This is a genomic window from Pseudomonas sp. GW821-FHT07B01, assembly GCF_059419065.1.
Genome location: NZ_JBWKRA010000023.1, coordinates 1 through 55881, shown reverse-complemented (window position 1 = coordinate 55881; position 55881 = coordinate 1). Strand labels below are relative to the sequence as shown.

At 61.2% G+C, this 55881-nt stretch carries 53 protein-coding genes and 1 pseudogene (1 of these 54 only partly in view); 28 read left to right on the top strand and 26 right to left on the bottom strand.

Going from position 1 to position 55881, the window contains the following annotated elements:
• Together rhlB and AC07S6_RS22020 are read right to left on the bottom strand one after the other, a co-directional pair.
• Positions 1-923, bottom strand: partial view of an ATP-dependent RNA helicase RhlB gene (gene rhlB, locus AC07S6_RS22025; protein WP_014717018.1) — the 5' portion only. The gene continues 544 nt to the left of window position 1, outside the view; 923 of the gene's 1467 nt are visible here — the first part of the coding sequence; its start codon is at positions 921-923; its stop codon lies off the left edge, out of view.
• A 95-nt stretch (positions 924-1018) separates the two neighbouring features.
• Positions 1019-1675, bottom strand: coding sequence for an alpha/beta hydrolase (locus AC07S6_RS22020; protein WP_197881440.1), 657 nt, complete (start codon positions 1673-1675; stop codon positions 1019-1021).
• Positions 1676-2021: 346 nt separating this feature from the next.
• Between AC07S6_RS22020 and AC07S6_RS22015 the strand changes: the two genes are divergently transcribed.
• The 4 genes from AC07S6_RS22015 to AC07S6_RS22000 all read left to right on the top strand — a co-directional run bounded on the left by AC07S6_RS22015 (position 2022) and on the right by AC07S6_RS22000 (position 6190).
• A complete protein-coding gene (locus tag AC07S6_RS22015; RefSeq protein WP_014717020.1) occupies positions 2022-3053 on the top strand; it encodes an amino acid ABC transporter substrate-binding protein in 1032 nt (343 codons plus the stop codon).
• 72 nt (positions 3054-3125) lie between these two features.
• Positions 3126-4307 carry an amino acid ABC transporter permease gene (locus AC07S6_RS22010; protein WP_019817630.1) on the top strand — a complete coding sequence of 394 codons (1182 nt, stop codon included), beginning with the start codon at positions 3126-3128 and terminating at the stop codon, positions 4305-4307.
• Positions 4308-4317: 10 nt separating this feature from the next.
• A complete protein-coding gene (locus AC07S6_RS22005; RefSeq protein WP_014717022.1) occupies positions 4318-5415 on the top strand; it encodes an amino acid ABC transporter permease in 1098 nt (365 codons plus the stop codon).
• A 10-nt stretch (positions 5416-5425) separates the two neighbouring features.
• Positions 5426-6190 carry an amino acid ABC transporter ATP-binding protein gene (locus AC07S6_RS22000; protein ID WP_003188759.1) on the top strand — a complete coding sequence of 255 codons (765 nt, stop codon included), beginning with the start codon at positions 5426-5428 and terminating at the stop codon, positions 6188-6190.
• A 53-nt stretch (positions 6191-6243) separates the two neighbouring features.
• On the opposite strand, the gene AC07S6_RS21995 is transcribed toward AC07S6_RS22000, so the two are convergent.
• Positions 6244-6726 (bottom strand): type II toxin-antitoxin system MqsA family antitoxin, encoded by a 483-nt coding sequence (locus AC07S6_RS21995; RefSeq protein WP_014717023.1) that lies wholly within the window; start codon positions 6724-6726, stop codon positions 6244-6246.
• Positions 6723-7033: pseudogene (locus AC07S6_RS21990) on the bottom strand (type II toxin-antitoxin system MqsR family toxin). The gene AC07S6_RS21995 and the pseudogene AC07S6_RS21990 overlap by 4 nt, the downstream one beginning before the upstream one ends.
• Before the next feature lie 159 nt (positions 7034-7192).
• Between AC07S6_RS21990 and AC07S6_RS21985 the strand changes: the two are divergent.
• Together AC07S6_RS21985 and AC07S6_RS21980 are read left to right on the top strand one after the other, a co-directional pair.
• On the top strand, positions 7193-7852 hold the full coding sequence (locus tag AC07S6_RS21985) for a FadR/GntR family transcriptional regulator (RefSeq protein WP_495113049.1): 660 nt from the start codon (positions 7193-7195) through the stop codon (positions 7850-7852).
• On the top strand, positions 7842-9107 hold the full coding sequence (locus AC07S6_RS21980) for a CynX/NimT family MFS transporter (protein WP_014717026.1): 1266 nt from the start codon (positions 7842-7844) through the stop codon (positions 9105-9107). Before AC07S6_RS21985 ends, AC07S6_RS21980 begins: the two co-directional genes overlap by 11 nt.
• Here the strand turns inward: AC07S6_RS21980 and AC07S6_RS21975 are convergent.
• The 8 genes from AC07S6_RS21975 to AC07S6_RS21940 all read right to left on the bottom strand — a co-directional run bounded on the left by AC07S6_RS21975 (position 9104) and on the right by AC07S6_RS21940 (position 16813).
• Positions 9104-9745, bottom strand: a complete 642-nt coding sequence (locus tag AC07S6_RS21975; protein ID WP_495113048.1) for a DUF1120 domain-containing protein — start codon at positions 9743-9745, stop codon at positions 9104-9106. The two genes, AC07S6_RS21980 and AC07S6_RS21975, sit on opposite strands and share 4 nt — an antisense overlap.
• An 11-nt stretch (positions 9746-9756) precedes the next feature.
• Positions 9757-10896 carry a DUF1120 domain-containing protein gene (locus AC07S6_RS21970; RefSeq protein WP_495113047.1) on the bottom strand — a complete coding sequence of 380 codons (1140 nt, stop codon included), beginning with the start codon at positions 10894-10896 and terminating at the stop codon, positions 9757-9759.
• A gap of 11 nt (positions 10897-10907) precedes the next feature.
• Positions 10908-13346, bottom strand: a complete 2439-nt coding sequence (locus AC07S6_RS21965; protein ID WP_495113046.1) for a fimbria/pilus outer membrane usher protein — start codon at positions 13344-13346, stop codon at positions 10908-10910.
• 119 nt (positions 13347-13465) lie between these two features.
• Positions 13466-14170 (bottom strand): fimbria/pilus chaperone family protein, encoded by a 705-nt coding sequence (locus tag AC07S6_RS21960; protein WP_495113045.1) that lies wholly within the window; start codon positions 14168-14170, stop codon positions 13466-13468.
• 27 nt (positions 14171-14197) lie between these two features.
• Positions 14198-14881 (bottom strand): DUF1120 domain-containing protein, encoded by a 684-nt coding sequence (locus AC07S6_RS21955; protein WP_495113044.1) that lies wholly within the window; start codon positions 14879-14881, stop codon positions 14198-14200.
• A 3-nt stretch (positions 14882-14884) separates the two neighbouring features.
• Positions 14885-15505 (bottom strand): DUF1120 domain-containing protein, encoded by a 621-nt coding sequence (locus AC07S6_RS21950; RefSeq protein ID WP_019817636.1) that lies wholly within the window; start codon positions 15503-15505, stop codon positions 14885-14887.
• A gap of 12 nt (positions 15506-15517) precedes the next feature.
• A complete protein-coding gene (locus AC07S6_RS21945; RefSeq protein ID WP_495113043.1) occupies positions 15518-16132 on the bottom strand; it encodes a DUF1120 domain-containing protein in 615 nt (204 codons plus the stop codon).
• 45 nt (positions 16133-16177) lie between these two features.
• Entirely contained in the window at positions 16178-16813 is a 636-nt protein-coding gene (locus tag AC07S6_RS21940) for a DUF1120 domain-containing protein (RefSeq protein WP_495113042.1), read from the bottom strand.
• 341 nt (positions 16814-17154) lie between these two features.
• Between AC07S6_RS21940 and AC07S6_RS21935 the strand changes: the two genes are divergently transcribed.
• From AC07S6_RS21935 to dacB, 7 genes are all read left to right on the top strand, one after another.
• Positions 17155-17973: a response regulator gene (locus AC07S6_RS21935; RefSeq protein WP_495113041.1), complete on the top strand. Its 819-nt coding sequence runs from the start codon at positions 17155-17157 to the stop codon at positions 17971-17973.
• Between the two features lie 198 nt (positions 17974-18171).
• Positions 18172-18807: a response regulator gene (locus AC07S6_RS21930; RefSeq protein ID WP_495113040.1), complete on the top strand. Its 636-nt coding sequence runs from the start codon at positions 18172-18174 to the stop codon at positions 18805-18807.
• A 230-nt stretch (positions 18808-19037) separates the two neighbouring features.
• Positions 19038-19688, top strand: a complete 651-nt coding sequence (locus tag AC07S6_RS21925) for a DUF1120 domain-containing protein (RefSeq protein WP_495113039.1) — start codon at positions 19038-19040, stop codon at positions 19686-19688.
• 100 nt (positions 19689-19788) lie between these two features.
• Positions 19789-20259 (top strand): nuclear transport factor 2 family protein, encoded by a 471-nt coding sequence (locus tag AC07S6_RS21920; protein ID WP_020301224.1) that lies wholly within the window; start codon positions 19789-19791, stop codon positions 20257-20259.
• Between the two features lie 37 nt (positions 20260-20296).
• Positions 20297-20578, top strand: coding sequence for a GIY-YIG nuclease family protein (locus AC07S6_RS21915; RefSeq protein ID WP_495113038.1), 282 nt, complete (start codon positions 20297-20299; stop codon positions 20576-20578).
• A 127-nt stretch (positions 20579-20705) separates the two neighbouring features.
• Positions 20706-23120, top strand: coding sequence for a TonB-dependent siderophore receptor (locus AC07S6_RS21910; protein ID WP_495113037.1), 2415 nt, complete (start codon positions 20706-20708; stop codon positions 23118-23120).
• A 169-nt stretch (positions 23121-23289) separates the two neighbouring features.
• Complete coding sequence (gene dacB, locus AC07S6_RS21905) at positions 23290-24747, top strand: D-alanyl-D-alanine carboxypeptidase/D-alanyl-D-alanine endopeptidase (protein ID WP_495113036.1); 1458 nt, start codon at positions 23290-23292, stop codon at positions 24745-24747.
• Position 24748: 1 nt separating this feature from the next.
• Here the strand turns inward: dacB and AC07S6_RS21900 are convergent, their stop codons facing one another.
• Complete coding sequence (locus AC07S6_RS21900) at positions 24749-25528, bottom strand: IclR family transcriptional regulator (protein WP_495113035.1); 780 nt, start codon at positions 25526-25528, stop codon at positions 24749-24751.
• A 120-nt stretch (positions 25529-25648) separates the two neighbouring features.
• On the opposite strand from AC07S6_RS21900, the gene hmgA reads away from it, so the two are divergent.
• The 4 genes from hmgA (at position 25649) to AC07S6_RS21880 (ending at position 30441) form a co-directional block, all read left to right on the top strand.
• Positions 25649-26932 (top strand): homogentisate 1,2-dioxygenase, encoded by a 1284-nt coding sequence (gene hmgA / locus AC07S6_RS21895; protein WP_020301221.1) that lies wholly within the window; start codon positions 25649-25651, stop codon positions 26930-26932.
• A gap of 3 nt (positions 26933-26935) precedes the next feature.
• Positions 26936-28222 (top strand): fumarylacetoacetase, encoded by a 1287-nt coding sequence (fahA, locus tag AC07S6_RS21890; protein WP_495113034.1) that lies wholly within the window; start codon positions 26936-26938, stop codon positions 28220-28222.
• Positions 28223-28234: 12 nt separating this feature from the next.
• Positions 28235-28870, top strand: coding sequence for a maleylacetoacetate isomerase (gene maiA / locus AC07S6_RS21885; RefSeq protein ID WP_495113033.1), 636 nt, complete (start codon positions 28235-28237; stop codon positions 28868-28870).
• A gap of 254 nt (positions 28871-29124) precedes the next feature.
• On the top strand, positions 29125-30441 hold the full coding sequence (locus tag AC07S6_RS21880) for an MFS transporter (protein ID WP_490614162.1): 1317 nt from the start codon (positions 29125-29127) through the stop codon (positions 30439-30441).
• A gap of 101 nt (positions 30442-30542) precedes the next feature.
• Here AC07S6_RS21880 and AC07S6_RS21875 read toward each other — a convergent pair whose 3' ends face one another.
• Positions 30543-31346, bottom strand: coding sequence for a SirB1 family protein (locus tag AC07S6_RS21875; protein ID WP_020301219.1), 804 nt, complete (start codon positions 31344-31346; stop codon positions 30543-30545).
• Positions 31347-31533: 187 nt separating this feature from the next.
• On the opposite strand from AC07S6_RS21875, the gene AC07S6_RS21870 reads away from it, so the two are divergent.
• Complete coding sequence (locus AC07S6_RS21870; RefSeq protein WP_014717048.1) at positions 31534-32553, top strand: Glu/Leu/Phe/Val dehydrogenase family protein; 1020 nt, start codon at positions 31534-31536, stop codon at positions 32551-32553.
• 55 nt (positions 32554-32608) lie between these two features.
• Here the strand turns inward: AC07S6_RS21870 and AC07S6_RS21865 are convergent, their stop codons facing one another.
• Complete coding sequence (locus AC07S6_RS21865; RefSeq protein ID WP_003188807.1) at positions 32609-32869, bottom strand: YebG family protein; 261 nt, start codon at positions 32867-32869, stop codon at positions 32609-32611.
• A gap of 382 nt (positions 32870-33251) precedes the next feature.
• On the opposite strand from AC07S6_RS21865, the gene AC07S6_RS21860 reads away from it, so the two are divergent.
• Complete coding sequence (locus tag AC07S6_RS21860; RefSeq protein WP_014717052.1) at positions 33252-33740, top strand: phosphate-starvation-inducible protein PsiE; 489 nt, start codon at positions 33252-33254, stop codon at positions 33738-33740.
• Here the strand turns inward: AC07S6_RS21860 and AC07S6_RS21855 are convergent.
• The 3 genes from AC07S6_RS21855 to AC07S6_RS21845 all read right to left on the bottom strand — a co-directional run bounded on the left by AC07S6_RS21855 (position 33737) and on the right by AC07S6_RS21845 (position 37047).
• Entirely contained in the window at positions 33737-34054 is a 318-nt protein-coding gene (locus tag AC07S6_RS21855) for a DUF3509 domain-containing protein (protein ID WP_034128674.1), read from the bottom strand. The two genes, AC07S6_RS21860 and AC07S6_RS21855, sit on opposite strands and share 4 nt — an antisense overlap.
• 265 nt (positions 34055-34319) lie before the next feature.
• Entirely contained in the window at positions 34320-35609 is a 1290-nt protein-coding gene (locus AC07S6_RS21850) for a serine/threonine transporter (protein WP_495113032.1), read from the bottom strand.
• 61 nt (positions 35610-35670) lie between these two features.
• Complete coding sequence (locus AC07S6_RS21845; RefSeq protein ID WP_191949111.1) at positions 35671-37047, bottom strand: L-serine ammonia-lyase; 1377 nt, start codon at positions 37045-37047, stop codon at positions 35671-35673.
• Positions 37048-37184: 137 nt separating this feature from the next.
• Here AC07S6_RS21845 and AC07S6_RS21840 point away from each other — a divergent pair, with 137 nt between their 5' ends.
• Together AC07S6_RS21840 and AC07S6_RS21835 are read left to right on the top strand one after the other, a co-directional pair.
• Positions 37185-38132, top strand: coding sequence for a LysR substrate-binding domain-containing protein (locus AC07S6_RS21840; RefSeq protein WP_495113031.1), 948 nt, complete (start codon positions 37185-37187; stop codon positions 38130-38132).
• A gap of 213 nt (positions 38133-38345) precedes the next feature.
• On the top strand, positions 38346-38756 hold the full coding sequence (locus AC07S6_RS21835; protein ID WP_003188815.1) for an HPF/RaiA family ribosome-associated protein: 411 nt from the start codon (positions 38346-38348) through the stop codon (positions 38754-38756).
• 56 nt (positions 38757-38812) lie between these two features.
• Here AC07S6_RS21835 and AC07S6_RS21830 read toward each other — a convergent pair whose 3' ends face one another.
• On the bottom strand, positions 38813-40324 hold the full coding sequence (locus tag AC07S6_RS21830; protein ID WP_495113030.1) for an MFS transporter: 1512 nt from the start codon (positions 40322-40324) through the stop codon (positions 38813-38815).
• Positions 40325-40428: 104 nt separating this feature from the next.
• Here AC07S6_RS21830 and AC07S6_RS21825 point away from each other — a divergent pair, with 104 nt between their 5' ends.
• A complete protein-coding gene (locus AC07S6_RS21825) occupies positions 40429-41301 on the top strand; it encodes a LysR family transcriptional regulator (RefSeq protein ID WP_038449017.1) in 873 nt (290 codons plus the stop codon).
• Between the two features lie 90 nt (positions 41302-41391).
• Here AC07S6_RS21825 and fecA read toward each other — a convergent pair whose 3' ends face one another.
• From fecA to AC07S6_RS21810, 3 genes are all read right to left on the bottom strand, one after another.
• Positions 41392-43728, bottom strand: coding sequence for a TonB-dependent Fe(3+) dicitrate receptor FecA (fecA, locus tag AC07S6_RS21820; RefSeq protein WP_495113029.1), 2337 nt, complete (start codon positions 43726-43728; stop codon positions 41392-41394).
• A 91-nt stretch (positions 43729-43819) separates the two neighbouring features.
• Positions 43820-44761 (bottom strand): FecR domain-containing protein, encoded by a 942-nt coding sequence (locus tag AC07S6_RS21815; protein ID WP_495113028.1) that lies wholly within the window; start codon positions 44759-44761, stop codon positions 43820-43822.
• A complete protein-coding gene (locus AC07S6_RS21810) occupies positions 44758-45246 on the bottom strand; it encodes a sigma-70 family RNA polymerase sigma factor (protein ID WP_014717061.1) in 489 nt (162 codons plus the stop codon). The genes AC07S6_RS21815 and AC07S6_RS21810 overlap by 4 nt, the downstream gene beginning before the upstream one ends.
• A gap of 171 nt (positions 45247-45417) precedes the next feature.
• Here AC07S6_RS21810 and AC07S6_RS21805 point away from each other — a divergent pair, with 171 nt between their 5' ends.
• The 5 genes from AC07S6_RS21805 to AC07S6_RS21785 are packed head-to-tail and all read left to right on the top strand — an operon-like array spanning position 45418 to position 49183.
• The gene (locus tag AC07S6_RS21805; protein WP_490614179.1) at positions 45418-45720 is read left to right on the top strand and encodes a DUF3649 domain-containing protein; all 303 of its coding nucleotides are present in this window, start codon (positions 45418-45420) and stop codon (positions 45718-45720) included.
• Positions 45717-47291: a PepSY-associated TM helix domain-containing protein gene (locus AC07S6_RS21800; RefSeq protein WP_495113027.1), complete on the top strand. Its 1575-nt coding sequence runs from the start codon at positions 45717-45719 to the stop codon at positions 47289-47291. Before AC07S6_RS21805 ends, AC07S6_RS21800 begins: the two co-directional genes overlap by 4 nt.
• Positions 47291-47617: a DUF3325 domain-containing protein gene (locus AC07S6_RS21795; protein ID WP_495113026.1), complete on the top strand. Its 327-nt coding sequence runs from the start codon at positions 47291-47293 to the stop codon at positions 47615-47617. Before AC07S6_RS21800 ends, AC07S6_RS21795 begins: the two co-directional genes overlap by 1 nt.
• A gap of 13 nt (positions 47618-47630) precedes the next feature.
• Entirely contained in the window at positions 47631-48209 is a 579-nt protein-coding gene (locus AC07S6_RS21790) for an RNA polymerase sigma factor (protein ID WP_197881492.1), read from the top strand.
• Entirely contained in the window at positions 48206-49183 is a 978-nt protein-coding gene (locus tag AC07S6_RS21785; protein WP_495113025.1) for a FecR family protein, read from the top strand. Before AC07S6_RS21790 ends, AC07S6_RS21785 begins: the two co-directional genes overlap by 4 nt.
• Positions 49184-49413: 230 nt before the next feature.
• Here the strand turns inward: AC07S6_RS21785 and AC07S6_RS21780 are convergent, their stop codons facing one another.
• Entirely contained in the window at positions 49414-49764 is a 351-nt protein-coding gene (locus tag AC07S6_RS21780) for a glutaredoxin family protein (protein ID WP_020301210.1), read from the bottom strand.
• A complete protein-coding gene (gene yejK, locus AC07S6_RS21775) occupies positions 49764-50768 on the bottom strand; it encodes a nucleoid-associated protein YejK (RefSeq protein ID WP_197881485.1) in 1005 nt (334 codons plus the stop codon). The genes AC07S6_RS21780 and yejK overlap by 1 nt, the downstream gene beginning before the upstream one ends.
• Positions 50769-51164: 396 nt before the next feature.
• Here yejK and AC07S6_RS21770 point away from each other — a divergent pair, with 396 nt between their 5' ends.
• A complete protein-coding gene (locus AC07S6_RS21770) occupies positions 51165-51446 on the top strand; it encodes an HU family DNA-binding protein (protein WP_003188840.1) in 282 nt (93 codons plus the stop codon).
• Between the two features lie 182 nt (positions 51447-51628).
• Here the strand turns inward: AC07S6_RS21770 and rlmF are convergent, their stop codons facing one another.
• Both rlmF and AC07S6_RS21760 read right to left on the bottom strand, forming a co-directional pair.
• Positions 51629-52645, bottom strand: a complete 1017-nt coding sequence (gene rlmF, locus AC07S6_RS21765) for a 23S rRNA (adenine(1618)-N(6))-methyltransferase RlmF (RefSeq protein WP_495113024.1) — start codon at positions 52643-52645, stop codon at positions 51629-51631.
• A 239-nt stretch (positions 52646-52884) separates the two neighbouring features.
• Positions 52885-55731 (bottom strand): valine--tRNA ligase, encoded by a 2847-nt coding sequence (locus tag AC07S6_RS21760; protein ID WP_005785134.1) that lies wholly within the window; start codon positions 55729-55731, stop codon positions 52885-52887.
• Positions 55732-55881: the final 150 nt, after the last annotated feature.

The window sequence follows — 55881 nt, the reverse complement described above, 5'->3', positions numbered from 1 at the left end:
GACGGGTCGGTGGTCCACTGCTTGGCGAGGTTCATCACGTCTTCGGTGAAGGTCGCGGAGAACAGCAAAGTCTGACGCTCGGCTTTCGGCGGCGTCTGACGGATGATCTGGCGTACTTGCGGGATAAAGCCCATGTCGAGCATGCGGTCGGCTTCGTCCAGCACCATCACTTCGACCATGTCCAGGTGTACGTCGCCACGCTGGTTGAAGTCGAGCAGGCGGCCCGGGGTGGCGACGAGGATGTCGCAGTGACGGGCTTCAAGGTGCTTGAGCTGCTTGTCGAAGTCCATGCCGCCCACGAACGTCATGACGTTGAGGCCGGTGTACTTGGTCAGGTCGGCGGCGTCCTTGGCGATCTGCACCACCAGCTCCCGGGTCGGGGCGATGATCAGCGCACGCGGTTCACCCATGTAGCGCTCTTTGGGCGGCGGCGTTTGCAGCAGTTGGGTGATGATCGAGATCAGGAACGCGGCGGTCTTGCCGGTGCCGGTCTGGGCGCGGCCGATGGCGTCTTTGCCCGCGAGGGTGAAGCCCAGCACTTGCGCCTGGATGGGCGTGCAGTACGGGAAACCCAGGTCCTGGATGGCGTGCATCAGTTCCGGGGCCAGTTTGAAATCGTGGAAGCGGGTCTTGCCTTCCTGGGGTTCGACGACGAAGTCCTCGAGTTTCCAGGGGGTCACGGGCGGCTTGGGCGCACGTTCGCGACGGGGCTTGGCCACAGGCGTCGGGGCGGGCTCGGCAGGCTTTACCTGTTCAGGCGGCGTCACCGTGGTTTTGCTCGGTGAGGCGGCGGGTGCGTTCCGGCCGGGCTGTTGACCGTCATTGCGGTTGCCGGGCTTGGGGGCAGGAGCACTGGGAACAGGCGCGAGCGGCTCAGCCTCGCTTTTGCCGAACATCTTCTTGAGTGCTTTGAGCACGGTCATCTCATTAATTGATTAAGGAATGTACGCCGGCCAGTGTAATGCAAGAATCGGGCGCGGCGTAGTGCGTCTGTCATACGGCTACATAAACACGGGATTCAGCGCAGGCGTTCAGTCAGCCAGGTGCCTATATCGTGTATCTCTTGGGGTAACACTTCGTGGCCCATTGGGTATTCCTGCCATGTCACGGTGACACCACGGCCCTTTAAATGCTCGTAGGCACTGCGGCCCATGGCGTTCTGCACCACTTCGTCGTACTGGCCGTGCAGGCACAGCGTGGGGATGCGTTGCTGGCTGGCGGATAATTCCAGTTCATTATCGAAGGTGGGCGCATAGGTGGAGAGGGCGATCACACCGCCCAAGGGGCCCTCCCATTTCTTAAACGCGGTGTGGAAGACCACCGCGCCACCTTGAGAAAAACCGGCGAGGAAAATTCGCGAGGTGTCTATTCCGGTTCTCTGTTGCGCCTCGATCAAGTCGGTGACCATTTTGGCCGACGTTTCCAGTTCTTCCAGGCTGATCGAACGAGCCGGGCTCATGGCCTTGATGTCGTACCAACTCGGCATCTCGTAGCCGCCATTAATGGTCACCGGGCGCGTGGGCGCCTGGGGCAAAACGAAGCGGGTGCTCAGCAAGGTTTCCTGCAGGGCTTCGGCCACCGGCAGGAAGTCGTAGCGATCGGCGCCCAGGCCATGCAACCAGATAACGCAGGCGTCTGCGGGCTTGGCGGGCTGAAGAATCAAGGGTTCGGTCATGTCTGCTCCATAGATGTGCGGGCGCTCCGATGAGGTGCGTCGGAACGGTGCGCAACAGGTTGATCTGTTAAGAGAATGTCGCAAGGCTGAATCTTTTGCCATGTAACCGCAGTTGCAGCCACTCGACCAAGACTCTGGTACGCGCCTTGCTATGTGTAGCTCGATGTCAGAACTCTCCTAGGACGGTAACACTATCAGTGACTGCCGCCTGTGGGAAAGCAACTGGAATTACCGCAAAAACCTCATGCTGCTTGGCCCCAAAAAAAACCAACACGGGTCGATATCGCCTCATAAGGGTGCGCTGAGGTTGGAGCTCCGACACAACAAGAGCAATTGGAGGTTTGTAATGAAGGTATTGAAATCCACCCTGGCCATCGTCTCTGCGGCGGCTGTACTGGGTGTCAGTGGTTTTGCCCACGCGGGCGCCACCCTGGACGCCGTGCAGAAGAAAGGCTTTGTGCAGTGCGGTGTGAGTGACGGCCTGCCGGGTTTCTCGGTGCCGGATGCCAGCGGCAAGATCCTCGGGATCGACGCTGACTATTGCCGCGCAGTGGCGGCTGCCGTGTTTGGCGATGCCACCAAGGTCAAGTTCAGCCAGTTGAACGCCAAGGAGCGTTTCACCGCGCTTCAGTCAGGCGAAGTCGACATCTTGTCGCGCAACACCACCATGACCAGCTCCCGCGACGCGGGCATGGGCCTGAAATTCCCGGGCTTCATTACCTACTACGACGGCATCGGCTTTCTGGTGAACAACAAGCTGGGCGTCAAGAGCGCCAAGGAGCTGGACGGTGCAACCATCTGCATCCAGGCCGGTACCACCACCGAGCTGAACGTTTCCGACTACTTCCGCGCCAACAACCTCAAATACACCCCGATCACCTTCGACACCTCCGATGAAAGCGCCAAGTCGCTGGAATCCGGGCGTTGCGACGTACTGACTTCCGACAAGTCCCAGCTGTTCGCCCAGCGCAGCAAGCTGGCCTCGCCGAAAGACTACGTGGTGCTGCCGGAAACCATTTCCAAGGAGCCCCTGGGCCCGGTCGTGCGTAACGGCGATGACGAGTGGCTGGCCATCGTGCGCTGGGTGGGCTACGCCATGCTCAACGCGGAAGAGGCCGGTGTGACCTCCAAGAACGTCGAGGCTGAAGCCAAGGCCACCAAGAACCCGGACGTTGCGCGTCTGCTCGGTGCCGACGGCGAATACGGCAAAGATCTGAAAGTGAAGAAGGACTGGGTGGTACAGATCGTCAAGCAAGTGGGTAACTACGGCGAGATGTTCGAGCGCAACCTGGGCAAGAGCACGCCGCTGGAAATCGACCGTGGCCTGAACGCCCTGTGGAACAACGGCGGCATTCAATACGCACCCCCTGTGCGCTGATCGCTGATGGTTCTGTCACCCGGTAGGCCAACTGCCGGGTGATGTTCTGTTCCATTATTTTCGGGGCACTTCATGCAAAATAAAATCGGCGCACCCAAGCAGAAGCTCAGCTTCAGCGACCCCAAAGTGCGTGCGTGGCTGTTCCAGATCATCACGATCGTGGCGGTGGTCTCGCTGGGCTGGTACCTGTTCCATAACACCCAGACCAACCTGCAACACCGGGGCATCACCTCGGGTTTCGACTTTCTTGAGCGCAGTGCCGGCTTCGGCATCGCGCAGCACTTGATCGACTACACCGAATCGGACAGCTATGCCCGGGTGTTTGTCATCGGCCTGCTCAACACTTTGCTGGTGACCGTCATCGGTGTGGTGCTGGCAACCCTGCTCGGCTTCATCATCGGCGTGGCGCGCTTGTCGCCCAACTGGATGATCAACAAGCTGGCGACGGTGTACGTGGAGGTGTTCCGCAATATTCCGCCGCTGTTGCAGATCCTGTTCTGGTACTTCGCGGTGTTCCTGACCATGCCAGGGCCGCGCAACAGCCATAACTTCGGTGACACCTTCTTTGTCAGCAGCCGTGGCCTGAACATGCCGGCAGCACTGGCCTCCGACGGGTTCTGGCCGTTTGTCACCAGCCTGGTGGTCGCCATCGTTGCCATCGTGCTGATGACCCGCTGGGCCAACAAGCGCTTTGAAGCGACGGGGGTTCCCTTCCATAAATTCTGGGCGGGCCTGGCGCTGCTGGTGGTGATCCCGGCGTTGTGCGTGTTGATCTTCGGTACGCCATTGCATTGGGAAATGCCCAAGCTTGCTGGCTTCAACTTCGTCGGTGGCTGGGTGCTGATCCCTGAGTTGTTGGCGTTGACCCTGGCGTTGACCGTGTACACGGCGGCGTTCATTGCGGAGATCGTGCGCTCGGGCATCAAGTCCGTCAGCCATGGCCAGACCGAAGCGGCACGTTCACTGGGCCTGCGCCCAGGGCCGACGCTGCGCAAGGTCATCATCCCGCAAGCGCTGCGCGTGATCATTCCGCCGCTGACCAGCCAATACCTGAACCTGGCGAAAAACTCGTCGTTGGCCGCCGGTATCGGTTATCCGGAAATGGTTTCGCTGTTTGCCGGCACGGTGCTCAACCAGACCGGCCAGGCCATTGAAGTCATTGCCATCACCATGAGCGTGTACCTGGCGATCAGCATCAGCATTTCCCTGCTGATGAACTGGTACAACAAGCGCATTGCGCTGATCGAGCGGTGAGGACACACCCATGACTACGCATACGTTCAAACCTGACATGCCACCGCCGAGCAAAGTCTTCGGGCCGGTGGCCTGGATGCGCGCCAACTTGTTCTCGAGCTGGCTCAATACACTGCTGACCTTGCTGGCGATCTACCTGGTGTACCTGGTGGTGCCACCGATCCTGCACTGGGCCATCCTCGATGCCAACTGGGTGGGCACCACCCGCGCCGACTGCACCAAGGAGGGCGCCTGCTGGGTGTTTATCCAACAGCGCTTCGGGCAGTTCATGTATGGCTACTACCCCGTCGACCTGCGCTGGCGCGTGGACATGACGGTGTGGCTGGCCATCGTGGGCGTGGCGCCGTTGTTTATCTCGCGTTTCCCACGCAAGGCGATCTACGGCCTGGGCTTTCTGGTGTTGTACCCGATCATCGCCTACTGCTTGCTGCACGGCGGCGTGTTCGGCCTGAGTAATGTGGCGACCAGCCAATGGGGTGGCCTGATGCTGACCCTGGTGATCGCCACTGTCGGCATCGCCGGCGCCTTGCCGCTGGGCATTGTGCTGGCGCTGGGACGGCGTTCGAATATGCCCGCCATTCGGGTGGTCTGCGTGACCTTCATCGAGTTCTGGCGCGGCGTGCCGTTGATCACCGTGCTGTTCATGTCGTCGGTGATGCTGCCGCTGTTCCTGCCTGAAGGCATGAACTTCGACAAGCTGCTGCGGGCGCTGATCGGTGTGATCCTGTTCCAGTCGGCCTATGTGGCCGAAGTGGTGCGCGGTGGTTTGCAGGCGATTCCCAAGGGCCAATACGAAGCCGCTGCGGCGATGGGCCTGGGCTACTGGCGCAGCATGGGCCTGGTGATCTTGCCGCAGGCCTTGAAGATGGTGATCCCAGGGATCGTCAACACCTTCATCGCCCTGTTCAAGGACACCAGCCTTGTGATCATCATCGGCCTGTTCGACCTGCTCAACAGCGTCAAGCAAGCCGCCGCCGACCCCAAATGGCTGGGCATGGCCACTGAAGGCTACGTGTTCGCCGCCCTGGTGTTCTGGATTTTCTGTTTTGGTATGTCGCGCTATTCCATGCATCTGGAACGCAAGCTCGACACTGGCCACAAGCGTTAGGAGTTTTTTGATGAGCGAAGCAATCAAACAGCCTGTGAGCCCTGAAGGCATTATCCAGATGCAGGGCGTCAACAAGTGGTACGGCCAATTCCACGTGTTGAAAGACATCAACCTCAACGTCAAGCAGGGCGAGCGTATCGTGCTGTGCGGCCCGTCGGGCTCGGGCAAGTCCACCACCATCCGCTGCCTCAACCGCCTGGAAGAGCACCAGCAGGGCCGCATTGTGGTCGATGGCGTGGAGCTGACCAACGACCTCAAGCAGATCGAAGCGATTCGCCGCGAAGTCGGTATGGTGTTCCAGCACTTCAACCTGTTCCCGCATTTGACCATCCTGCAAAACTGCACGCTGGCGCCGATGTGGGTGCGCAAGATGCCCAAGCGCAAGGCCGAGGAAATCGCCATGCATTACCTGGAGCGCGTGCGCATTCCGGAGCAGGCCCACAAGTTTCCCGGGCAGCTTTCAGGTGGCCAGCAACAGCGTGTGGCGATTGCCCGCGCGCTGTGCATGAAGCCCAAAATCATGTTGTTCGATGAGCCGACGTCGGCGCTGGATCCTGAGATGGTGAAAGAGGTGCTGGACACCATGATCGGCCTGGCTGAAGACGGCATGACCATGTTGTGCGTGACCCACGAAATGGGCTTCGCCCGCACCGTGGCCAACCGCGTGATCTTCATGGACAAGGGCGAGATCGTGGAACAGGCGGCACCGAATGACTTCTTTGATAACCCGCAGAATGAGCGGACCCGGTTGTTCTTGAGCCAGATACTGCATTGATGGAGTGTTAAAAATAAACCCGGCCTGGTGCCGGGTTTGTTTTTTGCCCTCAGTCAGGGCGTCGTCGCGATCTCGTGTTCTTTGTGGGTTGTATGCGTGGTGTTACGCATATCAGCACCCTCACTCAAGGTTTTTGCATCAACGAGCAGATGCGGGTGGCGATCAAGCAAGCGCATAAGCACGACGAGGGATTTTGGCGCCAGCAGCTCACCGCGTTCGTAACGTGAAAGTGCGTTATGTCCGCCGCCGGAAAGCAGTTGCACAGTGTCCTTTTGTGAAAGATGCAATTTGCGACGAATGCGCTTTATCTCGTTACCGATCATTCGTCTGAAGCTGTAGACCATCTCATCACAGTGATCTGAATAGCGGTCCGCGTCTTCAGGGTCAAAGATCACCTCACCACAACTTTGGCACTCCCAGCCTGAAAGGTTGTCGATTCGGCGGTGCAAGCCTTTGACTTCCGATGTTTCGCTGCGACCCGAAAAATGCCGCATTCCGTCATGCTGGCCGCAGCTGAAGCACTGTTCTGTTTTCATAGGTTACTCTCCTTGAAGGAGATCACCGGAGGTTTACCGTCCGTGCGGTACGTCACCTTGATGTAGATCTCCAGGCCATGTGAGTGAATGTGATAAACGTCTTGCCAGACGCAATGGTCGCCATAACTTGTCATGGATTTAAACAGCATCTTGCCCGTTAGCTTGTAAACAACCTCCTGCATTTGCGTGATGCTCAGATCGAGCTTTTCCCCGCAGTTGCGTGCTGTTTTGGTAAAAGCTTGTTTTCCAAGCCGCTGACATCCGCCTTGATCAGGGCCAAATCGTAATGAGGTGTGTACTTTTCCATAAGACACCTGAGTCCAATAATTACCCTCTAAGGGTAATTTTACCAATCGAAAATACTGCTCCTTTTCCTGCCTGAGAACCCTAGTGCGTTGCCTTTGTAGGCAACTCCGAATAGCCTGTAGGAAAATTCATCCTATGATTGGACGAAAGCGCTAAACCCATGACAGACATCGCCCCGCTGATCAAACGCTCCCTGGTCGACCAAGCGCTGGAGCAACTGCGCCTGCGCATCTCCCAAGGCGTATGGGCCATCGGCGAGCGCCTGCCCACTGAGCCCGAACTGTCCGCCGAGCTCGGTATCAGCCGTAACACCGTGCGTGAAGCCATGCGGGTATTGGTCTTCTCTGGCTTGATCGACATTCGCCAGGGCGATGGTAGTTACCTGCGCTCGATGACCGACCCGCTGGGCACAATGCGGGCGCTGTCTCATTGCACGCTGGAGCAGGCGCAGGAGACGCGCCAGATTCTGGAAGTGGAGGCCATCGGCCTGGCTGCGTTGCGTCGTACCGAAGCGGACCTTGAGGCATTGCGCAAGGCGCTCGACCTCAGCGCCGACCGTTATCACGGTGACCTGGAGGCCTATATCAGCGCCGACCTGATCTTCCACCAGCACTTGGTGGATGCGGCGCACAACCCGGCCTTGAGCGAGCTGTACCACTACTTCTCCGCCATTGTCGGCGCGCAGCTGCGCCAGACCCTGAACCGCTCACCGCGACGCCAGGCGGTGTTCGACCTGCATGGAGCGCTACTCGATGCGGTGGAACAACAAGACCCGGACCGCGCCAAATCCCTCTGCCGGCAGTTGATCAATGAACCCTGAAGCCCCACGCAAGACCGAACTCGAAGAACTGTTGATCGACGCCGAAGCTGACGACGACAGCGTGCAGCAGGCGCAGCCGAGCGTGGTTCGGCCATGGCTGCTGTTGCTGGGCCTGGTGTTGGTGGCCTTGAACCTGCGCCCGGCCTTGTCGAGCCTGTCGCCGTTGCTGGCAGAGGTTTCGAGCAGTTTAGGCCTGTCCGCCGCCAAGGCCGGTTTACTGACCACCTTGCCGGTGCTGTGCCTGGGCCTGTTTGCACCTACCGCGCCGATGCTGGCCCGGCGTTTCGGCGCCGAGCGCGTGGTGCTCGGCATCCTGCTGACCCTGGCCGCGGGGATCATCCTGCGCAGTTCGTTCGGTGAGGTGGGGTTGTTCCTCGGTAGCCTGGTTGCAGGTGCCAGCATTGGCATCATCGGCGTGTTGCTGCCGGGTATCGTCAAGCGCGATTTCGCCAGCCAGGCCGGCGCCATGACCGGTGTCTACACCATGGCGTTGTGCTTGGGCGCCGCCATGGCGGCCGGTGCCTCCGTGCCACTGAGCCACGCCTTTGGCGACAGTTGGAAGATCGGCCTGGGCTTCTGGATCCTGCCGGCCCTGGTCGCGGCCCTGGTCTGGTTGCCCCAGGTTGGGCAGAAGCACGGAGCCCACCGTGTGGCCTATCGTGTGAAGGGTTTATTGCGCGATCCGCTGGCCTGGCAGGTCACCCTGTACATGGGCCTGCAGTCGTCACTGGCCTACATCGTGTTCGGCTGGTTGCCGTCGATCCTGATCGGCCGCGGCCTGAGCGCGACCGAAGCCGGGTTGGCGCTGTCGGGCTCGATTATCGTGCAACTGCTCAGCTCCCTGGCCGCGCCGTGGCTGGCGACGCGGGGCAAGGACCAGCGCCTGGCGATCGTGGTGGTGATGCTGCTGACGCTCGGCGGCTTGTTCGGGTGCCTGTACGCGCCGCTGGATGGCCTGTGGGGTTGGGCGATTGTGCTGGGCCTGGGACAGGGCGGGACGTTCAGCCTGGCGCTGACCCTGATCGTGTTGCGTTCACGCGATTCCCATGTGGCGGCCAACCTGTCGAGCATGGCCCAAGGCATTGGCTACACCCTGGCCTCCCTCGGCCCTTTCGCGGTCGGCCTGGTACATGACTGGACCGGCGGCTGGACGGCTATCGGCTGGATCTTCGCCGTGATCGGCCTGGGCGCCATCGTCGCGGGCCTCGGCGCCGGCCGTGCGCGCTATGTGCAAGTCACCAGCGAGAAAGTCTAGAGGTACACCACTTCCAGCGTGGCCGAGCCATCGAGCGGTGTTTCCACGCTCAAGTCCAGATTCTTGCGCGCATTGATCACGGTCTGCACCGTCACCATGCCTCCCAGGATACCGATCGCCGTGGGCCCGCTGACGCTGCCCTCGACGTCCGTGAAGCCAAGGTAGCTCCTGGAGCCGATGTCGATGGGGTTGAGGTTGGAGGTTCGCCACGCCAGGCCACCGGTGGTGGATTCGGTGCCGTAGATCTGGGCGGTGTTGCTGGCCTGCGTCTGCCGAGGGTCGAAGGTCATGGAGTAGACCCCCAGGCGGTTACCGCTGTTATCGAACCCCAACCCGTAGTAAATCTCGCTGTTGACCATGGCCGAGCCGTCGCGGTTGTCAGCCATGCGCAAGGCATAGCGCACGGGGCCGTTGCAGGTAATGCCGATGTGAAGGTTCTTGACAGGCAGGCGCGTGGCGGTCTCCAGGTTCAGATCTTGTTGGGCAATCTTGCCGTAGTCGATCAGGCCGCCGCTGGAGAGTTGTGGCAAGCAGGCGGCGGGAATGATCAGTCCCTGGACGCTCAGGTCAACCGTGGAGGCCGCCAGTGCCTGGGCGCTGCCGCATAAAAGCAGGCTGCAAAGAAGGTGTCTTTTCATGATGCGAACTCCTACAAGTAGACGATTTCGAGAGTGCCGGACCCATTGATGCGCACGACATCACGCAGATCCAGGCTTTGCATGGGCGCCAGATACGTCTTGATGCGCATCGTGCCGGTCAGCGTCTGGATGGACACCGGCCCGGTGGTGACACCGGTCTTGTCGGTAAAACCCAGCAGGCTGTTGGCCGCCATGGGGATCTGCCGGGCGGTGGAACTGCTCCACGCCACGCCATTGCTGGTGGAGTCGGTGCGGTACAAGGTGGGAAAGCTATCGGCGCTGAATTCCCCCGGGTCGATGGTCAAATAAAAACGCCCGATTTTGTTACGGCTGGCGTCCAAGTCCAGTCCATAGGCTGTTTCATCAGTGCCGCCGGTGGCCGAACCGTCGCGGTTGTCTTTCATGCGCAGGCCAAAGCGGATCGGCGCGTCGCAGCTCACGTTCAGGCGCAGCGTACGGGTGGGCAGGGGGGTTTCGTTGGTGGCGCTGAGGTCCTTGGCGTACAACGTGCCATAGTCGACCACGCCGTGGTCCGACAGTGTCGGCAGGCAAGCAACGGGCGCAAAGTGCGCGCGCAGCGTCAGTTCCCGGTAGCGGCCGTGGCTTGCGCCGTAGAGCATTCCAGAGACTTCCCAGGTAGTTGCGTCTCTGGCTTGTATTGCCGCCACACCGGCCCAGGCGCGTAGCGTCAGTTGCAACGAAAGGCTTTTGCCCATGAGCACTGCACCTTGTTCAATCGGTGCGATGCCATGCCCGGGACGCCACTCCAGTACCGTTGCACTCATCACGGGGGGCTGGCCGGCAGCGGTCAGCAAGCCCAATTCAACGGCGCGACCGTCGAGCACGGCATTGCCGACCTCGATGGCATAGCTGCCGTGTTCGGTAAATTGCAGGCGCTGCGGGGTGGCAGCCAGCGCACGATAGAAGAGGCTGAGGTCTTCGGCCTGGGGGCAGTTGACGTTCACGCTCAGGCGGCGCTCACCGAGCAAGCGTTCCGGCGCGCCGTCGTGTTGCGCAAGACGGTTCATCAGACCGAAATCAACCTGAGCTTCGCTGACGTTCAGTTGGCATTCTTCCAAGGCTTGGGCCGTGCCGGCGATGCCGAGCAGTAGCCACATACAGAGTGAGCGCATACAGGTTACAAGGGGCATGACAGAAATCCTCAAGGTACGTGGCAACGTGCGGGAGCCGATTCGAAGTACACCGACGGGTCGGCTTTGGCTGCCAGTTGGTAGCGCAACTGGCAACGGCCTCCCTGGGGTGTGGTTATCCACAGCGTTGTTTGATCCAGTACGTTGGGCAGAAAGACCTGGCTGCCGTCCTGCACCAAGGTCACAAACTCACCACTGGCACTGCTGACGGAGGCGCCCGCAGGCAGCGGCGAGCCGTCGTCGTGACTGACGGTGAGCAACACACGGCGGGTCAGACCGACGCCGAACTCGACCCTGTCCACCGCGCCGCGTCCGGCCGAGATCATTGCCAGGCCATTGTTGATATCGGCATTGCGCGGCAGCGAGCGGGTCTGGACTTCCACCGGGCTGCGCCCGTACGCGGCCACTTGCGGCACCACGGCCTGGCCTTGCCAATCGGTCCAGACCGGCCCGCTGGGGGTACTGAGTTTGATGCCGCTCATATCGCCGACGGACACCAGGGCAAAGGTGTCGCGCACCGGGTAGGGAGAAAAGGTCACGCCGCCACCGTGCATCACCACTGCGCCGCGGGCGCCCCCTTGATAGCTGGAGCGCTCGGCATCGGAGCGGCTGTAGCTGAAGTCAAGCTGGCTGTAGCGTGGCAGCGCCGAGACGCCGACGGTGGTTTCCACCTGATGATCGCTGCTGTCATGTTCGGCGCTGACCCGGTAGCTGAGCTGGTCGTCGATCTGTTCGGTCACGCCCAGGCCCGTACGGTTTTCGCCGCCGGAATTGCGTACCCAACTGCGCAGTCGGCGACTCTCGCCCAGCGGCACACTGATGTTGAGGTAAACCGCGTTATCTTGTTGCTGGATACCGCCCATTTGCCATTCGGCGCTGGCTGACAAAGACACCGCGCCAATACTGGTGCCCCAGGATGCCAATGCGCGGCTGCTGCTGTCGCCGGCGAAGTTGGATGAGCGCGAAACCCCGGCGCTGAACGCACCCAGTATTGGGTGCGACCACCCCAGGTTGAGGCTTTGCTGGTCGCGGTAGCGTGAAGCGCGATTGCTGTCGTCGTCGCGCTCGTAGGTGCTCTCTTCGAGTTCGCGGTAGCCGGGGCTGCGCCAGGAATTGGCGGCGCTGAATGACCACTGTTCGTTCAGGCGCTGTGACCAGGAAAGATCGGTTTGCACACCGGAGACTTTTTCACGCGCCTGGGTGTTGGACACTTGCGTGGACAGTTGGATCTGACTGTCCAGCCAGGGAATCCAGCCCAGGCTAGCGCCCACCGAGCGGTATTCGCTGGCCGCCAGCACGCCGCTGCCCAGGGTCACCTGAGGATGCAGAGCGCCTGTCCAGCCGGCACTGACCACCCACGGATCATCCCCTTTGGCGTCGCCGACATTACGCACCCGGCCCGCCGCCACGGAGTATCCCGGCGCCGGCAACCCGAGGCCCAGCATGGCCGCCGGCACGGTAAAACGCCGTTCGCCGCCGACACTTTCCTTGACCGTGACTTCGACATCCGAGCGCGTATTCAACCTGCGCACATCGGCCAGGGCAAAGGGGCCGGCAGGCACCACGGTGGAGTGAATCAACGCACCGTTCTGCCGCACTTCGACCTGGGCGGGACTGTTGGCGATACCTTGAATCAGCGCGCCCTGGCCCTGCTCCTGGAGGGCGTGTTCGGTGAGCACTTGCACCCCGGTGATCTGTGCGCCGGACAGCACCGGGTTGTACAGATTGATCTGCCCGGCCTGCAGCACTGCCCGATGGCTGGCGAAGGTGCGTTGAGCATAGGCTTCCAAGTGGGTGCTGCGTGACAGGCCATCCTGCCAGGTCTGCACCTGGCGACTGCGCACGATCCAGTCGCCGGCATTGAAACCCACCTCGGTATTGGCCGAGCCGAACCGGCTGGCGTCATCGCCGAAGCGGTTGTAGAAGCCGCTGAGGTCGTAATTGAGCAACCCGGCAAATCCGCCGGTTTCGTAGCCGGAAATATCCTGCCGCACCGGGCGCAGCGCTTCGGTGGGCACCACCAGGGATACCGTCAGTGTCGCCGGATCCGGCTCCACCAGGCTTTGCGGATATTGCCCAAGGAAGTCCTGGCAACCTTCGGTTTCACTGGGCAGCTGCAGGTTGGCGGCGTCCAGCAAGGCCCGGTCAAAGCACAGGTTGCCCTGCTGATCAAAACTGACATCATGTCGGCCGCGTCGCTCGCCGTTGACCCGCAGGTGGACGGTATGTCGCCCGGCGGCGAAGCGCGGTGCGGCCAGCAACAGGCTGGCCAGCTGTGGGTCGATGCCACGTTGATGCAAGGTCTGGGTGTCGAAGCCGGCCGGGCTCGAATCATCGGCCCAGGCCTTGGTCGACAGCACTGCGCACAGCAGCAGCGCCAACGGCAACGGCGGTCGGGCAAGGATGGCGGGCACGGCTTCGCCGTCACGGTAACTCAATACTGTTATCACGCAAGGTACTCTTGTAGTGAACACTCAGGCCGTGTGCGCCCGGCGTTCTGGTGACGGTCGATATGCCGTCACTTCGTTATCCAGGCGTCGGTCGATGGTGCGACGCCTGTGGTTTTCCGTCAGAGGGTGATCGGTGCGTCGTAGGCCTTGACCGCAAAGCCATACACCGTGGCCGGCTGCAGCCTGACTGTGCTGGCCTGGCCACCGCTGGCCGGTACGCTGATGGCTTCGCCCGGCAGCACGTAGGTGCGCGGCAGCATGGCTTTGCCGTTACCTGGCAACAGCAGCAGCTCCTGCGCCAGGCGCACCACATAGGGCGTGTCATTGCGCACCTGCAACTGGCCGTCGCGCAGGGTCCAGGTCAGGTCGGTCCACGGTGTGCGGTTCGGCGCCAGGCCCTTGGGGTGCACGATTACCGGCAGGTTCTGGCGCACAGTCACGCCCACGCGGGCATGCCCGGCGGCAGTGGCGGCGCGACCTTGCGGCATGCCTTCGAACACGGCGCGTTTGAGCCGCTGGGTAAGCAGCGGCTGCTGGTTCTGCAGGATGAACCGCACCAGCTGGGATTTGGACGCCTCAACCCGTGACAGCGGCGGTGTCACCACCAGCAACGGTTCGGTGTCTTCTGGAATATCCAGTAGAGTCACATGCAGCAGCGCGAGCTGGCTGTCGGTGTTGGTCACCGACACGGCGGCTTCGCCCTCGGCTTCGTGCACGATCACCACTGAGGTGTCCGGCACCATGCCATCGGCTTTTACTTGAGCACCCAGCACCAGTAGCAGGGCGAGGAGGCCGACGGCGGTGTTTGAGCGTGTCAGGGTCATGACGGTTTCCATTAGACGATAGTTGGGTCAGAGGTAGCGCAAATCCAGCACGATGGAGCCGTCCAGAGGAACTTCCTGGTCCAGTGTCAGGTACTGCGAAAAGTTGATGGCCGTGTCCACCTGCAGCCTGACCAGCAACTGGCTGATGAACTCCGGCTGACGGTCACCGGGCGGCGCGAAGGCCATGTAGGAACGTGGGTAGGCATTGGGGTCTTGTGACCAGGTCTCGCCGCTGTTGATGGAGGCCAGTACCTGCAGCGGCTGTGAGTCGCCCAGGGCGTCGCGATAGGACAACGCTACGGAACCGAGACGCTCCTCAGGGGCGTGTATGTTTCTTCCCAGCCCATAGAAGTAGTCGGGCGCCAGTGACGACTCGGCACGATTGTCGATGCCCACCAGTGCAAACAGCATGGGCCGGGCGCACAGCACGTGCAGATCAAGCATCTGGCTGGGCAGCACGGTGAACTCGTCGACGTTGAGGCTGTGGGACGGGATCTTGCCGTGATCGACAATGCCCTCGTTCGTCAGCTCGATATGACAGGCGTCCGGTGTGACCCGGCCGGTTACCGTGAGGTCGACGAACGAGCCCGCGTGTGCCTGGAACGCGATGAGCAGGCACAATACGGCGGCACAGAGACGGGCGGGTGCAGCCAACACAGGCATCGGCAGGCGCAGCCCATGCCTGTCAAGGTTCAAGGGATGGGCCGCCATGGGTTAAAGGTACTTCACTTCAAGGGTGGCGGAACCGTCGATGGTGACCTCATTGCTCAGGTCCAGGCCATCGGCGCGATTAATGATGGTTTGCACTTCCAGGTCGAGGCTCAGGTCCTTGACCGCCAGTGGCTGGGTGTCGTCATCCATCGCGGCGACTGACATGTACAGGCCTGGGTCCCAGAACTTTTCCCTGTACCAGGTATTACCTTGGTCGCCCGACGCAATCGGCTGCACCACGACGCCACCTTCGGCAACCGGATTGGCGAACGTCAGGATGTACCCGCCAAGCACCTGGGTCTCATTGATAAATCCAAGACCGTAACGTATCGAGCTGCCGGACGCTGCGCGGTTATCGATCGAGTGCAGAGCAAACTGGATCGGCGCGTCGCAATTGACCGCCATGCTCAGTGTGTTGTTGCCGATGACCGTATTTTTGTCCGGGTTCAGGTCCTTGGCGGAAATCTTGCCGTGGTCGATCACGCCACCACCGGACAGGCTCGGTGTACAGGCACTGGGCACGATCAGGCCTTTGACGGTCAGGTCAACGGTGGACGCGGCGAAGGTGGCGGCCGAGTTGAGCAGCAACAGGCTGGCGGCCAGGGTGGTCAAGCGGGTTTTCATGGTGCGGGCTCCTTAGAGGTAATTGACTTGCACAGTGGCGTGACCGTCGATGGGGACTTCGTCGGTAAGCGTCAGCTCGTTGGCGGGTGCAATGTGGGTGATCAGGCGTATCTCGGCGTCCAGTTCCTGGATCGCAATGGGGGTCACGTCGTCGTGGTTGGCGACCGCCGTTAGCAAGGTGTGACTGAGCATCACGGAGGGCATCCAGGTCGTGCCGCCATCCCTTGAAGTGATGGTGCGCACCGATACGTTGTCAGCCACCGGGTTATAGAGGCCAAGCCCGGCGTCGCCGACTTTTTCATCGTTGGCCGTGGTGCCCAGGCCGTGCCAGCTGAAGTGGCTGGCAGCCGTACCCGGGCGGTTATCGATGGTGTTGAGGGTAAAAAAAGTCGGCCCGTCGCAACGCACGCTCAAGCGCATGGTTTCCCTGGGCAAATCGGTATAGGTGTGGGTATTGAGGTCTTTGACCGACACCTTGCCGAAGTCGACAATGCCACCGCCGGAGACCACCGGGGCGCAGGCGCTGGGAGTGATGACGCCCTGGACCAGCAACTCGGTGTTGCTGTTGGCGAATGCTGGCGGGCAGAGCAGCAACATGCCTGTCAGGCTGAACGTGAGTACCTTCATGGTCGAGTGGATATCCTTGGGTGGGGTTAGAACTTCAAAAGAGAATTACAGGTACAACAGTTCCACGGTGGCGGAGCCGTCGATCGGTTGTTCCTGGGTCAGTGTCAACTCACCGGAAGGGGCGATGTAGGGTTGGATGATCAGGTCACTGCTCAATCTCGTCATTACGCTGGGTGCCCAGTTGCCGGTGGAGTCGTCGCCGAAAGCGGCGAGCCGTCCGCGCATCCAGATGGCGTCTTCGCTGTTGGCGTCCCAGGTGGCGCCGTTGTCTCTCGAGGCCAGCTTGGTAACCGGCAGGTTGTCCGCAACGTAGTGGGTGAGCAGCATCACAAAGTTGCCGAGCTTCTCTGTTTCATTAATCAAGCCCAGGCCAAACGAATAGCTGGCCTCGGTGCCCGAGCCTGGACGGTTATCGACGGCATTGAGGGCAAACCGTGTGGCAGCCTCACAGGCCACACCAAATTCAAGAGTGGTGATCGGCAGGGGCGTGGGCTCATTGCTGCGCAGATCCTTGGCGGCGATCTTGCCGTAGTCCGCCACGCCGCCCTGGCTCAGGCTCGGGGTGCAGGCGCTGGGGGTGATCAGGCCTTTGACGGTCAGGTCCACGCTGCTGGCGGCGAACGCGAGTGAAGTCATCGTGAGCAACAAAGCGCTGCTCAGCACGGATACAGAGATCTTCATTTCAATTTTCCATTGCAGGCTGGCAGGTGCAGGCGTATGCAGAGCAACCCTCGATCCGCGGTGGGGCAGATTGCTCAGTGACGCTCTGTCGATTTTGCGGTTGCGAGGAGTGGCAAACCGTCCCTCTTTTGGGGTGGGCACAATTTAGCCAGGGAGAGGGGCGGTTGAAATACAACTAATACGACATTGATCAGGTGCGGCGGTCGCCATGAATATGTGAGGTTTTTCGTAGTTGTTGTATCGGCTTTTAATTGCTCAAAAGGTTATTTGTTTGCGGTCGATAACATTCAAATGGATGTGGCGATTGCTGCTGTCGGATCAATAGTCACGAAGAGGTACTGATGGGTTCGCTTTCAGGTTCAACCGCAGGAGCGAGCCAGCCACTCAAACCGCAGATAACCGTGCCGCGTCATTGGCAACAGTTGAATATTCTGGTCGTAGAGGACCATTCAGCCTACCGCTTGTTACTGGGGTGGCTGTTGCACAAGCTGGGGCTGGGACACGAACTGGTCGCCGACGGGTTCATGGGGCTGGTGGCCCTTACCAGTCGGCCCTTTGACTTGGTGATCAGCGACTGTCAGATGCCATTCATGGACGGTTACAGCATGGCCCGCGCCATCCGCCAGCGTGAGCGCAACCATGGGTTCAAGCGTGTGCCGATCATTGCCTTGACCGCCAATTTGCAGAACGACAGCCCTCAGCGATGTCTCGACGCCGGAATGGATGCCTGGCTGCTCAAACCGCTGACTCTTGAGCAATTGCATGCCCTATTGGTGCGCTGGTTGCCAGGCTGCGATGTCTCCCAACCCGACCAGGAGGGCATTGTGCCGGTTGCCAGTTGGCCAACCCGTGCCGCGTTGGTTGCCACGTTCGGCAGCGACGTGGTCGTTGATTCGTTGCTCGAAAGCTTGCTGGTCGAAGCGTGGGAGGACCATCGTGTCTTGCGTCATGCCTGTTCGACCCTGAACGCATCGCTGGCCGCCGAGCGCCTTCATCGCTTGGTGGGTAGTCTGGTGTTCCTGGGTGGCTCCGACCTTGAATCCACGGCTACGCAGTTGATCAGGCAAGTACAGACCGATGGTGTTGCAATGCACGCCAGGCATTTGGAAATGTTCCAGGCACGCTTGTGTGCGTGTCTGGAGTACTTATCCAGCATTTGAAGGGCTAACCCGCTGGGCTGTAAGCACGGCTGGCGGTCTAGTTTTGGTTGTAGGTATTTTCCTATTATGTTGTAGTCCAAAAATTACCCACTACTGAATATTGGGCGCGGCTGCAAGCAGCTCTTTGTTAGCAGTTGTTGATGGGCGCTGGCGGGGGTATTTTGCGCGGGTCCAAGTTGCCATCATGCGTGGGTATCTATGCTTCGAGTAATTATTGCTGACGATCATCCTATTGTCCGAGTCGGGCAGAAAGTCGTGATTGAGGCGAATGGCAAGTGCAAAGTGGTGGGTGAGGCCGACGGTCCTGATCAGTTGCTTGGGGTATTGAGCACCACCCCGTGCGATGTGCTCGTCACGGACTTCGCCATGCCGGGCGGCCAGCACGCTGACGGTTATGGTTTGTTGGGGCTGCTGCATCGCCAGTATCCGAAGTTGCCGGTGATTCTGGTGACCATGTTCGCGAACGTCGCCACCTTGCGTGCTTCCTTCGCCCATGGGGCCAAGGCCGTCGTCGCCAAAAGCGCTTCAGCCAAGGAGTTGCCCTTGGCCATAAAGGCCGTGTGTGCCGGGCAGACCTTTGCCAGCGAATGCCTGCGAGTGCAAATGATCGAGGCGGGCACAGGCGATCAATCCCAGGAGCCGCAGTTGTCCGGCAAGGAGCGCGAGGTGGTGCGGATGCTGGCCAGTGGCATGACCGTCAGCCAGATCGCCGCCCAGGTCAACCGCAGTATTTCAACGATCAGCAAGCAAAAAAGCACTGCCATGCAACGGCTGAGTATTTCCACCGACGTTGATTTGTTTGCTTATGCCCGACATACCGGCATGGTGCCTTAGAATATTTCAGTTTTATGACGGTCGCTCATAACTAAGCGGTTCTGCTTCAAGTCGTATTAGTTGTATGGGGTTTGAGCAGGACGATATTTAAAGTGTCGGTAATGTCTTGGCTTTATATGCGAAGACATTACGAAAACCCTAGTCTATTAGATGAGTCGAACGTGCAGGTCGACGGTATAGGTACGTACCTGATTGCCCTGTTGGTTGAACGACCGTAAGTGAGCATTGATATGCAATTATCCACCTTAACTATCGCCGCGGCTTTATGCTTCGTTGCAGCCTCCAATGTATATGCCGCGTCCAGCGTGGACCTGCGGGTGACGGGAACCATAACCCCGGCAGCTTGTACACCGGCCTTGTCCAGCGGCGGGATCGTGGATCATGGAAAAATCTCGTTCCAGGATCTCAACCCACAGGGGTTGACTCCTTTGCCTGACGCGACACTGATATTGGAAGTCAGTTGCGACGCAGCGGCGTTGATGGCCGTCAAGGCCACGGATAATCGCCTCGGGAGCGCCGTTCCCGTTTATCCCTCGCAGCCGGTGGAACTCAGCCATTTCGGCTTGGGGCTGACTTCGGATGGCAATAAAATTGGCCGATATGCCCTGAAAACCGACAATGTTTCAGCGGACGGTGTGGCACGTGGAGTGATCGAGTCCGTCACGGGCGAGACCTGGGTCGAGGCCTGGACCACGGTCTGGCAGCCGGGTTGGATGCGTACGGTTAACGACGGGCAAGGTGGAGCACCGTTGCCGGTGCCGCTGCAGAACCTCAAGGCTGACTTGATTGTGTCCACCTGGATCGCAAACAGGGCCACACTGCCTTCTGCTGAGGAAATTCAGATCGACGGCAGCGCTACACTGGATATCGTCTATCTCTAAGTCATGCAGGCAAGCTTGTTTTTGTCATGAATGACCATGGTCTTCACGGCCTGCACGGACTATCGTGCAGGCCTGACAAGCATTCTTCCGGAGCCTGCCCATGAGTGACGCCCACAACGCCCTGATCACCCAGTTCTACAGCGCCTTCCAGCGGCTGGATGCCGAAGCCATGGCGGCCTGCTACACCGACGATGTGCTGTTCAGCGACCCGGCATTTGGCGAATTGCGCGGTCGGGATGCCGGCGACATGTGGCGCATGCTCACCACGCGAGCCAAGGACTTTTCCCTGGTATTCGATCAAGTGCGCAGCGATGACACGGGTGGCAGCGCCCACTGGGTGGCGACGTATCTGTTCAGTGCGACGGGCAATACGGTGGTCAACGATATCCAGGCGCGGTTCGTGTTTCGCGACGGCAAGATCTGCGAGCATCACGACCATTTTGACCTGTGGCGTTGGTCGCGCCAGGCCTTGGGTGCCAAGGGCCTGTTGCTGGGGTGGACGCCGCTGGTGAAAAACGCCGTGCGCGCGCAGGCCAATAAAGGCCTGAAGGTATTTCAGAGCGGGCGTTGATAGACTGGGCGCTCCCTTGCGTTAACCGAATCAACTTGTGAATACTCCTGAGCCAAAACCCTGGTTTGTCTATTTGGTGCGCGCCGCCAATGGTTCGTTGTATTGCGGCATCAGCAACGACCCTTTGCGCCGGTTTGCCAAGCACCAGAGCGGCAAGGGTGCGCGTTTTTTCCTCTCCAGCCCTGCGGTGGCGCTGGTGTACACCGAGCAATGCGAGAGCAAAGGCGAAGCGCTGCGTCAGGAACGCTTGATCAAGAAGTTGAAAAAGAGCGCCAAGGAGTGCCTGGCGACAAGTGGCTCCCCCACCAACGCCTCCTGAGGACGCGAGGGCGGCTAAACAAAATTATTTGCATAAAAAGGTGAGGTAAACCCTCGGCCCATCCGTGTAATGCTTGAAACTGCGATCTATTCGCATTAACAGCGTTTTTCACACGGGTTCTCACAGCATGAAGTCGACGGCGGGCGGTTGGATCAAACAGTGGCTGGGAGCCTCGGCATTAGCGGTATCGGGGCTGGCGTTGTTGCCGCTTGGCATTGCCCAGGCGCAGGAGCAGCAAAGCGCTCAATTCAAGTTTGCCCTGGCGGCCAAGCCATTGCCCCAGGCGCTGAGCGAGTTCAGCCGGATCACCGGTATCAGCGTGATCTACACCGATGAAGCGCCCTACGGCCTCAATGCCCCGGCGGTCAGCGGGCCGATGACTGCAAGCCAGGCGCTGCAACGCCTGTTGAGCCAGTCCGGCTTCACCTTCCGCCAGATCGACGCCCGCACCCTGGCGCTGGAGCCGGTGCCTACAGACGGCGCGGTCAACCTCGGCGCTACCACCATCAGCGGCGCCAACCTCACCCAGGACAGCACCAGCTACCAACCGCCGCCGACCAGTTCGGTGATGCGCTCCCATGGGCTGCTGCTGGAAACCCCGCAGACCGTCAACGTGGTGCCTGCTCAAGTGCTGCGCGACCAGCAACCGCGCAACCTGGATGACGCGCTGGGCAATATCAGCGGTATCACCCAGACAAACACCCTCGGCAGCACCCAGGATGCGGTGATGTTGCGCGGATTTGGCGACAACCGTAACGGCTCGATCATGAAGGATGGTATGCCGGTGGTGCAGGGCCGTGCCTTGAATGCGACGGCCGAGCGCGTCGAAGTGCTCAAGGGCCCGTCGTCGCTGTTGTATGGCATCCAGGACCCAGGCGGTGTGGTCAATATCGTCAGCAAAAAGCCTGAGCTGGTGCAGTCCACCTCCCTGACCGCACGCGGTTCGACCTTCGGCAGCGGCAAGAACGGCAGCGGCGGTAACCTCGACACCACAGGCCCCCTGGGTGACAGCGGCCTGGCTTATCGCCTGATCGTCGACCATGAAGACGAAGACTACTGGCGCAACTACGGCATCCACCGCGAGACCCTGGTGGCGCCGTCCCTGGCCTGGTATGGCGACACCACCCAAGTGCTGCTGGCCTATGAGCACCGCGAATTTCTCGCACCGTTCGACCGTGGCACCGCCATCGACCCCAAGACCAACCATCCGTTGAACATCTCCGCCACCCGCCGTCTGGATGAACCGTTCAACAATATGGAAGGGCGCTCCGATCTGTACCGCCTGACTGTCGATCATGATCTGAACGACGACTGGAAAGCCCACTTCGGCTACAGCTGGAACCGCGAGACCTACGACGCCAGCCAGGTGCGCGTGGTCAAGGTCAACACCAACGGCACCCTGACCCGCAGCATGGACGGCACTCAGGGCGCACTGACCACCGACCGCTTCGCCACCGCCAGCCTCGAAGGCAAGGTAGATGTCGCAGGTATGCGGCACGACCTGGTGTTCGGCCTGGACGATGAGTACCGCAAGATCTACCGCGCCGACCTGATCCGCCAGGCACCGCGAGGCACCTTTGATTACACCAACCCGGTATACGGCAACGAAGTCGCCGGTTCCAAAGTCAGCGCGCCGGACAGCAACCAGACCGACCTTTTGCGCAGCGATTCGCTGTTCTTCCAGGATGCTATCCACCTCAACGAGCAATGGATTCTGGTCGGCGGTGCGCGCTACCAGATGTACGACCAATACGCCGGCAAAGGCGTGCCGTTCACCGCCAACACCGACGGCAATGGCCAGAAGTGGGTGCCGCGGGCTGGGCTGGTGTATCGCTATAGCGATGAACTGTCGTTTTATGGCAGCTATACCGAGTCGTTCAAGCCCAACTCCACCATCGCGCCACTGGCCAATAAAACCGTGTTGAACGGCAGTTTGCAGCCGGAAGAATCCAAGGCCTGGGAATTGGGTACCAAGTTCGACCTGCCGGGGCGCATCACTGCCAGTGCGGCGCTGTTCACCATCGATAAACGCAACGTGTTGGTGCAGGTGGGCGAGGGCCTGACCTCGGAGTACAGCGTGGCCGGCAAGGTGCGCTCTCGCGGCCTGGAGCTGGATGCCAGCGGCCAGCTGACGGATAAGTGGAGCCTGATCGGCAGCTATGCCTACACCGATGCCGAGGTCACCGAAGACCCTAAGCTCAAAGGCAATCGCCTGCAGAATGTGGCAAAAAGCACCGGCTCGTTGTCGGCGGTGTATGACTTCGGCAGCATCCTGGGCGGTGATCAACTGCGCGTCGGCGCCGGGGCGCGTTATGTCGGCGAGCGGGCAGGGGACGCGGCCAACAGTTTCGAGCTGCCCAGCTACACCGTGGCCGATGTGTTCGCCAGCTACGACACCAAGCTTGAGGGGCAGAAGGTCAAGTTCCAGCTCAACGTGAAAAACCTGTTCGACCGTACCTACTACACGTCCTCGGTGAATACGCAGTTTGTGTCCATGGGCGATGCGCGGCAGGTGTCGGTGTCCAGCACCTTGACCTTCTGATTCATTTATCTGTGGGAGCTGGCTTGCCTGCGATGGCATCGACCGGGTTTGCCTGATACACCGAGTTGTCTGCATCGCAGGCAAGCCAGCTCCCACAGGAAAGCGGTCGCCACATTGATAGCGAGCTGTTAGCGTTGCCGCCATTGCATGCTTATGGAAAACGCTACTGATGTACTTTGGAAAATGGCTACGCACCGGCACCCTGCTGGTCGGTTTGAGTTTTTTACTGGGCGGCTGCGCCAGCGTCTCTCAAACTTCCACGCCGGCAACCCTGGATAAACTGCTGAGCGATCCGGCGCTGCAAGGTGCTACGGTCTCGCTGATGGTACGTGACGCCCGCACGGGCTCCACGCTGTATCAGCACAACCCACGCACCCGGTTGGTGCCCGCGTCCAACCTCAAGTTGTTGACCACGGCGGCGGCCATGGATGTGCTGGGGCCGCAATACCGCTTCGCCACCCAACTGCTGAGCAACGGCATACGCCAGGGCGACCGCCTGACCGGCAACCTGTACCTGCGTGGCCTGGGCGACCCGAGCATTCAGTTTGCCGACTACCAGGCGCTGGCCGCGCAGTTGGCCAGCCAGGGTGTACGCCAGGTACAGGGCGATCTGGTGTTCGACGACACCTGGTTCGATGCCGAGCGATTGGGGGTGGATTGGTCCCATGACGATGAAACCACCTACTACGGCGCGCAGATTTCGGCGCTGACTGTGGCACCCAATGCGGACTTTGATGCAGGCAGTGTGCTGGTCACGGCCAAGGCGCCGTTACGGGCCGGCACCCCGGTGAGTGTCGATATTTTCCCGCCTACTGATTACCTGCAACTGAGCAACCGTGCCATCAGTGGGCCGGGCAACAGCTATGGAATCAATCGCCGTCACGGCACCAACCTGTTGCAACTCAGCGGCGCAGTGGCGCCGGGAAAGCAGAGCCAGCAATTGGTCAGCGTCTGGGAGCCAACGCAACTGGTCGCGAATCTGTTTGAACAAGCCTTGGCGCAACAGGGCGTCACCGTACTGGGGCGTCGGGTGATGGGCGGGGCAAGCCCGACGGCGGTAACGGTGCTGGCCGAGCACCAATCGGCGCCGTTACAGGATTTGATCACGCCGTTGCTCAAGCTTTCGAACAACAACATGTCCGAAGCCTTGCTCAAGGCCATGGGGCGCCAGACCGCCAATAGCGGCACGGCAGCGGCGGGCGCTGTGGCGGTGGCCGGGTTCCTCAAGCGCCAGGGGCTGGCCACCGCCACGTTCAACCAGGTCGACGGCTCCGGCCTGTCACGGCGCAACCTGGTGTCGTCGCAAACCCTCACCGACCTGTTGCTGGCCGCCAGCAAACAGCCGTGGTTCGACGCCTGGTACAACGCGCTGCCGATTGCCGGCAACACCGACCGCATGACCGGCGGCAGCCTGCGCTATCGTCTGCGCGACACGCAGGCGCAAAACAACCTTCACGCCAAGACCGGCTCCATGGGCGGCGTGTCGTCATTGAGTGGTTACATCACCGACGCCGGCGGGCGCAAGCTGGTGTTTTCGATGCTGACCAACAACTACGTGGTGGCCGGCGCCCAGGTCAAGGCGCTCGAGGATCGCGTGGCGGTGGCGCTGGCGCGCAGCGACGAGTGATTCAGGGCTGATAGCCCATCCGCCAACTCACGGCCCGGGTCGCCGCCAGCAAGTGCTGCGCCGCCGGGCCATCTTCATCGGCATGGAACAGCGAGGTTGGGCCGACCACGGTCATCACCGCCGCCACGTGCCCGACCGCATTGAACACCGGCGCCGACAACGCATCCACGCCGGGCATCAGCAGGCCATGTACAAAGTGCAGGCCACGGCGGCGGATTTGCTCGCACACGCTGGCATAGGCCTGATCGTCCGCCAAGGTGTGAGCGGTGCCGGCTTGAACCTCGCGTTCGCGCAGCTCCACGGTTTCCCGCGACGGCAAGTAGGCGCTGAACACCAACCCGGTGGACGAACTGAGCAGCGGCAACACCGAGCCCAACTGCGTCACCACGGTGACGGCGCGCACCGCCGGCTCAATCTGCACCACGGTCGCGCCCTGGTTGCCCCACACCGCCAGAAAGCAGGTTTCGTTCAATTCATCGCGCAGTTCGGCCAGGGGCATGGCGCCGACTTTCAACACATCCATGCTGCCCAGCGCCGCCAGCCCCACTCGCAATGCCTCCCGGCCCAGGCCGTAATGGTTGGTGGCTGCGTTCTGTTCGGCAAAACCCGACGCGATCAGGGCCTGCAAATAGCGGTGCACCTTGCTCGCCGGCATCTGCACATGTTCGGCCAGGCGTGACAACGAGGTGGCCGGGGACAGTTCGGCCAGGGCCTTGAGGATATCGGTGCCGACTTCCGCCGAGCGGACTTTCTGTTTACCGGTGTCGCGGGGCTTTTCCATGGAAGGGCGAGAATCCGAGAGATGAATGGGCGTCTTTATAGCTTGACGGTCGATAGTGATCAAATTACGTTATGCGTAACTGGATTACGATAAATATAACTGACCCTCAGAGGACGATCCATGAACCTCGAATACCTGTCGGGCTTCGGCAATGAATTCGCCAGCGAAGCCTTGCCCGGCGCGCTGCCGGTTGGCCAGAACTCGCCGCAGAAAGCCCCTTACGGCCTCTACACCGAACTGTTTTCCGGCACCGCCTTCACCATGGCCCGCAGCGAAGCCCGTCGCACCTGGCTGTACCGCATCCAGCCGTCGGCCAATCACCCGGCATTCGTCAAGCTTGCGCGGCAATTGGCCGGTGGCCCGTTGGGCGCGGTCACGCCGAATCGCTTGCGTTGGAACCCGTTGGATATCCCGAGTGAGCCGACGGACTTTATCGACGGCCTGGTGGGCATGGTCGCCAATTCGGGGGCGGAAAAACCAGCGGGCATCAGCATCTATAATTACCGCGCCAACCGCTCCATGGAGCGCGTGTTCTTCAATGCCGACGGCGAACTGCTGATCGTCCCCGAGCAGGGCCGCCTGCGCATCGCCACCGAACTGGGCGTGCTGGATGTCGAGCCGCTGGAAATTGTCGTGCTGCCTCGTGGTCTCAAGTTCCGTATCGAGCTGCTGGATGCGCAAGCACGCGGTTACGTCGCCGAGAACCACGGCGCCCCGCTGCGTCTGCCTGACCTGGGGCCGATTGGCAGCAACGGCCTGGCCAACCCCCGCGACTTTCTTACGCCGGTGGCCCGCTACGAAGACCTCAAGCAACCGACTACGCTGGTACAGAAGTTCCTCGGCGAACTGTGGGCCTGCGAGCTGGACCATTCACCGCTCAACGTGGTCGCCTGGCACGGCAACAATGTGCCGTACAAATACGACCTGCGTCGCTTCAACACCATTGGCACGGTGAGTTTCGATCATCCGGACCCGTCGATCTTCACCGTGCTGACCTCGCCCACCAGCGTGCATGGCCTGGCCAACCTCGACTTCGTGATCTTCCCGCCGCGCTGGATGGTGGCCGAGAACACCTTCCGGCCGCCGTGGTTCCATCGCAACCTGATGAACGAATACATGGGCCTGATCCAGGGTGCCTACGATGCCAAGGCCGAAGGCTTTCTGCCGGGCGGCGCATCGCTGCACAGTTGCATGAGCGCCCACGGCCCGGATGGCGAGACCTGCACCAAGGCCATCAACGCTGACCTTGCGCCGCACAAGATCGATAACACCATGGCGTTCATGTTCGAGACCAGCCAAGTGCTGCGCCCGACCCAGTTCGCCCTGGAGTGCCCACAACTGCAACCTGCGTATGACGCGTGCTGGGCCGCGCTGCCCGCCACCTTCAACCCGAACCGGAGATAACCCATGACTCAACCAACGCAGACCCGCAGCTGGGTATCCTCGGCCAACGGCCACGCCGATTTCCCCCTGCAGAACTTGCCCCTGGGCGTGTTCAGTATCAATGGCTCGGCACCGCGCAGTGGCGTGGCGATTGGCGATGCGATTCTCGACCTGCATGCCGCACTGGACGCGTTTGAGGGCGAAGCCCGACGCGCCGTCGAAGCCACTGCGGGCGGGCAGTTGAACGCGTTTTTCGAACTGGGCCGTGGCCCTCGCGTTGCCCTGCGCGAGCGCCTGCTGGAACTACTGGCCGAAGGCAGCGAGCTGCAAAACCGCGAAGCGCACGTGCTGCACCGTGCCGCCGATTGCCAGATGCACCTGCCGGCCAAGATCAATGACTACACCGACTTCTACGTCGGCATCGAGCACGCGCAAAACGTCGGCAAGTTGTTCCGCCCCGATAACCCGCTGTTGCCGAACTACAAATACGTGCCGATTGGTTACCATGGCCGTGCCTCGACCATTCGTCCCTCAGGTACAGAGGTGCGACGCCCTAAAGGCCAGACCCTGCCGGCCGGCCAGACCGAACCGACCTTTGGCCCCTGCGCGCGCCTGGACTATGAGTTGGAGCTGGGCATCTGGATCGGCCAGGGCAATGCCATGGGCGATGCGATTGCCATTGGCGATGCCGCCGAGCATATCGCCGGTTTCTGCCTGCTCAACGACTGGTCGGCGCGGGATATCCAGGCCTGGGAGTACCAGCCGCTGGGGCCGTTCTTGTCGAAAAGCTTTATCACCAGCATCTCGCCGTGGGTGGTGACTGCCGAAGCCCTGGAGCCCTTCCGCAAAGCTCAGCCGCCGCGCCCTGATGGTGATCCGCAACCGCTGCCCTACCTGCTGGATAAACGTGATCAGAACGCGGGCGCCTTTGATATCGAACTGGAAGTGCTGCTCACCACGGCCTCGATGCGTGAGCAAAACCTGCCCGCCCATCGCCTGACCTTGAGCAACACCGAACATATGTACTGGACCGTGGCACAAATGGTGGCGCACCACAGCGTCAATGGCTGCCAGTTGCAGGCCGGCGACCTGTTTGGTTCGGGCACGTTGTCTGGCCCGCAGCCGGGGCAGTTTGGCAGCCTGTTGGAGATTACCGAAGGCGGTAAAAAGCCGATTGAACTGGCTTCCGGCGAGGTGCGCAAATTCCTCGAGGATGGCGACGAAATCATCCTGCGTGCCCGTTGCAGCCGCGAGGGCTTTGCCTCCATCGGCTTCGGCGAATGCCGCGGTACCGTGGTCGCGGCGCGCTGAGAGGGCAGGGCCATGGAACTCTATACTTACTACCGTTCTACCGCGTCGTATCGAGTACGTATTGCCCTGGCCCTCAAAGGCCTGGATTTCACCGCGCTGCCGGTCAACCTGCTGGTGCCGGCAGGCGGCGCCAACCGCCAGCCTGAATACCTGGCGATCAACCCCCAAGGGCGGGTGCCGGCATTGCGTACTGATGAAGGGGCGTTGCTGATCCAGTCACAGGCGATCATTGAGTACCTGGAGGAGCGTTATCCCCAGGTGCCGTTGCTCTCCAAAGACCTGGTAGCGCGCGCTCATGAGCGGGCGGTGGCGTCGATCATCGCCTGTGATATCCACCCGTTGCATAACTCCAGTACCCAGAACTTGCTGCGCAAGTGGGGGCACGATGAGGCGCAATTGCTGGAGTGGATCGGACACTGGATCAGCCAGGGCCTGGGCGCGGTGGAGCAGTTGATTGGCGACACCGGGTTTTGCTTTGGCGAGCAGCCGGGCTTGGCCGATGCGTTTCTAATTCCACAGCTGTACGCGGCCGAGCGTTTCAAGGTGCCCTTGGCGGCGTACCCACGCATTGGGCGGGTGGCGGGGTTGGCGGCCCAACATCCGGCCTTCGTGCAGGCCCATCCCGCCAGTCAGCCTGATACACCCTAGGACCCCTGTGGGACGGGGGGGAAGCCCCAATGCCGTTCAGTTAAGCGAGCGCAATGCTCACAGCCATGAAGATCAAATGTGGGAGCTGGCTTGCCTGCGAAAGCGTTAGTGCAGTGGCAGATGCGGTGACTGACACACCGCCTTCGCGGGCAAGCCCGCTCCCACAGGGGATTCGCGCTTAACTGACTGGCATTGGGGTAAACCCCTGCCACATTTGATCGCGCCAACCTAATAAAAAATAAAGGTACCTTGCGATGCACAATCAGATTGCCAGCTTTCGTGCGGCACTCGACGCCCGTCCGGTGTCGCGCTACCAATGGTTGATTCTCCTGCTGCTGGCACTGCTACTGGTCACCGATGGCTATGACGCTCAGGTGCTGGGCTATGTAGTGCCGGCGCTGGCCCAGGATTGGGGCCTGGAAAAGTCCGCGTTTGGCCCCGTGTTCAGCGCCAACCTGCTGGGCCTCACCCTGGGCTCGCTGCTGGTGACACCGCTGGCGGATCGGTTCGGCGTGCGACGTATCCTGCTGGCATGCGTGCTGATCTACGCCAGCCTCACGGTACTGATGGTGTTCGCCAATTCTCTGACCACGTTGATGGCGGCGCGGTTTATCTGCGGCATTGGCATGGGCGGCGCGATGCCCAGTGCCATGGCATTGATGTCTGAATACTCGCCGCCGCGGATGCGCACCTTGATGGTGACCCTGGCGGCCTGCGGCTTCTCGTTCGGCGGCGCGGCAGGCGGCTTTGTGGCGGCCGGGTTTATCGATGGTTTTGGTTGGCAGGCGGTGTTCCTGGCGGGTGGTGTGACGCCGCTGCTGCTGTTCCCGTTCCTGGTGTGGCTGTTGCCCGAATCCTTGCCGCGCCTGTTGCGCGATGCGCCGCCGTATCTGCGTTTGCGCAAAGTCACGGCGCGGATGCTGCCCGACTGGCAACCGCCACCGGCGACCGAAGCGGAAAACTTGCAGGAGCAGGGCAGCAAACTGACGGTGGTGGAGCTGTTTCGCAACGGCTACGCGCGCCCGACGCTGCTGATCTGGGCGACCTTTTTTGTCAGCCTGATCCTGCTGTATTTCATGATCAGTTGGTTGCCGTCGCTATTGCTCGAAAGCGGCCTGGCGTTGAACGAAGCCAACCTGGTCACCTCCATGTTCCTGTTCGCCGGCACCTTGGGCGCCATTCTCATGGCCTGGTTTGCCGACCGCCTGAAAAGCAAAGTACGGTTGCTGTCCGGCGTGCTGGCGGCGGCAGCGTTGTGCACCGTCCTGCTGGGCTTGAACCACGACAACCCACGCTACCTGGTGGCCTGCGTGTTCGCTGCCGGGTTCTGCATCATCGGCGGGCAACTGACCCTCAATGCCTTCGCGAGCAACTTCTACCCGGCGCACGTGCGCGCCACCGGTACGGGCTGGGCGTTGGGTGTGGGGCGGTTCGGGTCGATTCTGGGGCCGCTGTTTGGCAGCCTGTTGTTGGCGATGCATATACCGGTCGAGCAGATTTTCTTTTTTTGCGCGATTCCGGCGGTGATTGCAGCGTTGCTGATTATTCAAGTGCGGGCGCCTTCACTGTAGGAGCGAGCTTGCTCACGAAGGCCGCAAGGACAGCGCGTTAAACCAGGATGCCTGCGTTATCGTTGACGTTCTTCGCGAGCAAGCTCGCTCCTACAGTGGGGTCAGTGCACCACTGAGTTGGGTGGCAGATGCCCCAGCCGCTCGGTCAGGCGCAGGCGCTGGATCGGGTCGTCGCTGAGCAGCAGCGCGTGTTCCAGGTCGAAGCGTTCGGCGCTGGGGCAGTCCAGGCGTTGATACAGGCTGGCCCGCGCCAGGTAGTCGGAGGCGCTGGCGTTGCCCAGTTCCAGTACGCGCTCGGCGTCCACCAGGGCGGCCAGTGGCTCGTCGTTGGCAAGGTAGAGTTGGCGCAGGTTGCGCGACAGCCGTTGCAGGATGGCCCGTGGCTCGGCGGTCAGCAGGTGGTCGGCCTGCAATTTCAGCTTCGACCCATATTGGCGCGCCAGCAACTCGCGACAGTCGTTGGGGTACAGGCGCCGGCCGCCGCAAGGGTCCAACAGGTGATCGGCTCCCGGTACCCGCAGCAGGAAGTGCCCAGGGAAGTTCACGCCGACCATGGGGATATCCAGGCGCCGTGCCATCTCCAGGGCGATCAGGCCCATGGCCAAGGGTTGCCCGCGTTTGCGTTGCAGCACTTTGTCCAGCAGCGCGGCGGCGGGGCGCAACGGCGTGTGGTCATCCTGGGCAAACCCCAGGTCATTCATGCGCCGCAGTAGCGGCTGGCCGAGTTCATCCGCCGGTAGCAAGGGCATGCCCAGGCTCACCTGTTGTTGTAGCGCACCAAGGTCGTGCAGGATCAACGCGGGCTGCACGCTGGCGTCATGCTCGGCAGCAATCCACAACGCGGCTTCAAACAGCGCAGGGGGTGAACGGTCCAGACAGGCGAAAAAGGCTGTGCGGGGATTCATTGAGTTCTCCGGCGTATGCCCCCGTTTTAGCCTTGCTGCGAATTTTCGTCCAGCATCTTGAGAGATATCCCAAACTCTTATGTCGTAGATCCCACGAAAACGCGCGGCTTATTCCAGCGCAATCCAGCAGTTTTCTGCCGCAAGCCTATACTTGGCCCACTACCAGAAGTGATTCGGGAGCTCATTGATGTTTGCGCTCATGCACAGCACCCGCCTTGAATCGCTGCACCTGAGCGTTGATCCGGTGACCGGCTTGAAGGCGATCATCGCCATCCACAACAGTCGCCTGGGCCCAGCGTTGGGTGGCTGTCGTTACCTGGCTTACCCTAATGATGAAACCGCCGTGGCCGATGCCGCGCGCCTGGCGCAAGGCATGAGCTACAAAGCGGCACTGGCCGGGCTGCCGGTGGGCGGCGGCACGGCGGTGATCATCCGCCCCGTGCACGTGGAAAGCCGTGCGGCGCTGTTCGAGGCGTTTGGCCGTTGTGTGGAAAAACTCGATGGCCGCTTCATCACCTCGATCGACAGCGGCACCTCGGTCGCCGACATGGACTGCATCGCCCAGAACACCCGCTTTGTCACCAGCACCACCGCCGCCGGAGACCCTGCCCCTCATGCTGCCATGGGGGTGTTTGCCGGTATCCGCACTACCGCCATGGCGCGCCTGGGCAGCGACAACCTCGAGGGCCTGCGCGTCGCGGTGCAAGGCCTGGGGAATGTCGGTTATGCCCTGGCCGAACAATTGCACGCCGCCGGTGCCGAACTGCTGGTCAGCGATATCGACCACGGCAAGGTGCAACTGGCCATGGAGCAACTGGGCGCCCACCCGATTGCCAACGACGCCTTGCTCAGCACCCCCTGCGATATCCTCGCACCGTGCGGCGTCGGCGCCGTGTTCAACCGTAACAGCGTCGGCCAGTTGCGTTGCGCCGCCGTGGCGGGTGCCGCCAGCGCACAACTGACCAACCTGGACATCGCCGACCAATTGGAAGGCCGCGGCATCCTCTACGCGCCAGACTACGTGATCAACTCTGGCGGGCTGATCTACGTCGCCCTCAAACACGCCGGCACCGACCTGCCTGGCATCACCGCACACCTGTCGAACATCGGCAGCCGCCTGACCGAAATCTTTGCCCACGCCCAAGCCGAAAAACGCTCCCCCGCGCGGGTGGCCGATGAACTGGCCGAACGCTTGCTGTACAAATAGGCCAGGCATTAAAAAGGCCCTGAATCCATGATTCAGGGCCTGTTCAATTCGGGCTTTACTCGGCTGCCGGGTTCAGCAACTCGGACAGCGCGTCCGGTTGGCTCTTGAACGCCTTGGCAAATACATCACGGTTCTTCGCCATGTAAATCCCGGCTTCCTCCACCTGCTGCTCGCTCAACGACGGCACGGCTTTTTGCAACACCTCTGCCAGCAACTCAGCGAGTTCAAGCATCTTGTCATGACGGTCAGCTTCGGCTTTATCCATGAACAAACGCTCCAGATCTCGGCTGCTGCGGTATACCACTTCGACGGCCATTCACCACCTCACATGCCTTCACGATAGTTGTCTTTTGCGACTACTGTATTTATATACAGCGAAAAGGATAAGCCAAACGTCGGGGTTTGGGTAGTAGGTTTTTAATGTAGTTGGGAAATAGGGGGCTGAACCGGAAATTTCGCACGGCACGCTGAGGTCGATGGTCGATCGTTCCCACGCTCTGCGTGGGAATGCATCCCGTGACGCTCCGCGTCACCCACGAGCTGGTCTGCGGGACGCGCACTGTGGCGAGGGCTCGATTTCTGTGCCTCATGCCACCGAGCCATCATCTCATGGCAGTGCTGGCCTTTTTTCTGCATGCAGAACAACCGTCACGTCCACCCCGCATTATCCGGTCGAGCCGACCTAAGGAAGCATCATCGTGAAAATCAATTGGGCCGAAAGGCTGCGTCAGCAAGTACATGGGCTGGCCGAGTCGTTGGGTAATCTGTTTGTCGAGTCGTTCCATTACCTGGCGCTGTTCGCCATTGGTGCGGTGACCGCCTGGGCAGCGGTGATGGAGTTCTTGGGGATGCTGGAGAATGGGCACATCAAGATCGATGACATCTTGCTGCTGTTCATCTACCTGGAATTGGGCGCCATGGTCGGGATTTACTTCAAGACCAACCACATGCCGGTGCGCTTCCTGATCTACGTGGCGATTACCGCGCTCACGCGTTTGCTGATCTCCAACGTGTCTCATCACAACCCGCCAGACCTGGGCATCATCTACCTGTGCGGCGGGATTCTGCTGTTGGCGTTTGCGATCCTGGTGGTGCGCTATGCGTCGTCGGCGTTTCCTTCGGTGAAGGTCGAAAGCCCGCGTCGCAAGGGCGAGGCGAGCCTGGAGACCGAGAAGGGCGAGCTTTAAAGCCCGACGCTGAAGGGTAGGGTGCGGGCGGGCGGTCGCTGCAGGAGTTTGTGGCTGTCGCCGTCCGTCATCAGCTCCAGGATTTCCACGGCGCTGTGGCCCTGTTCGATGGCGATGCCGAACTGGATGCTTTGCACCAGGCGCCTGAGGCGCTGCGGGTCGTTGCGTTGTTCGGCGCTGATCATGCGCTTGGCCACTACGCCAGTCTCGTCAGAGAGGGTGAGCATGATGCTGCCGTCCAGCCGTTGGATGCTCAGGTTGACGCGGTATTGGGGGCTGAACGTGTCGGTGATGATCTGAAAAGGATTGTCCATGGTGCGTTACCGCCTGATAAGAACATGCAGTCATTGACGGCCGGTGTCGGGATTAGTTCGCATTGCCTGACCACTGGCCAAATTCCGTTTTCCTCAAAAGTTCTACAGCAAAGGCCGTGCCGTACAGCGATTTACCCGGCACAGAAATCCAAATGTGGGAGCGGGCTTGCCCGCGATTGCGGTGTATCAGCCAATCAATAGTTGGCTGAATGATCGCTATCGCGGGCAAGCCCGCTCCCACATTGGATGTATGTCGTGAGCTAATTCAGGGCATTACGGAAAAAACGATCGCAGACAGCGCAATCAGGCCGATGACCACTACAAACACATTCGATACCTGACCTGAATACTGGCGCAAAGATGGCACGCGGCGAATCGCGTACATCGGCATCAGGAACAGCAGGCACGCGATGATCGGCCCGCCCATGGTTTCGATCATGCCCAGGATGCTCGGGTTGAAGGTGGCCACGGCCCAGCAGGTCAGCACCATGAACAACGCGGTGCAGCGTTCCAGCCATTTCGCCGACATCGAACGGTTGCGCCCACGCAGGGATTTGACGATTAGCCCCTGGAAGCCTTCGCTGGCACCAATGTAGTGACCCAGGAAGGACTTGGTAATCGCCACCAGCGCGATCAACGGTGCGGCGTAGGCAATCACCGGCGTCTGGAAGTGGTTGGCCAGGTACGACAGGATCGAGATGTTCTGCGCCTTGGCAGCGGCCAGGTCAGCCGGTGACAGCGCCAGCACGCAGCTGAAGCAGAAGAACATCACGGTCAGCACCATCATGCCGTGGGCGGTGGCCAGGATGCCGCTGCTTTTGCGCTCGGCCTGGGCGCCGTAGACGCGCTTCTGGTCCACGGCAAAGGCGGAGATGATCGGCGAATGGTTGAACGAGAACACCATCACCGGGATCGCCAGCCACAGCGTTTTGAAGAGCAGCGGCAGCGGCATGCCCTCGCTGGCCGAGGCGAAGAACGCGCCGTTCCAGTTGGGAATCAGGCTGAACGCCAGCAGCAGCAAGGCGGCCACGAAGGGGTACACCAGCACGCTCATGGCCTTGACGATCACGCCCTGGCCGCAACGCACGATGGCCATCAGGCCAAGGATCAGCACGAGCGACAGAATCGCCCGGGGCGGCGGCGCCATGTGCAATTGGTGCTCCATGAAACTGCCGAGGGTGTTGGTCAGCGCCACGCTGTACACCAGCAGGATCGGGAAGATCGCAAAGAAATACAGCAGGGTGATCAGCTTGCCGGCGCCGACACCAAAGTGTTCCTCGACCACTTCGGTGATGTCGCCGGATTTGCCCGACAGCACAAAGCGCGTCAGCCCACGGTGGGCGAAGAAGGTCATCGGAAATGCCAGCAATGCCAGCACGATCAGCGGCCAGAAGCCGCCGACGCCGGCATTGATCGGCAGGAACAGGGTGCCCGCGCCGATGGCGGTGCCATAGAGGCCGAGCATCCAGGTGGTGTCGTGTTTGGTCCAGCCGGTGGTTACTGTGCTTTCTCTGACATCGGGATTTTCGGCAGCAGGTGTACGTACATCAGTCATCGGTATTGCCTCGTTATTATTTTTGCGCGGGCTCACGTTGGGGCGGGTAGCAGTGCTCCGATCAGCACTCCACCCAGCTGACCGCCAGGCCGCCCCGTGAAGTTTCTTTGTATTTGTCATGCATATCGGCGCCGGTATCGCGCATGGTGCGGATGACCCGGTCGAGGGAGATGAAGTGTTTGCCGTCGCCGCGCAGGGCCATCTGCGTGGCGTTGATCGCCTTGACCGCCGCAATGGCATTGCGCTCGATGCAGGGCACCTGTACCAGGCCACCGACCGGGTCGCAGGTCAGGCCGAGGTTGTGTTCCAGGCCGATTTCGGCGGCGTTTTCCAGTTGCTCCGGGGTGGCCCCGAGGATATCGGCCAGGCCGGCAGCGGCCATGGCGCAGGCCGAGCCCACCTCGCCCTGGCAGCCGACTTCGGCGCCGGAGATGGAGGCGTTTTTCTTGCAGAGGATGCCGACGGCAGCGGCGGCCAGGAAGAAATTGACCACGTCGTCGTCAGACGCGTCGGCGTTGAATTTCATGTAGTAATGCAGCACTGCCGGGATAATTCCGGCCGCGCCATTGGTCGGGGCGGTGACCATGCGCCCGCCGGCGGCGTTTTCTTCGTTGACGGCGAGGGCGAACAGGTTGACCCATTCCATCGCCGACAAGGTCGAGGTGATCACGTTAGGCTTGCCGATTTCCAACAGGTTGCGATGCAACTTCGCGGCGCGACGGGGCACATCCAGGCCACCGGGCAGGATGCCTTCATCGCGCAGGCCCTGTTCCACGCACTCGCGCATCACCGACCAGATATGCAGCAGGCCGCTGCGGATCTCTTCGTCGCTGCGCCACGCCCGTTCGTTGGCCATCATCAGTTCGGATACCCGCAGGCCGTGCTTGTTGCACAAGGCCAACAGTTCTACGGCACTGGAAAAGTCGTAGGGCAATTGCACGTCGCTGGTCGGCGCAATGCCTGATGCAGCTTCGGCGGCTTCGATGATGAAACCACCGCCCACCGAGTAATAGGTTTGTTCGCTCAGCAGGCCGCTGTCGCCATAGGCGTGCAAGGACATGGCGTTGGGGTGGTACGGCAGGCTTTCGTCCAGCAGCAGCAAGTCGGTGTGCCAGTTGAAAGCAATTGCCTGAGAGCCCGCCAGCAGCAATTGGCCGGACTCGCGCAGTTGCTGGATACGCGCATTGATCGAGGTGGGGTCGACGCGGTCTGGCCATTCACCCATCAAGCCCATGACACAGGCGCGGTCGGTGGCATGGCCGACACCGGTAGCGGACAGCGAGCCATACAGGCGCACTTCGACGCGACGGGTTTGGCTGAGCACATGCTGGTCGGTCAGGGCTTGGGCGAACGTCGCGGCAGCGCGCATCGGGCCGACGGTGTGGGAGCTGGAAGGGCCGATGCCCACCTTGAATAGATCGAAAACACTGATAGCCATGCTAAAGCCTTACAAGCAATGGAGTAGAAATCGCTGCCATGTTTTGTAGAGCAGGCGGAATTGGCGCGATACTGAGCCTCTGGCTCGGCAGTGACCAACGAATTATCCTAAGACACCCTTTAGCAGGACTAAACGCTATGACTCGCCCCCTCCACGGCCAGACCTATGTCTGGCTGCATGTGTTTTCCTGCGCTGCGCGGCATCTATCGTTCACCCGCTGCGCCGAAGAACTGCACATCACGCCGGGAGCGGTGAGCCAACAAATTCGCCAGTTAGAAGAGCGCCTGGGCTTTCGACTGTTTCATCGGCGTGCGCGAGGCGTTGAACTCAGCGCCGAGGGGCAGCGCCTGGCGGCCGTTGTGGGGGAGGCTTATGGCAGCATTGATGCCGAACTGCAGCGCCTGGACGCCGGGATGATCAGCGGCACCTTGCGCCTGCGTTCGATCCCCTCGTTTCTGGGCAAGTGGCTGACCCCGCGTCTGCCGCGTTTTCAGCAGCGTTTTCCGGACATTCAACTGCGCATGGTCGCCGAAGACAGCAGCATCGCCCTGCATGAAGGCGACTTCGACCTGGCCATCGACCTCAACGACGGCAGCTACCCTGGCTTGTTATCCACAGCCCTGTTGGACGAACAGATATTCCCGGTGTGCGCCCCCGGCCTGTTGCGTGGCCGCCCACCCTTGCATGGCCCGGCGGATCTGGTGCATTTCCCGCTGCTGCACGACATCACGGCCTGGCGTGGGAGTTATGAATATGCCGAGTGGGAGTTTTACCTCAATGCCATCGGCTACCACGGTGCCGACGTACGACGCGGGCACACCTTCAACCGCAACCACTTGACCATCGAAGCCGCCATCGCCGGCATGGGCGTGGCGATTGCGCGGCGCACCTTGCTGAACGATGAGCTGGAGCGCGGCACCTTGATCGTGCCGTTCGGCCTGGCCGTGCCCAACCATAAACGCTACGTGCTGCTGTATGCGCCGGGCGCGTTGAACCATCCGGGCGTGCGTGCGGTGCATGACTGGCTGGTGGAGGAAGCGGGGATTTTTCGCAGCTTGCACCCGTTGGGAGAGGGGCAATTGTGAGGAAAACAGAACGTAAGAAGTTGTAACTAACTCCCCACCCTACCAGCGTTTTTGCTCGTCGTCAGGGTTAATTTGTAATGTAGGATTTATCTTTGCAAAGGGGTTGAAATGTTTCAGCAGGTGCTCAATTGTGTAATCAAGAGGTCATGGTTTCACCACCCCGGTGTTGCAGTTTGTGACCTCTGGCGAGCTAGCTGAAATAAGGGAAGAACTATGCAAATCCAAGTCAATAGCGATAACCATATTGAAAGCAGCATCCGACTGGAGGAGTGGGTACGTACTACCATTGAGAGCACGCTCGAACGCTACGAAGAAGACCTGACCCGTGTAGAGGTCTACCTGCGGGACGAGAACGGCGACAAGCCCGGCCCCCACGATTTGAGTTGCCGTCTGGAAGCACGGCCAAAGGGCCATCAACCAGTTTCCGTGTGCCATAAAGCCGATACGCTGGAGCAAGCGATCGATGGCGCCGCAGTCAAGCTCGACCACGCACTGGAACATCTGTTTGGCAAACTGCAAGGCAAGCCGCGCGCTGCCGGTAAAAACCAGCCAATCAACAAAGTGAACGAAGACGCTTTGGAAGAGGAATTCCTGGAAAACGAAAACGCTGCCATTAACGGCTGATTGTTTTTTCATTCCCCCACTGAAAACGGGCCTGCACATGCAGGCCCGTTTTTCGTTCAGCGCTCACGCCGGAAGAAATGCCGGCTCAGCATCGCCAGCCCGCAGGCGCCCAACCCCGCAAACAGCATGGCCCAGCCGGCGCCGCTGCGCAGTGCTGTTTGCGCATCCTGAATGGTCAGCCCCGGCGCATCCAGCTTGCCGGCGGCAATATGCTGGCTGAGGTTTGTCCACTCCAGTGTTGTGCTGTCAGGCAACACGTGGGCCAGGTTGTGGCTGATCCCCAACAACAGCACCAGGCCCATCAGCGCGATATTGAGCGCGAGGGTGATCAGCCGTGCGCTGAAGTCGATGCCCGAGGCCATGCCTGCGCGGTCATTCGAGACGGAGCCGGTGGTGGTGTTGGTGGTCGGCGAATTGGTCAACGCCAGCCCGATACCGGCGATCACGCAACTGAGCAGCACCAGCGCGGTGCTGGGTTGTTCGGCGTAATTAACGGCGGCCATTCCCATGAACCCTGCGCCCATTACCCCCAGGCCCAGGGGAATGATGCGTTCGGCGCCAAAGCGTAGGGCCAGGCGTTCGGCCAGCGGCGGTACCAGCAAAGTCGGCAAGGTGTAGGCGAGCAAGGCGGCGCCGGTGGTCAGCGTGTCGTAACCCAGGCCCGCCTGGAAGTACAACGGCAGGTAAATCATGAACGGCCAGAAACTGAAGTTCATGCCTATCGAGCCCATCAACGCGCCATTGAAGCGTTGGATGCGGAACACCGAGAAGTCGAACATCGGATGGGCGCTGCGCCGCTCAAGCAAGATAAACAGCAGCAGCCCGGAGACCGCCAGGCCGGCCCAGCCGAGCATCGCCGGGGCGCCAAAGCCGATTTCGCTGCCCTGGGTGATGAAATAAACCAGCGCAAACACCGTGAGTGTCATGGTCAGCATGCCGGCGATGTCGAGGCGATGGTTGGCCGGGTCGCGGGATTCCTGCACGCTGATGTGCAACAAAGCCAAGGTGAGCAGGGTCAGCGGTACATGCACCAGGAACACCCAGCGCCAGTCCGCCACGGCCAGGATCATGGCTCCCACCATCGGTCCGAAACCCAGGCCCACGCCAGCGATCACGCCCCATATCGCAAAGGCCCGCGCACGCGTTGCCGGTTCGCGGAACTGATGGGACAAGATCGCGAACTGGCAAATCATCATGGCCCCGGCCCCAATGCCCTGGACGAACCGCGCCGCGATCAGTGTCGGCGCATCGTTGGCCAAGCCACAGGCCAGTGAGGCCAGGGCGAATACCCATAGACACACCACCAGCACACGCCGACGACCGAAGCGATCCGCCAGGGTCCCCGCCGCCATCAGCACGCTGGTGCAGGCCAGGGTGTAGGCATTCATGATCCATTGGGCGTCTTGAAAGCCCGTGCCCAGTTCCTGTTCCAGCGTCGGCAGGATGACCGGCACGCTGGAGATTTCCAGGCCGAACATCAGGGCCACCAGGCAGACGGCGGTGAGGGCCAGGCCGTTCCTGGCGGTGCGCGGGGGAGTGAGGGCCGATAGTGCGGCGGCGCGGGACATACGACATTCCTTTCGAAAGCGGGAGGGGCTATTCTCTCGGGAATCAGGTTCTTTATTGGCGATAACTTTTCCGTAGACAAGGGAATACAAGGCGACAATTAAGCATGGCTACCCCACGTTTTGATGGTGTCGAACTCTTTCTGCAGATTGTTGAAAGCGGCAACCTCACCGAAGCCGCCGAGCGCCTGAACCTCACGCGTTCAGCGGTGGGCAAGGGCCTGGCGCGCCTGGAAGCACGCCTGGGCACTTGCCTGTTACAGCGTTCCACCCGGCGCCAGCGGTTGACCGAGGACGGGCAGGCGTACTACGAGCATTGCCTGCGCGCATTGGCAGAGCTGGAGGCCGCCGAGTCCGTGCTGGAAAGCGGCCGCCAGCAACCTCGGGGGCGTTTGAGAGTGAGCGTGCCCCTGGCGTTTGGTCATCACTATGCCGCGCCGGCGTTATGGGCTTTGCTGGATCGTTATCCGGAACTGGAAATCGACATTTGTTTTTCCGACCGCATGATCGACTTGGTGCAGGAAGGCTTCGATATGGCCGTGCGCATCGGCCCGTTGCCCGACACCGACCGCCTGAGTGCACGGCGCCTGGGTCAGCAGGTCATGGGGCTGGCAGCGTCGCCTGCGTATTTGCAGCGCAAGGGTGCTATTGGCAGTATCGAAGACTTGGCCGCTCATCGTGGCATTGCCTACCGCAGCAACACCGCGCAGCGCTCGCGCCTGGCTTCGCCCTTGATCGTGGACGACCTCCAGGCGGTAGCCGATGCCGCTATCGCGGGCGTGGGCCTGGCCTGGTTGCCGAGTTGGTTGATTGCCCACTATGCGCTGCGCGGGCAGTTGCAGGCCGTGCTGCCCAGCTACCGTGAGCAACCTGCGCCGATCCATGTGATCTGGCCGACGGCGGCGCATATGCCGGCCAAGACGCGGTGTGCCATTGACGCGTTGGTGGCCGCCACCCCGAGTTGCCTGGCGGGTAGCTAGCCCCATTCAATCCTAAACACACCGACAATCAACTGTGGGAGGGGCTTGCCCCCTCCCACAGTTGGATGTGTTGCAGTCTGCAGATTGCAGTCAGAACGCGATAGAGGTTTGCACATACACCGTGCGCGGCTCACCCACGTACTTGCCCTTGTTGTTGTCGTCGAACGAGCGGGTGTAGTACTGCTTGTTGAAGATGTTCTTCACCCCCACCGCCACATTCAGATCCGACAACTGCGGGCCGAAGTCATAGGCTGCGCGGCTGCTGAACAGCATGTAGCCGGGGATGCGGCCATTGGCACCGTCGGCGCTTTCGGCCTGGGTGTTGGCGTTGTCGGCGAACTGGCTGCTCTGGTAGCTGCTGTCCACATTCAGCTTCCACGGGCCTTCGGTGTAACCCACGCCCAGGGTGCCTTTGTGCTTGGAGGAGAAGGGCACGCGGTTGCCTTTGTTCGGGCCGTCTTCGCGGATGGTCGCATCCACATAGGCGTAGGTGGCGTACACATCAAACCCTGCCAGCGCCGGGCTCAGGCCGTCGAGGGCGTAGTTGATGCTCGACTCGATGCCTTGGTGGCGAGTTTCACCGCGGGCGATCACGGTGTCGTTGGTCTGGTTGCTGTCGTACTGGTTGTCGAAGTTGATCAGGAACGCACCGATTTCCGCGCGCAGGTTGCCATTGTCATAGCGCGTGCCGAGTTCCCAGGTGCGGGCTTTTTCCGGTTTCACTTCACCGCTGTTCACACGGTTTGGCATCTGGCTGTACTGCACGCTGCCGAACGAGCCTTCGGTGTTGGCGTACAGGTTCCAGTCGTCGGTGAGGTGGTAAAGCACATTCAGCGCCGGCAGGGCAGTGTTGTAGTCGCCCTTGTATTTGACGTTGCTCAGGTTGTTGGTCTGCTGGGACTCGATCATCTCGTAGCGAATGCCAGGGGTGAGGGTCCACTTGCCGATGTCGATGCGGTCGTCGATGAAGAACGCATTGGCTTCGGTGCCGCCGCGCGTATCGCGGTCGTTGCGGCTGTTGGTGGTGGGGATTTGCTGGTTGGCGGCAATCGGCGTGCGGTAGCGCAGTTCGTGGCCGGCTTCATTGATGTAGCGGTAGCCCACACCCACTTCATGGCTGGTGGGGCCGAGGTCGAAGCCCTGGGCGAAGCGCGTTTCCAGGCCGCGTACCCAATATTCCCGTGGCGACAGCGACAGGAAGCTGCCTTGGTCCAGGTAGCCGCTGCGCAGGGTCTTGGTGAAGAAACTGTTGACCGTGAATTCGCGGCGGTCCTGCTCGTAGCGGTAGCCGACGTTGAACATCGTGCGGCGGCCCCAGAACTTGTCATACGGGCGGGTGGACTGGTACGGATCAGCCTTGTAGTCCTTGACGTTCAAACCGCCCGGCATATCGGCCTGGCCTTCGTAGTACTGTGCCATGGCGTTGAAGCTGTTGGCGTCGTCCAGTTGGTATTTGCCCTTGAGGATCAGGTCATCGATGCGCGTGTTGCTGTTTTCGCGCCAGCCGCCGCCGCGGGTGCCGGAGTACAGCAGCGCGCCCCCCAAGCCATTGTCGGCAGTGCCGCCGGCCAGCAAGTTGCCGGTGGTCTTGAAGCCGTCGTGGCTGGAGGAGGGGCTGGTCTCGGTCTGCAAACCGCCCTTGACCGTCGGCGCATCCGGGATGGCACGGGTGACGAAGTTGACGATGCCACCGACGTTCTGCGGGCCATAGCGCACCGCACCGCCGCCACGTACTACATCCACCGCGTCCATATTGCCCATGCTGATCGGCGCGAAGGAGAGTTGCGGCTGACCGTAAGGCGCGAAGGGCACCGGGATGCCATCCATCAGCACGGTGGAGCGCGACGCCAGGCGCGGGTTGAGCCCGCGAATGCCGAAGTTCAGCGCCATGTCGTGGCTACCGGTGCCGTTGTTGTCCGGGGCGTTGACGCCAGGGATGCGGTTGAGCACATCGCGGGCCTGGGTGGCACCCTGGCGTTCGAATTCTTCACGGCGGATCACATCTCGGGCGCCGGGGTGTTCGAACACGTTGGTTTGCGCCGCGTCACCGAGCCAGTCGCCGACCACGTTGGAGGTCTGCAACTCCAGTGTGGCGGGGGCGCCGGCCGGTTGCAGGCTGTAGGCGTTATCCCCCTCGGCGCGGGCTTGCAGGCCGGTGCCCTCCAGTAGTTTTTGCAGGCCCTCGGCAGTGCTGTAGCTGCCCGATAACCCAGGGCTTTGCATCCCTGCCGTCACGGCGGAGCCGAAGGACACCAGTACGCCGGCTTCACGACCGAATTGATTCAGGGCCGCTTCCAGGGTGGTCGGGGCGATATGGTACGCCTTGGCGTCGGCTGCCATCACCGCCGGCAGTGTGGTCAGGCTGAGACTGGCACCGAGCAGGAGTTGGCGCAGTGTACGGGCGAGAAGCGTCGGGTGCTGGGGCATGAAGGGCGGTCCTGAGAAGGAAGGATCAAGGTGGCTTTCCTTCTCTGTCACGCCAGGTGCGGAAAACGGCTCACACAAAAGTAAAATAAATTCAGACCCGGGCCTGCACGGTCACCCAATAACGCGTAAAGCGCCGCACTTTCACCGGCAGGCTGATCTCCAGCAGGTCGAGGATGCGTTCGCTGTCATCCAGTGGGTAACTGCCCGACAGCAGCAGGTTGGCGACTTGTGGATCGCACTGGAGCTGGCCGCGACGATAGCGTCCCAGTTCCCCCAAGAAGTCTTCCAGGCGCATGTGTGCGGCCACCAGCATGCCGTCGGCCCAGGCGCCGCTGTTGGCGTCGGTGGGGCGTGGGGTGTCCCAGCCTTTGCGGGTGAAATTGACCTGATGCGCGGCATCGACCCTCAGCGCCAAGCCGTTGTAGCGGTTGGGCATCACCTCGACCTGGCCGGCCAGCACTGCCAGTTGGGTGTGGTCGTTGAACTGGCGCACAGTCAAGCGCGCCGCCTGGCTGCTGAGCAGGCCCTGGCCGGTCAGCACGTGCAACGGCGCCTGGCCTGCACGGGCGGTGAGCAGGATTTCACCTTCAAGCAGGCGCACCAGGCGCTGCTGGCTGTCGAAATGCACATCCACCGCGCTGCCGGTGTTGAGCTGCAACTGGCTGCCGTCGGCCAGTTGTACTGTGCGGCGCTGGCCCACCGGGCTGCGATAGTCAGCCGTCAGCGGCGGCAGGATATGTTGCTGGCGCAGGCTCCAGGCGGCGGCCGAACCGGCACCCACAATCAACAGCAATTTAAGCGCCTGACGCCGGCTGCGGGAGGTAGGCGCGTTCAACGCCGCGTGGGCCAGGGGGGAGGGCACGCCGCGCAGGCGTTGGTTGACGCGCTGGATCTGCTCCCACGCGCGTTGGTGTTCGCTGTGGGCATTCAACCATTGCTGCCAGGCCGCCTGCTGGCGTGGGTTGAGCGTGCCTTGCTGCATTTCCAGCAACCAGTGCACGGCTTGTTCGGCGACTTGGCTGGAGACGTTCATAGGGCGAAGTAGCAGCGCATGGCCGCTTTGGTCAGGTGGCGTTTGACGGTGGCGATGGAGATGCCCAGTTGCGCGCCGATTTGCGCGTAGGTCAGGCCGTCGAGTTGGGCCAGCAGGAAAGCGCGTTTGACCTGCTTGGGCAAGCCGTCGAGCAGTTGGTCCAGTTCCAGCAGGGTTTGCAGGATGATTGCGCGGTCTTCTTCCGACGGTGCCACGTGTTCGGGCATCTGCGCCAAGGCCTCGAGGTAGGCGCGCTCCAGGTCCTGGCGGCGGTAGAAGTTGAACAGCACACGCTTGGCCACGGTGGTGAGGAAGGCGCGCGGCTCGATCAGCGTTGGCGCTTCCCGGGCACTGAGCACGCGGATAAAGGTGTCCTGAGCCAGGTCGGCGGCGTTTTCCGGGCAGCCGAGCTTGCGTCGCAACCAGCCGGTGAGCCAGTGGTGATGGTCGTTGTACAACACTTCGACGGGGTTGGACGGCTGCAACGCGATCACTCCGCAAGCATTCGATATGCTTTAGAGAACAAGAATTGTTCGCATTGTAGGGCGCATAACAAGGTTCGGCAATCGGCCAAGGCAGGTGATTCATCCGTTCTCTTTTGCTTATGAGAATATTTATCATTAATATTGCGCGCTGATGAACCAGGCGCCTGCCGCATGAAAAGCAAAACCTCATTGCCCGTTTCCTACCGCCTCGCCGTCACCTCGCGCGTGCTGGCGGCGGTGATTGGCGGTTATCTGATGGCCTCCCTGGCCGCCATCTGCCTGGCGCTCTGGCTGCCCACCTCCCGTGCCGATGCGGTGGTCACCGGCATGATGAGTTCCTTTGTGTTCTACCTGCTGGCGGTGCTCTGGTGTTTTGCCTGCCGCACGGCATGGCGCGCCTGGGCAGGGGTGATGGTGCCGAGCGCACTCTTGGCCACCCTGGCCGGCATTGGTTTCTGGATGGCTCGCATATGAAAGAGGGCTTTCGCCAGGCCATGGCCTGGCTGCACACCTGGGCAGGCTTGATCTTCGGCTGGCTGCTGTTCGCGATTTTCCTGACCGGCACCCTGGCCTATTTCAAAGATGAAATAACCCACTGGATGCAGCCCGAAGTGCAGGCCCATCCCCTGGACGATGGGCGCAGCCTCGCCGTCGCGCAAAACTACCTGCAACAGCAGGCGCCTACCGCCGCACGCTGGTTCATTACCTTGCCGACCCGCCGCGACCCCGTTTTGTCGGTGATGTGGCAAGACAAGCTCGAACCCGGCAAGCGCGGTACCTTCATCCAGAAAGTCCTCGACCCCGTCTCCGGCCAACCGGTGCAGGCCCGCGAAAGCAAGGGCGGCGAGTTCTTCTATCGTTTCCACTTTCAACTGCAAATGCCTTACCCGTGGGGCCGCTGGCTGTCGACCATCGCCGCCATGGTGATGTTAGTCGCACTGATCACCGGCATCATCACCCATAAAAAAATCTTCAAGGACTTCTTCACCTTCCGCCCGCGCAAAGGCCAGCGCTCCTGGCTCGACGGGCACAACGCGGTGGGTGTGCTGGTGCTGCCGTTTCACCTGATGATCACCTACAGCAGCCTGGTGATTTTCATGAGCATGGTCATGCCTGCGCCCATCGTGGCGTCCTACGGCGACGACAGCCGCGCGTTTTTCAGTGAGCTGTTCCCCGCTACTGACAATGCGCCGGCCCTCGGCCAGCCGGGCAAACTGCTGCCGTTGATGCCGATGTACCAGCAGGCGCGGGAACAGTGGGCGGGCGGGCATGTGGGGCGTGTGGCGGTCAACAACCCCGGCGATGTCAACGCCTCGGTCAATGTGTCTCGCGCCGGCTCCGACAGCGTAGTGCATGCCTCCGGCAGTACCCTGTCGTTCAACGGCACCACCGGCGAGCTGTTGCGAGGCAGTGCCGAGCCGTCAGTGGCGACGGCCATCGGTGGCAGTTTCTACGGTTTGCACATGGGCCATTTCGCCGGCCCGGTGCTGCGCTGGCTGTACTTTATCTGCGGCCTGGCGGGTACGGCGATGATCGGCACAGGCTTGGTGATCTGGCTGGGCAAGCGCCAGCTCAAGCATGCCAAGGCCTCGGTGATGCCCTTTGAACTGCGGTTGGTAGAAGTGCTGAATATTGCCAGCATGTCTGGCTTGATGATCGCCATCGCGGCGTTTTTCTGGGCTAACCGCCTGCTGCCGGTGAGCTTCACCGCGCGTTCCGACTGGGAAGTGCAGGCGTTCTTTATCGCCTGGGCCCTGAGCTTGTTGCACGCCTTGCTGCGGCGCGGTCGCCAGGGCTGGGTCGAGCAACTGAGCTTCGGCGCGCTGTTGTTTGCCGCCATTCCATTGCTCAACGCCATCACCACCTCGCATCACTTGGGTGTCTCTGTGCCAAGCGGCGACTGGGCGATGGCCGGCTTCGACCTCACCTGCCTGGCCAGTGGCGCGTTCCTCGCCTGGGCAGCCTGGAAGATGCACCACCGCAGCGCGCCGCTACCCAAGGCTGAGCGTGCCCGCGGGTTAACATTCAAGCAGCAGGCCAACTGATGCTTCTAGCGCTATTGATGTGCTACGCCGGGTTCATGGCACTGTGCTTGTCCACCGAGCGTCACCACGGCGAATTGCTGCACAGCAAACCTACAGCCATTCGGCGCCTGGGGTTGCGGATGGGCGGCTGGTTGTTGCTGGTCATGTCGATCTGGCCGTCGGTGCTGGGCACCGGTTGGAGTCAGGGCCTGGTGGAGTGGTGCGCGGTGTTGATGCTCAGCGCCTTGCTGCTGGTGTTGCTGTTGCCGTATCGGCCAAGGCTGGCCTTGATCCTCGCGGGGCTCGCTCTTTTGGCCAGCCCTGTTGCGGCGTTCGCCCTCTCTTGAGCCGGCCATGGCCATGAGGACCCAACCACCGCAATCTTCTAAGGACACTCCGCACCCGGATGCAGCGGGTGGACGCGCGCATTTCCTGCAGGTGTTTTTGTCCCAGCGCCCGCAAATGGAGGCGTTGGTCAGCCGCCGTGTGGGTTGCCGCGCCACGGCAGCCGACCTGGTGCAGGACCTGTTCCTGCGCTTCTGGCGTCGCCCGCTGGTGCAGGTCGAAGAGCTGAGCACCTACCTGCTGCGCTGCGCCGGCAACATCGCCATCGACCATCTGCGCAGCGAAGGTGCGCGAGCACGCAGCAGCGAAGGCTGGCTGCCGGAACAATCCGACCACCAAGGCTGCGAACCCCAGGCAGCGCTGGAGGCGGGCAATGATCTGCGCCATGTGGAAGCCGCCTTGCGCAGCTTGCCCGAGCGCACCCGCCAGATTTTCCTGCTTAACCGCATCCACGGCCGCAAGTACGCCGAAATCGCCAAGGCCATGGGCCTGTCCCAAAGCGCCGTGGAAAAACATATGATGCGCGCCCTCGAAGCCTGCAAGGCCAGCCTTCGCGAACCACCGCCTCCACGCATGCCAGGGAAAGCCCCGTGAACGTCACGCCCACGCCCGCCCAGGAACAGGCCGCACTCGATTGGTTGTGCCTGCTGCATGACCAGCCCAGCAGCGGCGACCAGGCCACGTTCAGCCGCTGGTTACGTGCAGATCCCGCACACGTCGAGGCCTACTCCCAAGCCCAGGTGCTCTGGGAATTAAGCGAAGTACCGGCGCGCCAACTGGCCGATGAGGACGCGCTCGCCTTGCAGGGCTACCTCAATACGATCAACGCCTCCAAACGCTCCCGGGTAGCGCGTTGGTCTGGCGCCTTGGCCGTCGCCGCCTGCCTGCTGCTAATGGTGTCGATGGGCGCCGGTTGGCAGCCGTCACGCTGGGTCGATGAGTGGGGCGCCGATTATGTGACGGCGCCGGGTGAGGTAAAGACCTTCACCCTGGCCGATCAATCCAAGGTCACCCTCGACGCCGACAGCGCCATCGCCGTAGATTTCAGCCAGGGCGAACGGCACATCCAATTGCGCCGTGGTGCAGGTTTTTTCAGCGTGACCCACACCGGCCAACCCTTCATGGTGGAGGCGGGCGGCGGTGAAACACGGGTACTGGGCACGCAGTTTGAAGTGCGCCTGCAACCTGACGGCGTCGAGGTCACTGTGCTGTCCGGCCGTGTGGGCGTGACGCCCTCCAAACAGGGCCAGCAACAGCTGCTGACAGCGGGCCAGCAAGTGGCCTATGCCGACGGTATTGCCGACCCTTTGCATGGGGTCGACAGCGCCTCACGCCTGGCCTGGCGCGAAGGTTGGCTCAACTACTACAGGGCACCCCTGGCCGATGTGGTCCAGGACCTGAGGCGTTATTACCCCGGTCGAATTCTTCTGCTTAACGAGAACATGGCCGCCAAACGCGTCAGCGGCAGCTTTCCGAGCCAGGACCCTGTAGCGGTCTTGAACGCCTTGCAAGCGGTGCTGGGTTTTGAACAGCACAGCCTGTTGGGCCGCATGATTGTGCTGCGCTAGGCCTGCGTTGCGGTTTTCGCTGCTGAACCTGTCAGGCAAGAAATACCTCAGCTCGACACGCTCGGCGATGGTGTCGCTGGAGGCCAATTTTCAATCACACCCCAGAGCTCGATGCGCAGAGCAGACTTGTGTGGGAGCTGGCTTGCCTGCGATAGCGGTGTGTCAGTCACAGGTATTGAACCTGTTACACCGCCATCGCAGGCAAGCCAGCTCCTACATTTGATTGGGTGTTACTTCAGGGCGGCCATGATTGCTTCGGGATTGTAGTCGCGAATCAAGGTGCCGTTCACATCCACAAACGGAATTCCGCCACCGCCCAGTGCCTCGTACGCCTTGCGCGCCTCGGCATCCTTTTCTATATCGACGGCCTGGTACGGGATACCCTTCTGGTCCAGAAAACGCCGGATCTGCTTGCAGTACCCACACCACTCGGTGGCATAGAGCACCACCCGCGCAGAGGCGCGTACGTGCTCGGGCGCCACCTGGGACGGGTTGAACAGCCGCTCCACCTTGCCCCAGTTCTGGATGGCAACCACCACCAGCAATACCAGGAGGACTTTCTTGAGCACCCCGCCCAGCATCAGTTACGGCGCTTGAGCTGGTCGGTCAGTTGGGTCGGCAGGCCCTTGATGATCAAGGTGCCGGCGGCTTCGTCGTACTCGATCTTGTCGCCCAGCAGGTGCGCTTCAAAGCTGATGGACAGGCCCTCGGCGCGCCCGGTGAAGCGGCGGAACTGGTTGAGGGTGCGTTTGTCGGCCGGAATCTCCGGCGACAGGCCGTAATCCTTGTTGCGGATATGGTCGTAGAAGGCTTTTGGCCGGTCTTCATCGATCAGGCCCGAGAGCTCTTCCAGGCCCATGGGTTCGCCGAGCTTGGCCTGGCTGCTGGCGTAGTCCACCAGGGTCTTGGTTTTCTCGCGGGCGGACTCGTCGGGCAGGTCTTCGCTCTCGACGAAGTCACTGAACGCCTTGAGCAGGGTGCGGGTTTCGCCCGGGCCGTCGACGCCTTCCTGGCAGCCGATAAAGTCGCGGAAGTACTCCGAGACCTTCTTGCCGTTCTTACCCTTGATAAAGGAGATGTACTGCTTGGACTGCTTGTTGTTCTGCCACTCGGAGACGTTGATACGCGCCGCCAGGTGCAACTGGCCCAGGTCCAGGTGGCGCGAGGGCGTCACGTCCAGCTCGTCGGTCACCGCCACGCCTTCGCTGTGGTGCAGCAGGGCGATGGCCAGGTAGTCGGTCATGCCTTGCTGGTAATGGGCAAACAGCACATGGCCGCCGGTGGAGAGGTTGGATTCCTCCATCAGCTTTTGCAGGTGCTCTACCGCTGTGCGGCTGAAGGTGGTGAAGTCCTGGCCACCGTCAAAGTATTCCTTCAACCAACCGCTGAACGGGTGCGCGCCGGACTCGGCATGGAAGAAACCCCAGGCCTTGCCTTGTTTGGCGTTGTAGCTCTCGTTGAGGTCGGCAAGCATGTTCTCGATGGCGGCGGACTCGGACAGCTCCGAGTCGCGGGCGTGAAGAATTGCGGGTGTGCCGTCGGGTTTTTTGTCGATCAGGTGGACGATGCAATGACGGATCGGCATAGGCTTCTCGGCTGGTTGAAGGGGAGCGGTCGGCCTCCCCGAAAAGTCGCCCAGTGTACCGCACCCATTGGTCAAGACGTGCCCCGAACGGCATTTTGCACGCCCTCCCACTGGCCATATGCCTTTTTTTCACGGTTTAGAGCGATAAAGCTGACCAAATGGGTATGTTGAGGCGGATATTTCCCCGTCTCTGTGCTAGTTTTGCCCCGTCTTACGCCAAGTCTCGGCGTTAAGCGTGCATTCAGCATTTGTCAGGTCGAACCAATCCCCGTTTCAAGCATCTATAACCCCGATCTCCGTGGTTATGGCCGGGGATGCCAGGCCATGACGGTCGGGCTCGACGGCTGACACTGCACTCTGCAATCCATATGAATTTGATAGGGAAGGAACACCACAATGGCTATTACTAAAGACCAACTGATCGCTGACCTGGCTGAAGCAGTAGACGCACCGAAAACTACCGTGCGTGCTCTGCTGGACCAACTGAGCCAAGTTGTTGCTGATCAGCTGGAAAATGGCGGCGAAATCACTCTGCCAGGCGTTGGCAAACTGAAAGTGACCGAGCGTCCTGCCCGTACTGGCCGTAACCCTTCGACTGGCGCTGCCATCGAAATCGCTGCCAAGAAAGTTATCAAGCTGGTTGTGGCTAAAGGCCTGACCGACGCTGTTAACAAGTAAGACGCAGCAAAAAAACCGTGCTTCGGAGTGATCCGGGCACGGTTTTTTATTGCCTGCGATTTTATTGTAGAGCGCGGTTATTGTGGCGAGGGAGCTTGCTCCCGCTGGAGTGCGCAGCGCTCCCAGGATTTTGGGGCCGCTGCGCTGCCCAGCGGGAGCAAGCTCCCTCGCCACAATGATTCTTATCGAACCCAGCGCTGGCGCCAGATCTGCTGCTCGTTCTTGGTCTGGAATGTCCAGGCCACAAAGCGGCTCTGCTTCTGCCCCTGGGACATCTCCACCACCTGGCTTTCCAGCACGCCGGCTTTTTTCAGCGCGGTTTCGATCGCCGGCAAGTTGGACGCTTTGGACACCAGGGTGCTGAACCACAGCACTTTATGGGCAAAATGCGCGCTTTCGGCGATCAACTGCGTCACAAATCGCGCTTCGCCACCTTCACACCACAGTTCGGCCGATTGACCACCGAAGTTGAGCACCGGCAACTTGCGTTTCGGGTCGGCCTTGCCCAAGGCGCGCCATTTACGCTCGCTGCCTTTGGTGGCTTCGTCCATGGCTGCATGGAAGGGCGGATTGCACATCGTAAGGTCAAAGCGCTCACCCGGCTCCAGCAGGCCCAACAGGATCTGCTTGGGGTTGGGTTGCTGGCGCAGCTGGATGACCTTGCTCAGGTCGTTGGACTGCACGATGGCCTTGGCGGCGGACACGGCGATCGGGTCGACCTCCGAGCCCAGGAAGTTCCAGCGGTACTCCATATAGCCAATCAGCGGGTACACGCAGTTGGCGCCCATACCGATGTCCAGCACCTTGACGATCGAGCCCCGCGGGATCTTGCCGTCGTTGACGCTGGCCAGCAGGTCGGCGAGGAAGTGCACATAGTCAGCACGCCCCGGCACCGGCGGGCACAGGTAGTCCGCCGGGATATCCCAATGCTGGATGCCATAGAACGACTTGAGCAGCGCCCGGTTGAACACCCGCACTGCATCCGGGCTGGCGAAGTCGATGCTCTCTTTGCCGTAGGGGTTGATGATCACGAACTGCGCCAGTTCCGGCGTGGTCTTGATCAGCGCCGGGAAGTCGTAACGGCCCGTGTGGCGGTTGCGCGGGTGCAGGGTGGCCTCTTTGCGTGGCGCGACGGGTTTGGCCGTGGCGGCGGTTTTAGGCTTCTTGCGCGGAGGTTTGGGCGTAGTGGGGGCGGTCATGATGATTCTGGGTTTGGCTCAATGTGGTGGGCATTGTCACACATTCCTGAACACAACTCGGTCAAATGTGGGAGCTGGCTTGCCTGCGATAGCATCACCTCGGTCTGCCTGATACACCGAGTCGTCAGTATCGCAGGCAAGCCAGCTCCCACAGGGATAGGGTTTTGATTGGGAAATGGTGTGGTTTTCCTGGACAAAAAAAAGAGGCCCGAAGGCCTCTTTCTCTACACGGTTTCCCCTTACAGGCTGGAAATCCGCGCGTGTTGCTCCGCCAGCTTGCCCAAGGCCTGTTCAGCCTCGGCCAACTTGGCGCGTTCTTTCTCGATCACTTCAGCTGGCGCTTTGTCGACGAACGCCGCGTTGGACAGCTTGCCGCCCACTCGCTGCACTTCGCCTTGCAGGCGCGCAATTTCCTTGTCGAGGCGGGCAAGTTCCGCGCCCTTGTCGATCAGGCCGGCCATCGGCACCAGCACTTCCATATCACCCACCAACGCGGTGGCAGACAACGGTGCTTCGGCATCGGCAGCCAATACGGTGATCGACTCCAGCTTGGCCAGTTTCTTGAGCAGCGCATCGTTCTCGCTGAGGCGACGCTGGTCTTCGGCACTGGCGTTCTTGACGAACACGGCCAGCGGCTTGCCCGGCCCGATGTTCATCTCGGCGCGGATGTTGCGTGTGCCGAGCATCAGGGTCTTGAGCCATTCGATATCGCTTTCGGCGGCCTCATCGATGCGCGCTTCGTTGGCCACCGGCCAAGGTTGCAGCATGATGGTCTTGCCTTCGATACCGGCCAGCGGCGCCAGGCGCTGCCAGATTTCTTCGGTGATGAACGGCATGAACGGATGCGCCAGGCGCAGCGCCACTTCGAGCACGCGCACCAGGGTGCGACGGGTGCCGCGCTGGCGTTCGACTGGCGCGTTCTCGTCCCACAGCACCGGCTTGGACAGTTCTAGGTACCAGTCGCAATACTGGTTCCAGATGAACTCGTACAGGGCCTGTGCGGCCAGGTCGAAACGGAATTGGTCGAGCTGGCGGGTCACTTCGGCTTCGGTGCGCTGCAGCTGCGAGATGATCCAGCGATCCGCCAGGCTCAGCTCATAGGCTTCGCCGTTCTGGCCGCAGTCTTCGCCTTTGTCCAGCACGTAGCGCGCCGCGTTCCAGATCTTGTTGCAGAAGTTGCGATAGCCTTCGACGCGGCCCATGTCGAACTTGATGTCGCGACCGGTGGAGGCCAGCGAGCAGAAGGTGAAGCGCAGGGCGTCGGTGCCGTAGCTGGCGATGCCGTCGGCGAATTCGTCGCGGGTCTGCTTCTCGATCTTTTTCGCCAGTTTCGGCTGCATCAGGCCCGAGGTGCGTTTCTGCACCAGGGTTTCCAGGTCGATGCCGTCGATGATGTCCAGCGGGTCCAGGACGTTGCCCTTGGACTTGGACATCTTCTGGCCCTGGCCGTCGCGTACCAAGCCGTGTACGTACACGGTCTTGAACGGTACCTGCGGGGTGCCGTCTTCGTTCTTCACCAGGTGCATGGTGAGCATGATCATCCGGGCAACCCAGAAGAAAATGATGTCGAAGCCGGTGACCAGCACGTCGGTGGAGTGGAATTTCTTCAGGAACTCGGTCTGCTGCGGCCAGCCCAGGGTAGAGAAGGTCCACAGGCCCGAACTGAACCAGGTGTCCAGTACGTCGTTGTCCTGTTGCAGCGCGATGTCCGCGCCGAGGTTGTGCTTGGCACGCACTTCGGCTTCGTCGCGGCCTACGTAGACTTTGCCCGACTCGTCGTACCAGGCCGGAATACGGTGGCCCCACCACAGCTGACGGCTGATGCACCAGTCCTGGATGTCGCGCATCCACGAGAAATACATGTTTTCGTACTGTTTAGGCACGAACTGGATGCGGCCATCTTCCACGGCGGCAATCGCAGGTTCTGCCAGCGGCTTGGTGGACACGTACCACTGATCGGTCAGCCACGGCTCGATCACGGTGCCGGAGCGGTCGCCCTTCGGCACTTTCAGGCCGTGGTCGTCGACGCTGACCAGCAAACCGGCGGCGTCGAAGGCAGCTACGATCTGCTTGCGCGCTTCAAAACGGTCCAGACCTGCGTATTCGGCGGGGATCTTGCCGTCGATGCTGTCGTTCAGCGAGCCGTCCAGGTTGAACACCTGGCAGGCCGGCAATACGGCGGCATTTTTGTCGAAGATGTTCAGCAGCGGCAGGTTGTGGCGCTTGCCGACTTCGTAGTCGTTGAAATCGTGGGCCGGGGTGATTTTCACGCAGCCGGTGCCGAACTCAGGGTCGCAATAGTCATCCGCGATGATCGGGATGCGGCGGCCAACCAGCGGCAGTTCGACAAACTTGCCGATCAGCGCCTGGTAGCGCTCGTCGTTCGGGTTAACAGCGACGGCGGCATCGCCGAGCATGGTTTCCGGACGGGTAGTGGCGACGATCAGGTAATCGTTGCCTTCAGCGGTCTTGGCGCCGTCGGCCAGCGGGTACTTGAGGTTCCACAGGAAGCCTTTCTCGTCGTGGTTTTCCACTTCAAGGTCGGAAATGGCCGTGTGCAACTTGGTGTCCCAGTTGACCAGGCGCTTGCCGCGGTAGATCAGGCCGTCTTCGTGCAGGCGCACGAAGGCTTCCTTTACGGCTTCGGACAGGCCGTCGTCCATGGTGAAGCGCTCGCGGCTCCAGTCTACGGACGAACCCAGGCGACGGATCTGACGGCTGATATTGCCGCCGGACTGGTCTTTCCATTCCCAGACTTTCTCCAGAAATTTCTCGCGACCCAGGTCGTGACGGTTCTGGCCGGTGGCTTCCAGTTGGCGTTCCACCAGCATCTGGGTGGCGATGCCGGCGTGGTCGGTGCCCGGTTGCCACAGGGTGTCGCGACCCTGCATGCGGCGGAAGCGGATCAACGCATCCATGATCGCATTGTTGAAGCCATGGCCCATGTGCAGGCTGCCAGTGACGTTCGGTGGCGGAATCATGATGGTGTACGAGTCGCCCGCACCTTGTGGGGCGAAATAGTTCTCGGACTCCCAGGTGTTGTACCAGGAAGTTTCGATAGCGTGGGGCTGGTAGGTCTTATCCATGCGCGGCGGGACCCTAGTTGGCATTTATTCAGGAAAGCCGGCAAGTATAACGGGGGATAGGGGCGAGGGCGAGGCGAAGACGGTTAAGACCGATGCAGAATTAATGTGGGAGCTGGCTTGCCTGCGATGGCGGTGTTTCAGTCAGCATCT

Coding starts and splice junctions, on each gene's coding strand:
- rlmF (WP_495113024.1), bottom strand. CDS start 52,645: ATGACCGCCCCCACTACGCCCAAACCTCCGCGCAAGAAGCCTAAAACC.
- fahA (WP_495113034.1), top strand. CDS start 26,936: ATGACTCAACCAACGCAGACCCGCAGCTGGGTATCCTCGGCCAACGGC.
- AC07S6_RS21955 (WP_495113044.1), bottom strand. CDS start 14,881: ATGGCGGCCCATCCCTTGAACCTTGACAGGCATGGGCTGCGCCTGCCG.
- AC07S6_RS21760 (WP_005785134.1), bottom strand. CDS start 55,731: ATGGATAAGACCTACCAGCCCCACGCTATCGAAACTTCCTGGTACAAC.
- AC07S6_RS21825 (WP_038449017.1), top strand. CDS start 40,429: ATGGCTACCCCACGTTTTGATGGTGTCGAACTCTTTCTGCAGATTGTT.
- AC07S6_RS21865 (WP_003188807.1), bottom strand. CDS start 32,869: ATGGCCGTCGAAGTGGTATACCGCAGCAGCCGAGATCTGGAGCGTTTG.
- AC07S6_RS21800 (WP_495113027.1), top strand. CDS start 45,717: ATGAAAGAGGGCTTTCGCCAGGCCATGGCCTGGCTGCACACCTGGGCA.
- AC07S6_RS21910 (WP_495113037.1), top strand. CDS start 20,706: ATGAAGTCGACGGCGGGCGGTTGGATCAAACAGTGGCTGGGAGCCTCG.
- AC07S6_RS21880 (WP_490614162.1), top strand. CDS start 29,125: ATGCACAATCAGATTGCCAGCTTTCGTGCGGCACTCGACGCCCGTCCG.
- AC07S6_RS21970 (WP_495113047.1), bottom strand. CDS start 10,896: ATGCCCCTTGTAACCTGTATGCGCTCACTCTGTATGTGGCTACTGCTC.
- AC07S6_RS21795 (WP_495113026.1), top strand. CDS start 47,291: ATGCTTCTAGCGCTATTGATGTGCTACGCCGGGTTCATGGCACTGTGC.
- dacB (WP_495113036.1), top strand. CDS start 23,290: ATGTACTTTGGAAAATGGCTACGCACCGGCACCCTGCTGGTCGGTTTG.
- AC07S6_RS21830 (WP_495113030.1), bottom strand. CDS start 40,324: ATGTCCCGCGCCGCCGCACTATCGGCCCTCACTCCCCCGCGCACCGCC.
- AC07S6_RS21850 (WP_495113032.1), bottom strand. CDS start 35,609: ATGACTGATGTACGTACACCTGCTGCCGAAAATCCCGATGTCAGAGAA.
- AC07S6_RS21875 (WP_020301219.1), bottom strand. CDS start 31,346: ATGAATCCCCGCACAGCCTTTTTCGCCTGTCTGGACCGTTCACCCCCT.
- AC07S6_RS21770 (WP_003188840.1), top strand. CDS start 51,165: ATGGCTATTACTAAAGACCAACTGATCGCTGACCTGGCTGAAGCAGTA.
- AC07S6_RS21995 (WP_014717023.1), bottom strand. CDS start 6,726: ATGAAAACAGAACAGTGCTTCAGCTGCGGCCAGCATGACGGAATGCGG.
- AC07S6_RS21920 (WP_020301224.1), top strand. CDS start 19,789: ATGAGTGACGCCCACAACGCCCTGATCACCCAGTTCTACAGCGCCTTC.
- AC07S6_RS21985 (WP_495113049.1), top strand. CDS start 7,193: ATGACAGACATCGCCCCGCTGATCAAACGCTCCCTGGTCGACCAAGCG.
- AC07S6_RS21870 (WP_014717048.1), top strand. CDS start 31,534: ATGTTTGCGCTCATGCACAGCACCCGCCTTGAATCGCTGCACCTGAGC.
- AC07S6_RS21950 (WP_019817636.1), bottom strand. CDS start 15,505: ATGAAAACCCGCTTGACCACCCTGGCCGCCAGCCTGTTGCTGCTCAAC.
- AC07S6_RS21815 (WP_495113028.1), bottom strand. CDS start 44,761: ATGAACGTCTCCAGCCAAGTCGCCGAACAAGCCGTGCACTGGTTGCTG.
- AC07S6_RS21960 (WP_495113045.1), bottom strand. CDS start 14,170: ATGACCCTGACACGCTCAAACACCGCCGTCGGCCTCCTCGCCCTGCTA.
- yejK (WP_197881485.1), bottom strand. CDS start 50,768: ATGCCGATCCGTCATTGCATCGTCCACCTGATCGACAAAAAACCCGAC.
- AC07S6_RS22010 (WP_019817630.1), top strand. CDS start 3,126: ATGCAAAATAAAATCGGCGCACCCAAGCAGAAGCTCAGCTTCAGCGAC.
- AC07S6_RS22020 (WP_197881440.1), bottom strand. CDS start 1,675: ATGACCGAACCCTTGATTCTTCAGCCCGCCAAGCCCGCAGACGCCTGC.
- AC07S6_RS21805 (WP_490614179.1), top strand. CDS start 45,418: ATGAAAAGCAAAACCTCATTGCCCGTTTCCTACCGCCTCGCCGTCACC.
- AC07S6_RS21935 (WP_495113041.1), top strand. CDS start 17,155: ATGGGTTCGCTTTCAGGTTCAACCGCAGGAGCGAGCCAGCCACTCAAA.
- AC07S6_RS21945 (WP_495113043.1), bottom strand. CDS start 16,132: ATGAAGGTACTCACGTTCAGCCTGACAGGCATGTTGCTGCTCTGCCCG.
- AC07S6_RS22005 (WP_014717022.1), top strand. CDS start 4,318: ATGACTACGCATACGTTCAAACCTGACATGCCACCGCCGAGCAAAGTC.
- AC07S6_RS21790 (WP_197881492.1), top strand. CDS start 47,631: ATGAGGACCCAACCACCGCAATCTTCTAAGGACACTCCGCACCCGGAT.
- AC07S6_RS21940 (WP_495113042.1), bottom strand. CDS start 16,813: ATGAAGATCTCTGTATCCGTGCTGAGCAGCGCTTTGTTGCTCACGATG.
- AC07S6_RS21980 (WP_014717026.1), top strand. CDS start 7,842: ATGAACCCTGAAGCCCCACGCAAGACCGAACTCGAAGAACTGTTGATC.
- AC07S6_RS21840 (WP_495113031.1), top strand. CDS start 37,185: ATGACTCGCCCCCTCCACGGCCAGACCTATGTCTGGCTGCATGTGTTT.
- fecA (WP_495113029.1), bottom strand. CDS start 43,728: ATGCCCCAGCACCCGACGCTTCTCGCCCGTACACTGCGCCAACTCCTG.
- AC07S6_RS21855 (WP_034128674.1), bottom strand. CDS start 34,054: ATGGACAATCCTTTTCAGATCATCACCGACACGTTCAGCCCCCAATAC.
- AC07S6_RS21925 (WP_495113039.1), top strand. CDS start 19,038: ATGCAATTATCCACCTTAACTATCGCCGCGGCTTTATGCTTCGTTGCA.
- AC07S6_RS21900 (WP_495113035.1), bottom strand. CDS start 25,528: ATGGAAAAGCCCCGCGACACCGGTAAACAGAAAGTCCGCTCGGCGGAA.
- AC07S6_RS22000 (WP_003188759.1), top strand. CDS start 5,426: ATGAGCGAAGCAATCAAACAGCCTGTGAGCCCTGAAGGCATTATCCAG.
- AC07S6_RS21975 (WP_495113048.1), bottom strand. CDS start 9,745: ATGAAAAGACACCTTCTTTGCAGCCTGCTTTTATGCGGCAGCGCCCAG.
- AC07S6_RS21930 (WP_495113040.1), top strand. CDS start 18,172: ATGCTTCGAGTAATTATTGCTGACGATCATCCTATTGTCCGAGTCGGG.
- AC07S6_RS22015 (WP_014717020.1), top strand. CDS start 2,022: ATGAAGGTATTGAAATCCACCCTGGCCATCGTCTCTGCGGCGGCTGTA.
- AC07S6_RS21845 (WP_191949111.1), bottom strand. CDS start 37,047: ATGGCTATCAGTGTTTTCGATCTATTCAAGGTGGGCATCGGCCCTTCC.
- maiA (WP_495113033.1), top strand. CDS start 28,235: ATGGAACTCTATACTTACTACCGTTCTACCGCGTCGTATCGAGTACGT.
- AC07S6_RS21835 (WP_003188815.1), top strand. CDS start 38,346: ATGCAAATCCAAGTCAATAGCGATAACCATATTGAAAGCAGCATCCGA.
- AC07S6_RS21780 (WP_020301210.1), bottom strand. CDS start 49,764: ATGCTGGGCGGGGTGCTCAAGAAAGTCCTCCTGGTATTGCTGGTGGTG.
- hmgA (WP_020301221.1), top strand. CDS start 25,649: ATGAACCTCGAATACCTGTCGGGCTTCGGCAATGAATTCGCCAGCGAA.